At 36.2% G+C, this 56769-nt stretch carries 49 protein-coding genes and 1 pseudogene (1 of these 50 only partly in view); 18 read left to right on the top strand and 32 right to left on the bottom strand.

From position 1 onward, the window contains the following. Nucleotides 1–302, bottom strand: a 302-nt coding sequence (locus FFX44_RS06430; protein WP_289979049.1) for a lactate racemase domain-containing protein, incomplete at its 3' end; no start/stop codon positions are given. A gap of 209 nt (nucleotides 303–511) precedes the next feature. Here FFX44_RS06430 and FFX44_RS06425 point away from each other — a divergent pair. From FFX44_RS06425 to FFX44_RS06400, 6 genes are all read left to right on the top strand, one after another. Then, the gene (locus FFX44_RS06425) at nucleotides 512–1201 is read left to right on the top strand and encodes a Crp/Fnr family transcriptional regulator (RefSeq protein WP_289979067.1); all 690 of its coding nucleotides are present in this window, start codon (nucleotides 512–514) and stop codon (nucleotides 1199–1201) included. A 127-nt stretch (nucleotides 1202–1328) separates the two neighbouring features. After that, nucleotides 1329–2627 (top strand): isochorismate synthase, encoded by a 1299-nt coding sequence (locus FFX44_RS06420; protein ID WP_289979047.1) that lies wholly within the window; start codon nucleotides 1329–1331, stop codon nucleotides 2625–2627. Continuing rightward, nucleotides 2624–4324, top strand: coding sequence for a 2-succinyl-5-enolpyruvyl-6-hydroxy-3-cyclohexene-1-carboxylic-acid synthase (gene menD, locus FFX44_RS06415; RefSeq protein ID WP_289979045.1), 1701 nt, complete (start codon nucleotides 2624–2626; stop codon nucleotides 4322–4324). The genes FFX44_RS06420 and menD overlap by 4 nt, the downstream gene beginning before the upstream one ends. A gap of 2 nt (nucleotides 4325–4326) precedes the next feature. Next, nucleotides 4327–5136 (top strand): 2-succinyl-6-hydroxy-2,4-cyclohexadiene-1-carboxylate synthase, encoded by an 810-nt coding sequence (gene menH, locus FFX44_RS06410; RefSeq protein WP_289979042.1) that lies wholly within the window; start codon nucleotides 4327–4329, stop codon nucleotides 5134–5136. Further along, the gene (menC, locus tag FFX44_RS06405; protein ID WP_289979040.1) at nucleotides 5133–6251 is read left to right on the top strand and encodes an o-succinylbenzoate synthase; all 1119 of its coding nucleotides are present in this window, start codon (nucleotides 5133–5135) and stop codon (nucleotides 6249–6251) included. The genes menH and menC overlap by 4 nt, the downstream gene beginning before the upstream one ends. Nucleotides 6252–6653: 402 nt before the next feature. After that, on the top strand, nucleotides 6654–7508 hold the full coding sequence (locus FFX44_RS06400; RefSeq protein ID WP_289979038.1) for a DegV family protein: 855 nt from the start codon (nucleotides 6654–6656) through the stop codon (nucleotides 7506–7508). A gap of 323 nt (nucleotides 7509–7831) precedes the next feature. On the opposite strand, the gene FFX44_RS06395 is transcribed toward FFX44_RS06400, so the two are convergent. Together FFX44_RS06395 and FFX44_RS06390 are read right to left on the bottom strand one after the other, a co-directional pair. Further along, complete coding sequence (locus tag FFX44_RS06395; RefSeq protein WP_289979037.1) at nucleotides 7832–9046, bottom strand: alanine--glyoxylate aminotransferase family protein; 1215 nt, start codon at nucleotides 9044–9046, stop codon at nucleotides 7832–7834. Nucleotides 9047–9061: 15 nt separating this feature from the next. Next, a complete protein-coding gene (locus tag FFX44_RS06390) occupies nucleotides 9062–10279 on the bottom strand; it encodes a M20 family metallo-hydrolase (protein WP_289979036.1) in 1218 nt (405 codons plus the stop codon). 302 nt (nucleotides 10280–10581) lie between these two features. Between FFX44_RS06390 and FFX44_RS06385 the strand changes: the two genes are divergently transcribed. The 6 genes and pseudogenes from FFX44_RS06385 to FFX44_RS06360 all read left to right on the top strand — a co-directional run bounded on the left by FFX44_RS06385 (nucleotide 10582) and on the right by FFX44_RS06360 (nucleotide 16001). Next, nucleotides 10582–11463, top strand: a complete 882-nt coding sequence (locus tag FFX44_RS06385; protein ID WP_289979034.1) for a PucR family transcriptional regulator ligand-binding domain-containing protein — start codon at nucleotides 10582–10584, stop codon at nucleotides 11461–11463. Nucleotides 11464–11478: 15 nt separating this feature from the next. Further along, nucleotides 11479–11802 (top strand): annotated as a pseudogene (locus tag FFX44_RS06380) (hypothetical protein); the annotation flags it as partial. After that, nucleotides 11779–12162, top strand: coding sequence for a helix-turn-helix domain-containing protein (locus FFX44_RS06375; RefSeq protein ID WP_289979065.1), 384 nt, complete (start codon nucleotides 11779–11781; stop codon nucleotides 12160–12162). The pseudogene FFX44_RS06380 and the gene FFX44_RS06375, both read left to right, overlap by 24 nt. A 222-nt stretch (nucleotides 12163–12384) precedes the next feature. Continuing rightward, nucleotides 12385–13806, top strand: a complete 1422-nt coding sequence (gene allB / locus FFX44_RS06370) for an allantoinase AllB (protein ID WP_289979033.1) — start codon at nucleotides 12385–12387, stop codon at nucleotides 13804–13806. Continuing rightward, a complete protein-coding gene (locus FFX44_RS06365; protein WP_289979031.1) occupies nucleotides 13769–15127 on the top strand; it encodes an NCS1 family transporter in 1359 nt (452 codons plus the stop codon). Before allB ends, FFX44_RS06365 begins: the two co-directional genes overlap by 38 nt. Before the next feature lie 373 nt (nucleotides 15128–15500). Then, nucleotides 15501–16001, top strand: a complete 501-nt coding sequence (locus FFX44_RS06360; protein WP_289979030.1) for a DoxX family membrane protein — start codon at nucleotides 15501–15503, stop codon at nucleotides 15999–16001. 29 nt (nucleotides 16002–16030) lie between these two features. Here the strand turns inward: FFX44_RS06360 and FFX44_RS06355 are convergent, their stop codons facing one another. The 9 genes from FFX44_RS06355 to FFX44_RS06315 all read right to left on the bottom strand — a co-directional run bounded on the left by FFX44_RS06355 (nucleotide 16031) and on the right by FFX44_RS06315 (nucleotide 27261). Beyond that, nucleotides 16031–16534, bottom strand: a complete 504-nt coding sequence (locus FFX44_RS06355; protein WP_289979029.1) for a shikimate kinase — start codon at nucleotides 16532–16534, stop codon at nucleotides 16031–16033. Between the two features lie 4 nt (nucleotides 16535–16538). After that, complete coding sequence (locus tag FFX44_RS06350) at nucleotides 16539–17639, bottom strand: prephenate dehydrogenase (RefSeq protein WP_289979027.1); 1101 nt, start codon at nucleotides 17637–17639, stop codon at nucleotides 16539–16541. 4 nt (nucleotides 17640–17643) lie between these two features. Continuing rightward, nucleotides 17644–18951 (bottom strand): 3-phosphoshikimate 1-carboxyvinyltransferase, encoded by a 1308-nt coding sequence (aroA, locus tag FFX44_RS06345; RefSeq protein ID WP_289979026.1) that lies wholly within the window; start codon nucleotides 18949–18951, stop codon nucleotides 17644–17646. Then, the gene (locus FFX44_RS06340; protein ID WP_289979024.1) at nucleotides 18951–19490 is read right to left on the bottom strand and encodes a hypothetical protein; all 540 of its coding nucleotides are present in this window, start codon (nucleotides 19488–19490) and stop codon (nucleotides 18951–18953) included. Before FFX44_RS06340 ends, aroA begins: the two co-directional genes overlap by 1 nt. Before the next feature lie 19 nt (nucleotides 19491–19509). Further along, nucleotides 19510–20676, bottom strand: coding sequence for a chorismate synthase (aroC, locus tag FFX44_RS06335; RefSeq protein ID WP_289979023.1), 1167 nt, complete (start codon nucleotides 20674–20676; stop codon nucleotides 19510–19512). 14 nt (nucleotides 20677–20690) lie between these two features. Further along, nucleotides 20691–22142 carry an MFS transporter gene (locus FFX44_RS06330; RefSeq protein ID WP_289979021.1) on the bottom strand — a complete coding sequence of 484 codons (1452 nt, stop codon included), beginning with the start codon at nucleotides 22140–22142 and terminating at the stop codon, nucleotides 20691–20693. A gap of 303 nt (nucleotides 22143–22445) precedes the next feature. Next, on the bottom strand, nucleotides 22446–24452 hold the full coding sequence (locus FFX44_RS06325; RefSeq protein ID WP_289979019.1) for a KUP/HAK/KT family potassium transporter: 2007 nt from the start codon (nucleotides 24450–24452) through the stop codon (nucleotides 22446–22448). A 116-nt stretch (nucleotides 24453–24568) separates the two neighbouring features. Continuing rightward, nucleotides 24569–26002 (bottom strand): amino acid permease, encoded by a 1434-nt coding sequence (locus tag FFX44_RS06320; protein WP_289979018.1) that lies wholly within the window; start codon nucleotides 26000–26002, stop codon nucleotides 24569–24571. 59 nt (nucleotides 26003–26061) lie between these two features. Further along, entirely contained in the window at nucleotides 26062–27261 is a 1200-nt protein-coding gene (locus tag FFX44_RS06315) for a DUF2075 domain-containing protein (RefSeq protein WP_289979015.1), read from the bottom strand. A gap of 526 nt (nucleotides 27262–27787) precedes the next feature. Between FFX44_RS06315 and FFX44_RS06310 the strand changes: the two genes are divergently transcribed. Continuing rightward, a complete protein-coding gene (locus tag FFX44_RS06310; RefSeq protein WP_289979013.1) occupies nucleotides 27788–28798 on the top strand; it encodes a glycosyltransferase family 2 protein in 1011 nt (336 codons plus the stop codon). A 3-nt stretch (nucleotides 28799–28801) separates the two neighbouring features. Next, a complete protein-coding gene (locus FFX44_RS06305; protein ID WP_289979011.1) occupies nucleotides 28802–29728 on the top strand; it encodes a glycosyltransferase in 927 nt (308 codons plus the stop codon). A gap of 305 nt (nucleotides 29729–30033) precedes the next feature. On the opposite strand, the gene FFX44_RS06300 is transcribed toward FFX44_RS06305, so the two are convergent. From FFX44_RS06300 to FFX44_RS06275, 6 genes are all read right to left on the bottom strand, one after another. Beyond that, entirely contained in the window at nucleotides 30034–31218 is a 1185-nt protein-coding gene (locus FFX44_RS06300; protein ID WP_289979009.1) for a hypothetical protein, read from the bottom strand. Between the two features lie 71 nt (nucleotides 31219–31289). After that, a complete protein-coding gene (glf, locus tag FFX44_RS06295; protein WP_289979006.1) occupies nucleotides 31290–32405 on the bottom strand; it encodes a UDP-galactopyranose mutase in 1116 nt (371 codons plus the stop codon). Between the two features lie 56 nt (nucleotides 32406–32461). Next, complete coding sequence (locus FFX44_RS06290) at nucleotides 32462–33244, bottom strand: DUF4422 domain-containing protein (protein WP_289979004.1); 783 nt, start codon at nucleotides 33242–33244, stop codon at nucleotides 32462–32464. Between the two features lie 21 nt (nucleotides 33245–33265). Continuing rightward, entirely contained in the window at nucleotides 33266–33913 is a 648-nt protein-coding gene (locus FFX44_RS06285) for a sugar transferase (RefSeq protein ID WP_289979001.1), read from the bottom strand. Between the two features lie 223 nt (nucleotides 33914–34136). Then, nucleotides 34137–35003 (bottom strand): homoserine kinase, encoded by an 867-nt coding sequence (thrB, locus tag FFX44_RS06280; protein ID WP_289978999.1) that lies wholly within the window; start codon nucleotides 35001–35003, stop codon nucleotides 34137–34139. Between the two features lie 25 nt (nucleotides 35004–35028). Further along, on the bottom strand, nucleotides 35029–36312 hold the full coding sequence (locus FFX44_RS06275; RefSeq protein WP_289978998.1) for a homoserine dehydrogenase: 1284 nt from the start codon (nucleotides 36310–36312) through the stop codon (nucleotides 35029–35031). Between the two features lie 209 nt (nucleotides 36313–36521). Between FFX44_RS06275 and thrC the strand changes: the two genes are divergently transcribed. Both thrC and FFX44_RS06265 read left to right on the top strand, forming a co-directional pair. After that, entirely contained in the window at nucleotides 36522–38021 is a 1500-nt protein-coding gene (gene thrC / locus FFX44_RS06270) for a threonine synthase (RefSeq protein WP_289978996.1), read from the top strand. Between the two features lie 174 nt (nucleotides 38022–38195). Next, nucleotides 38196–38648 (top strand): Lrp/AsnC family transcriptional regulator, encoded by a 453-nt coding sequence (locus FFX44_RS06265; RefSeq protein WP_289978995.1) that lies wholly within the window; start codon nucleotides 38196–38198, stop codon nucleotides 38646–38648. Between the two features lie 194 nt (nucleotides 38649–38842). On the opposite strand, the gene FFX44_RS06260 is transcribed toward FFX44_RS06265, so the two are convergent. The 5 genes from FFX44_RS06260 to FFX44_RS06240 all read right to left on the bottom strand — a co-directional run bounded on the left by FFX44_RS06260 (nucleotide 38843) and on the right by FFX44_RS06240 (nucleotide 44349). Then, a complete protein-coding gene (locus FFX44_RS06260) occupies nucleotides 38843–40792 on the bottom strand; it encodes a fructose-specific PTS transporter subunit EIIC (protein WP_289978994.1) in 1950 nt (649 codons plus the stop codon). Between the two features lie 16 nt (nucleotides 40793–40808). Further along, on the bottom strand, nucleotides 40809–41726 hold the full coding sequence (gene pfkB, locus FFX44_RS06255) for a 1-phosphofructokinase (RefSeq protein WP_289978992.1): 918 nt from the start codon (nucleotides 41724–41726) through the stop codon (nucleotides 40809–40811). Then, nucleotides 41723–42478 (bottom strand): DeoR/GlpR family DNA-binding transcription regulator, encoded by a 756-nt coding sequence (locus FFX44_RS06250; protein ID WP_289978990.1) that lies wholly within the window; start codon nucleotides 42476–42478, stop codon nucleotides 41723–41725. Before FFX44_RS06250 ends, pfkB begins: the two co-directional genes overlap by 4 nt. 239 nt (nucleotides 42479–42717) lie before the next feature. Then, complete coding sequence (locus tag FFX44_RS06245) at nucleotides 42718–44061, bottom strand: PFL family protein (RefSeq protein WP_289978989.1); 1344 nt, start codon at nucleotides 44059–44061, stop codon at nucleotides 42718–42720. A gap of 18 nt (nucleotides 44062–44079) precedes the next feature. Then, nucleotides 44080–44349, bottom strand: a complete 270-nt coding sequence (locus FFX44_RS06240) for an ACT domain-containing protein (RefSeq protein ID WP_289978988.1) — start codon at nucleotides 44347–44349, stop codon at nucleotides 44080–44082. Between the two features lie 328 nt (nucleotides 44350–44677). Between FFX44_RS06240 and FFX44_RS06235 the strand changes: the two genes are divergently transcribed. Beyond that, a complete protein-coding gene (locus tag FFX44_RS06235; protein WP_289978986.1) occupies nucleotides 44678–46045 on the top strand; it encodes a DHA2 family efflux MFS transporter permease subunit in 1368 nt (455 codons plus the stop codon). Here FFX44_RS06235 and FFX44_RS06230 read toward each other — a convergent pair. The 8 genes from FFX44_RS06230 to pdhA all read right to left on the bottom strand — a co-directional run bounded on the left by FFX44_RS06230 (nucleotide 46029) and on the right by pdhA (nucleotide 55155). Further along, nucleotides 46029–47009, bottom strand: coding sequence for a C-terminal binding protein (locus FFX44_RS06230; RefSeq protein ID WP_289978984.1), 981 nt, complete (start codon nucleotides 47007–47009; stop codon nucleotides 46029–46031). The two genes, FFX44_RS06235 and FFX44_RS06230, sit on opposite strands and share 17 nt — an antisense overlap. A gap of 185 nt (nucleotides 47010–47194) precedes the next feature. Then, nucleotides 47195–47962: an epoxyqueuosine reductase QueH gene (locus tag FFX44_RS06225; protein WP_289978983.1), complete on the bottom strand. Its 768-nt coding sequence runs from the start codon at nucleotides 47960–47962 to the stop codon at nucleotides 47195–47197. Nucleotides 47963–48029: 67 nt separating this feature from the next. Next, nucleotides 48030–49169 carry an SGNH/GDSL hydrolase family protein gene (locus tag FFX44_RS06220; RefSeq protein ID WP_289978981.1) on the bottom strand — a complete coding sequence of 380 codons (1140 nt, stop codon included), beginning with the start codon at nucleotides 49167–49169 and terminating at the stop codon, nucleotides 48030–48032. A 113-nt stretch (nucleotides 49170–49282) separates the two neighbouring features. After that, nucleotides 49283–50296, bottom strand: a complete 1014-nt coding sequence (locus FFX44_RS06215) for a lipoate--protein ligase (RefSeq protein ID WP_289978979.1) — start codon at nucleotides 50294–50296, stop codon at nucleotides 49283–49285. A gap of 15 nt (nucleotides 50297–50311) precedes the next feature. After that, on the bottom strand, nucleotides 50312–51718 hold the full coding sequence (gene lpdA / locus FFX44_RS06210; protein ID WP_289978978.1) for a dihydrolipoyl dehydrogenase: 1407 nt from the start codon (nucleotides 51716–51718) through the stop codon (nucleotides 50312–50314). A 4-nt stretch (nucleotides 51719–51722) separates the two neighbouring features. Then, on the bottom strand, nucleotides 51723–53063 hold the full coding sequence (locus FFX44_RS06205; RefSeq protein WP_289978976.1) for a 2-oxo acid dehydrogenase subunit E2: 1341 nt from the start codon (nucleotides 53061–53063) through the stop codon (nucleotides 51723–51725). A gap of 11 nt (nucleotides 53064–53074) precedes the next feature. After that, nucleotides 53075–54052, bottom strand: a complete 978-nt coding sequence (locus tag FFX44_RS06200) for an alpha-ketoacid dehydrogenase subunit beta (protein ID WP_289978975.1) — start codon at nucleotides 54050–54052, stop codon at nucleotides 53075–53077. Nucleotides 54053–54054: 2 nt separating this feature from the next. After that, nucleotides 54055–55155: a pyruvate dehydrogenase (acetyl-transferring) E1 component subunit alpha gene (pdhA, locus tag FFX44_RS06195; RefSeq protein ID WP_289978974.1), complete on the bottom strand. Its 1101-nt coding sequence runs from the start codon at nucleotides 55153–55155 to the stop codon at nucleotides 54055–54057. A gap of 357 nt (nucleotides 55156–55512) precedes the next feature. On the opposite strand from pdhA, the gene FFX44_RS06190 reads away from it, so the two are divergent. Beyond that, nucleotides 55513–55746: a hypothetical protein gene (locus FFX44_RS06190; protein WP_289978973.1), complete on the top strand. Its 234-nt coding sequence runs from the start codon at nucleotides 55513–55515 to the stop codon at nucleotides 55744–55746. A 120-nt stretch (nucleotides 55747–55866) separates the two neighbouring features. Here FFX44_RS06190 and mnmG read toward each other — a convergent pair whose 3' ends face one another. After that, on the bottom strand, nucleotides 55867–56769 hold the final stretch of the coding sequence (gene mnmG / locus FFX44_RS06185; protein WP_289978962.1) for a tRNA uridine-5-carboxymethylaminomethyl(34) synthesis enzyme MnmG. It continues 1002 nt past the right edge of the window; only the last 903 of its 1905 coding nucleotides appear in the window; its start codon lies beyond the right edge, outside the window; it ends in the stop codon at nucleotides 55867–55869.

Below are 56769 nucleotides of genomic sequence, written 5' to 3'. Positions count from 1 at the left end.
ATTCTAATTCTTGCAGTTGGAGCCGCTGAACGAATTCTACGCAATAGAATTGGTGTAATTATCTTTGACGGAACTGGACGTGTATGGTCAGAAGAAATAATTACAATGTCTTTCTTTCCTTTTGCCAATTCTTCCAACTTTGAAGAAGCTATTGGATTATCTAACGATCTTTCCACCAACTCTTGTTCTGAATATTTTGCATGATATGTGGCTGCCTCGGAAACTAGAGATCCTGCAAAATTATTTTCATCTATTTTTGCAGTAATCGTTCCACGATCATAAGGAAGTTTTACCTCAACCATCTAAACTTCATCTTCTTTCTTTTTTGTTCATGAATAATAGTAACTGCTATATATATATCTTTTCTTGTCAAGAAGTATTGTCCGAAACCATTGTTTAAATATATGGTTCTTTAACATTACCATTTGATAAGATGATATGGTAAAATCAAGTGTACTATCTAACTTAACAATAGTGTTAAGTATTGAAAGGGCGAAATATGACTAATAAAATGACTAACAAGGATATAGATTACCTTGTGAACTTTCTGAAGGACAAACAGATCTCAACAATTACCAAAGATTATCACACCTATTTAACATTTCATGGACTAAAGGCCGCGAGTGTCTTTATACTCAAAGATGGCATCATTAAAACTTCGGTAATTCTGCAAGACGGTAGAGAATTTAATATCTCATATATTAATCAGCCTGATGTCATCTCCCTATTACACGATGAGGCACTGCAGTATGATGAGCAGCCCTTTAATGTCCGAATTGAATCCCCAACAGCAACTTTTTACCAGATAAATCGTGTAAAATTTTGGAAGTATGTTAATAATAATTCACAGCTTCAAAACTATGTAAAACAATATTATCGGCATAGACTATCAGAAAATTTCTCGCGTTTACAACGATTGACAATGAACGGTAAACTAGGTGCTTTGGCCAGTTTTTTAAGAGATCTCGTGCTAAAATTCGGCCGTAATTTGCCAAATAGTTCAAAAATATTAATTGATTTTGATGTTACCAATGAAGATATTGCAGGCTTTTGTGGAATTGCAACTTATGCAAGTGTTAGCAGAATGATGAAAAAGCTCAAAGAAGAGGGCGTCATTGAATTTACCCATAATGGTGAATACAGTAAACGAAGAATTGTTGTTCGTAATGTACAAAAACTAGATGATTACATTGCCTATTAAGCAGGTTTATTTTATATAGTTGTGACTTTTTTCAATACAGTTTGTCAACTATTGTGATAGAATTAGTTAATCAAGACTATTTGTATAGCAATTTTATCTCTATTAAAATATCGCAAGGACTGTTTTTATGAGTAAGAAAATCTATTACGCAAATAAAATATTACAACCTGTAAACGAGGACCGACTGCTTGCTCTAGCAAAAAAATGTGATGATGCCTTTATATTCCAGACACCTGACAATCTCAAGCTCTATGCATTTGGTTCTCTTTCACAGATAGCACCTGGCAGCAGTCAAGAAAACCAATTTATTGCTGTTGCTCATTGGAAAAGCCGCTTGCATTCACTGCTTGTTCCAATAAATGCAGCTATTCCCCCACAAATTGTTGGCAGCTTCAGCTTCTCACCTGCTCAAACTGGTAAATCAGTCTGGGGCAATCTAGCAAATGGTTATTTCTTTTTGCCAAAGTTTCTAATCATCATTGAAAATAATAAATATCGACTTGTAACTAGCAGTTTTAGCAAATCCAATATTGAACAAGAACAGATTACTTTTGCTGCCTTGTTTTCTACCGTTGGTCTACCCAACCAGCAATTAACCAATGCAATCGTAGCAAAGAAAGAACTCAACGTTACTGAGTGGGCTGCTGCTGTTGCAAAATTAATTAAACTTATTAAGAAAACCGACTTAAAAAAAGTTGTGCTTGCTCGAAATTTGCAAATTGAATTAGCGTATGCACCCAATCTTTATTTGTTGTGGCAAAGGCTGCAAGATACACAACCTAATACCTATCATATTCTTTTAAAACGAAAGAAAATGATTTTTCTCAGTGCGACTCCGGAACGTTTTGCAAAATTTGGTGCTGCTTATTTCGAAACTGCTGCAATTGCTGGGACGACACGTCGTGGGACAACTCCCCTAGAAGATAAACAATTGGGAGACAGCTTGCTTGTAGATAAAAAAAATCGCGGTGAACAACAATTTGTTGTCGATGACATTAGCAACAGCTTAAAAAAAGCAGGCCTAATTGTCCAGCATCCCCAGACACCAATTTTGTTAAAAAACAAAAATGTACAACATCTTTTTACTCCTATCAAAGGGACAGGTTCCTATAACTTATTTTCTTTATTGCATGCCTTACATCCGACTCCCGCATTAGGTGGCTTACCCCGTAAAAAAGCATTGATACAGATTAATAAAATAGAGCCATTCGCTCGTGGATTATTTGGGGCACCTATTGGTCATATTTCATTTGACGGTACTGGTGAATTGGCAGTCGGCATTCGCTCTGGTATTATAAACGAAACTACATTATTCTTATTTGCAGGTGCCGGAATTGTCGCCGACTCCGTACCGGAAACCGAAGTTGCAGAAACTAGAATGAAATTTAATCCAATTTTGAATATTCTAAAGGAAGATACAGAATGATACAAAATGAAACTTTAACGAGACACATCTCACTTATTCTAAATGGACTGCTGCTGCAAGGACTTACAACGGCTGTAATTGCACCCGGTTCACGCTCTACTCCTTTTGCTTTAGCGTTAGCACAGCTAGCACAACAGAAAAAAATTGAACTCTTTGTTGACGTTGATGAACGCTCAGCTGCTTTTTTTGCCTTAGGGATTGCAAAAAAAACTCACAAACCAGTTTTATTGATATGTACCTCTGGAACTGCTGCTGCAAATTTTTATCCTGCCGTCTGCGAAGCTGCAATTTCACAAATTCCACTGCTCATATTAACTACTGACCGACCGCCAGAACTCACAAAAGTTGCTGCCCCACAAGCACTTGATCAAGATCATTTTTTTGGTAACCAAGTTAAGGCTTTTTTTGAACTTCCACTACCTGAAACTAATCAGGACTCACAGACCTATACTAACTATGTGGTTCAAAAAAGCTTTCAAATTGCACAAAGCAAACCGGCTGGTCCTGTGCATCTTAATCAACCCCTACGTAAGCCCTTGATGCCCGACTTACCAATCAAATTCGAACAAGATCAACAAAAATATGTCACACTTTCAAGTACTTCGACTTTGTCTTCTAATTTGATTACAGAACTGCATACCACATTGTTGAACAAGCGAGGAATAATTCTAGCTGGACCACAACAAAGTACGACTTCTAATACTGCGCTGCTCAAATGGGCTGAAAAAAGTGGTTGGCCTATTCTAGCCGACCCTTTAAGCCAATTACGCGGAATTCCTAGTTCTAACATTATTACTTGCTACGATTCTTTGCTAAAAACCAAGTCTGATAAATTAGCTGCTTTAAGCCCAGAGGTAATCATTAGAACCGGTCAGACATTTGTCGCGGCCTCATTGGCCTCATTTTTGAAAAAAAGTCAGGCTACTATTTACTCGCTTGATGAAGAAAATAAGCTTAATGACTATACAAAAACATCAACATTTTCACTAGAGATATCAGCAGAAGACTTCTTTGAACAATTCCCACCTGTCAACATTCCTGGTAATTGGCTCCATACATGGTCTACACTCGAAAAAATATATACTTCTGTCAATCAAATTAATTCTCTTAATATGTTAAATGAGCTAGACGTCATCAGAGTGATTTCTGCAACTGGTAGCAATGAACGTAACTTGTTTGTCAGTAATTCAATGCCAATCCGTGATGTTGATAGTGTCTTGCAGCCATTAAAGTCATTTCGTATCTTCTGTAATCGTGGAGCAAATGGAATTGATGGGATTGTGTCGACCGCTCTAGGAGTCAGTGCAAAGTCCACCGAGAACCTTTTATTAATTGGTGACTTAGCGTTCTTTCATGATATGAATGGTTTAATGATGGCAAAAAAATATCATCTGAAAATAAAAATCATTGTTATTAATAATGATGGTGGTGGAATATTCTCATTTCTCCCTCAAGCTGACAGTTCAAACTTTGAGGAAGTCTTTGGGACACCACTGGACATTGAAATTGAGCAAGTTGCTAAATTATACCACGCACACTACTCACTAGTTGCGACTGTGCCCAGCTTAACAAAGTGTTTGAGTAGACCTGCACAAACGCTTGAAATTATCGAAGTTAGGACTGATAGAAACGATAATGTTAATCTTCACCGAGAATTAATTAATCGATTTGCAAACCAAATTGCGAAGGAGTTCTAATAATGTTTTTTAAAACTAAATTTGCAAAATATTACTATCTAACAATCAAAAATAGTGTTGCACCATCTTGCTGGTTACTTCTTCACGGCTTTATGGGATCGCATAAAGAATATCTAAATATTGCAAAAAAACTTCCAGGAATAATTATTATTCCAGATTTGCTAGGGCATGGGAAATCTAATAGTGATAGTAACACTAACTCCTTCTCAATTGAGCAGCAAGCTGATGATTTGGCCGCATTATCCAGACAAATTGCTACACAAAAAATCAATGTCTGGGGATACTCAATGGGGGGACGCCTAGCACTTGCGCTAACACTAAGACATCCTGATTTTGTAAATCAGCTCTACCTAGAAAGTAGCACTGCTGGAATCAAAGACGATATTGCCCGTAAAAATAGAATTAATAATGACCGACAGTTGGCTTCTCGTTTGCAAACAGATGGACTTACTGATTTTGTGAATTTTTGGGAGAGTCTTCCACTATTCAGTAGTCAAAAATTATTGCCTCCCAAAATACAAAAATTTGTGCGTACACAACGTCTGCAACAATCTAATACAGAACTGTCTAAAAGCCTTTTAGGAATGGGAACTGGTCAAATGCCTAATTACTGGGACAAGCTGTCTTCCTTGCAGGTCAAAACTACGCTTTTTGCCGGTGAACTTGATTCTAAGTTCAACAGTATTACACACGATATGCAACTCCTTATTCCTAATTCTGAGCGATTTGTCATATCAGGTGCTGGACATAATGTTCATCTGGAAAAGCCTAATGAGATTTTAGCAATAATATACAAGAAGAAATGTCTATGAAAATTATAGAGATGCACTTACTCCCCGTAAAGCTCCAATTAAAAAACGCTTTTGTTAGTAATCATGAGACGGTTTCAAGGCGGGAGGTTTCAATTATTGGATTGAAAAACGATACAGGTATTTGGGGATATGGTGAACTTGAAGCCTTCTCTACACCTTATTACACACCAGAAACTCAAAGATCGGCGCGCCTAATCATTAAAGAAACACTTGGCCCTTTATTAAAGAATGTTCAAATTAATCAGCCTGAAGAAATAACAAATATTTTTAGTGAAATTGCGGGAAATCAGATGGCAAAAGCGGCTATTGAAACAGCAGTATGGGATCTTTTTGCAAAAATACAAAAGAAATCGTTAGCTGTACTAATTGCACAAAAAATACATACCAAGTCTCGGCGCAATGTTCCAGTAGGAATCAGCATCGGTGCCAAATCTTCTTTTGCAGAACTAAAAAATGCAGTTATCTCTGCAAATTATCAGGGTTACCAACGAATCAAAATCAAAGTGACCTCAGCGGAAGAACTCAATCTTATCAAAAAGATACTGCAAGTATTCCCAGATTCAACTTTCATGATTGATGCAAATTCAAGCTTCAGCCTAAAGATAGCATCTAAACTAGCTGAGATTACAGCACCCAATCTAGTAATGATTGAACAGCCCTTGCGCACAACTGATTTTGTTGATCATTCTATACTTCAAGCAAGGATTACAACCCGGCTTTGCCTTGATGAAAATATTTTTTCATTAGATGATGTAAGAACCGCATACACACTTAAAAGTGCACAAGCAATCAATTTAAAACTTGCACGGGTTGGTGGAATAGCAAATGCATTAGCAATAATAAATTTTTGCTGGGAACATGGACTCTTAGTGTGGTGCGGCGGTATGCTCGAAGCCGGAATTGGACGAGCAACTAATTTGGCTGTTGCAAGTCTGCTTGGATTAGACTTTCCTGGTGATATTTCAGCATCTTCGCGCTATTATTCCAAGGATGTTATAACATCTGAGTTCATGCTTGCACGTGGAATGCTCTCGGTCCCACTTGGATTAGGTATCGGAGTTACTCTTACTCCTAAATATCAACAAGCACTCCAAGATACGACTTCTTTTCTGTAATTTCTATTCTTTAAAAAAAACCAAAAATATCGTCACAAATAATTCACAATTCCATTCTATAATTTATTACATACCCTGGTAATATATCTTTTTCTTTTCCCCCTGTTGTAAGAGTTGATGACTCTCACAACAAATGATGTCTAAGTCTTTAACGCTCCCCCAAGTGTTGAAATCTTTTAGATGTCATAGCAGGCACAGTCACTGTTGATTGTGCCTTTTTTATTGTCCTTAATGAGTATAATCAATAACTTGATTCCCTCATTTCTGTTATAATTTACGTAGTGTAATTAGTAGACATCTAGACTTAAGGTTTACATGATATTGAATCATAAACTATTTAGCGTATAATAGATAATGTTAATAAATAAAAAAACAGATTAAAAAATCTAAGGAGCATACAGTATGACTAAATCCATTAAAATTCTGACCGATTCTTCAATTCAACTAACACCCGAAGAATTAAAAGAATATTCAATCAATATCATTCCTTTGTCCATTGAGATTGAAGGAAAAACGTTCGTAGATGGAGAGAACATCTCACGTCAAGAACTTATTGACCATCTTCGTGCTGGAAGATTTCCTAAAACCAGCCAGCCTGCCTTGGGGAAGTTTGTGGAAATGTATGATGAACTTGGTGCAGATGGCAGCTCAGTTCTTGCAATTATGATTTCTGATGTTTTAAGTGGCACTTGTGCAACTGCACAAACTGCAGCTAATATGACAGAAACTGAAGTAACTGTTATTAATAGCAAATCTACAGATCGTGGTCAAGCATACCAGGTAATTGCAGCTGCAAAAGATTTGGCAGCAGGGAAGAGCATTGAAGAAATTAAAAAACATTGTCTAGAAATTCATAAACGAACCAGAGTTAATGTTCTAATTGATAATCTAGATTGCCTAGTAAAAGGCGGCCGTGTAAGTCGTCTGGCAGGTACCCTAACAAAATTGATTAATCTCAAAATTATTGTCGAATTAGGTGACAAAAGTCTTGACCCTGTTGTAAAAGGTCGGAGCAAAAAGACCTTCGTTAAATTCTGCGAAGATCTTGCTCAGCGTCACATTGATAACCCCATTATTGATTTAGCTCTTTCTCATGTTGATCCAGAACCTGAATTTATAGAAAGACTAAAGGAAACGATATTAGGCGAAGATAGCAATGTCCCATCACTAATAAAACTAACTAGTCCGATCATCATGACACATACAGGATTAAATGCTATTGGTGTAATTACCCTGTCGGAGAAGGAAGATCAATAAAATATTTTATTAGTTTTTCGGACAACTAAGCGAACGTGTAGATTAGCACAATTATGATAATAAAAAGTAAAAAATAGCAAACTCGGCCGGCAATACCGAATTTTTCTCGACAGTAAACACTAACGTTATCGATGAGAAAGGTTCGGTTTTGTTTTTTTCCATTTTATTTTTGCTTGATCAAAAAAACAACTGATGACCGTCCACATCGGACCCCATACAGTTGAATTGTCAAACGACTTATATCTCAATTTCAAGTTAAATCCATTATTACTTACTATTTCCTATTCCACAAATTTTTTTTACAAAATAAATCCACCCTGCTACTATTCTTGAGTAAACACTGCTTGAGCAACATCTAGGCCTGCCTTGAGATCAACTACTGCCCCTGTTTGTAACAAAGCTGCTCCGAATAATGCGATAAAATTCATTATAAATCCCGGTTGAGCGCTGTAGCCCATCGTTCCAATTCGCCAAATCTTTCCAGTCAATGAACCAAAAGATCCGGAAATTTCAACCTGAAAAGTTTTTAATAATTGATTCCTAAAGTCGCTGTCATTTAAACCAGCAGGAATTGTTACACAAGTCACCATTGGCATCTCATTTTCGCCTTCATGATAGATTTCCAGGCCCATTGCTTTAAGTCCCGCACTCAATGCCTGGTGCACTAATAGGTGGCGTGCAATCCGCTTTGATAACCCTTCTTTCAGAGCTAGATGCAATCCTTCATGTAAAGCATAATCAGCTACTGTAGCCTCTGTATGGTGATTCAATCTCCGTGGAGACCAGTAATCCTGTAATTGGGTTAAATCAAGGTAATTACTGGAAATAAAGTCAGCCCCAGCAGCATCTGCAACTGTCCGAATTCCTTGCTCCACTTGTTTACGCTGATTTATTTCTGTTGCAAAGCGATCATTAAAAGTAATCGGAGTAATGCCAGAAGGAATTGACAAACATTTTTGTGCCCCGCCCACAACCGCATCTAATTGCCATTCATCAACTGCCAGCGAGGTTCCTAAATAAGACGCAACTGCGTCAACTACTAAAAAGCCGCCGTATTCATGAACAGCCGCCCCAATTCGATCTAACGGTTGCAACCGACCGGTAGATGTCTCACCATGAACAATTGCCACAACTTTGGGTTTTAGTCGATTAATTTCTTCAATAATCACATCTTGATCAAATACACTCCCCCAATCGGTGTTAAGTGTGTGGACCTCACCACCAGATCTTTTAGCCAGTTCAACAAATAAATCACCAAAACGACCAAAAACAGGAACTAATACTGTATCACCAGAGCGGACAATGCTGCTAATCACAGCTTCATTACCGGCTCGACTAGTACCATCAATCGGAAATGACCAATGATTTTTGGTGTTAAAGCTTTGACGAATCATTTCCATATTCTCATTCATAATTTGAGTAAAATCCGGGTCAAATTGACCCAAAATTTGATTACTCATTGCTTGTAACACTCGTGGATCGGCCATTGTAGGACCAGGTGTCATAATTAAACGATGGTTAATTTTTAATTCTCCCATTAAAAAGCACTCCTTTTAGTAATAACATTCTTCATATAATTGATCCTTTAAAATTTCTACACCTAATGCCAAATCTTCTGGACCAGTAAACTCCATTGGAGCATGGCTGATTCCAGCTTTACTAGGAACAAAAAGCATCGCTGTTGGCATTTTTAAATTCATAATTTGAGTATCATGCCCGGCTCCTGAAGGTAAATTCAAATAATCAAGCTTTCTTGCAGTAATTATTTTTTCAAATTGCTTGACCAACCGTTCATCCATTTTAGCGGGGCGACTATCCATCCACTTGTCAACTTCAACAGTAAAAATTGATAGCGTTGCTGCATATGTTCGCAAAAAGATTTCAAATCCATCGACAACTTTTTTATCAGGATGACGAATATCAACAGAAAAACGAACTAAACCAGGAATAACATTAGCAGACCCAGGAGAAACAGTAAACTCACCCACCGTAAAAACAAAAGGCTCACCCAAACGTTGTGCTTGTTGTTCCAAGCCATAAATCAAGCGAACTGCCGCCTTCAGAGCATCTTTTCTTAAATGCTGCGGTGTCGTACCAGCATGATTAGTTTGTCCATGCAAAGTCACAGTAAAACGTTTTTGCTCACAAATTGATGAAACAACTCCTAATTGTAATCCTTGTTCTTCTAAAATCGGACCTTGTTCAATATGCAATTCAAAAAACTCGCTAGGTAACGGTTGTTCTTCGAGTGAATATTTGGTTGTTAATTGCCGGAGTGCTAAGCGACGTGCAACACCAAAAGTCATTCCGTTACAATCTTTAATCGATGGATCAGTTTCTTGAGTTTTCGAATAATGCTTAGATCCAGAAAAACTAACTGGAAAACGGCTGCCCTCTTCTTCACTAAATGCCACTGCAGTCATTGTCTTTTGTGGCTGACCATACTGTCGGAATAGTTCACTCATTGCTAAAATCGCTGCTGCCATTCCATAAGCTCCATCATAAATTCCGGCTTTATTGACTGTATCGAGATGTGAACCTGCAGCCACAATTTTAGTTGCAGTCGCTCCAGGATAAGACATAAAACCATTGCCATATTTATCGACTGCTACATTCATCCCCCGCAACGTGGCATCTTGTAAAACAAAATCCATAGCAGCAAGCCAGGCCGCATCATAAACAAATCTAGTTACCCCGCCAGCAGCAAGCCGACCAAACTGACCCAAGTGAGTCAAATACTCATTAATATTTTGACTAATTACTTGCTTCAACAGCTGTCACCTTCTTTTAATGTTAAATTTAATTTAGAATTGATTTGCAAAAAAAGCACTGTTTAACTTGCACAAAAATATCAAAGCAATTGTGATTAATAGCTAAAAGTATTCTAAAAAGACCATTTCAATCTCGATTTAACAGCACTACTTTTTTTAAAAATAAAATTTTACTTATTCAAAAGACGTTTTTTAGGTTAGACTAGCTATAATTGCTATGGAAATAGAATTCAGATTTAGTTTTTGTTTTTGTTTATCTTTAATCATAGATTTTTTTAACATGAAGGAGGGTTACTGTACCAATGAAAATGGAAACCTTATTAGCAGCCAAAGAGTTACAAAATATTAAATTGATTGCCGGTCACCAAGGCTTGAAGCGCAACGTTCAGCTAATTGGCATGATTGAAGCACCTGATATTGAGTCTTATCTGTTTGCTGATCAATTACTAGTCACTACTGGATATCATTATTATCAAGATGTTAATTTGCTAAAACTGCTGATTAAAAAAATGGCAGCAGCAAATTGTGCAGGATTAGGAATAAAAGCCAATCGTTATTTTAAAAAAATCCCTCAAGATGTAATTCAATTGGCAGAAAGCCTGTGTTTCCCGCTGTTGTTGACACCTGCCAAAGAATCATTAAGCAAAACCGTTTCATCACTAATCAAAGTTGTAATTCAATCGGATGCCCTTAAACTCAGTCGTGTTATTCAGCAAAATCAGCGACTTTCCCGCTTAGCTCTTAATAATACTCGCTTCAATATATTTCTTGATCAATGTGCTGCTTACTTACAGCACGATATTGTCTTGTTAGATAGTCACTTTCGAGTCTGCTACTCTAATCAGTCTCTTAGCCAGCAGCAAGCTCAAATATCTGGCAGTTTAAGAAGGGAGAGTCGAATAAATTATTTTTCGTTGACCGAAGAAGCAACTGTCAAACTGGCAGAACGACAGTTGCGGATCATTCCGCTAATGGTTATGTATCCCGAAAATAAATCATTTATCGGAATTTTTGATTTGGAAAAATCAACTTCAATGCAACAGCTCCAACTCCAACAAATTCAAAACATCATCAGCCTAATGAATAGTCGAACTGATGTTATAAAAGAAGATATCATTCACCGATGCAACGATTTTTTCGTTAACGTCTTAGCCGGAAAAATCAGACAGGATCTTATTGAATAGCAAGCTGAGCAAAACCAAATCAAGTTAACCGATGATTGTCTGTGTGCCATCTGCGGTCTTAAACCAGCTAAGCGGGGTGGCATACTTTTCTTGAAACAAACAGAACAAATTCGCCGACTGGCTGATTGGTTCATTGATGAATACGCAATCCAAGCAGCAACCTTTATTCTGCAACAACAATTAGTGCTTGTAATTGCTGCAACGCAAAATGTAGATCATTTCTTGCAAGCATTGGCCGCTTTTTTAAAACAAACACTTGGTAAACAATTTTTATTAAAAATTGGTCTGAGTCATTCTAGCCTACCAATCACTAAGTTGACTAAAATATATCAAGAGGCTCAAGAAGCCTATACCTTGGCGGAACAATCAAAAATATTAATTCAACGTTTCCGCCCTAAAAAGGTTTCAGAATTACTGCAATTAATCCCGCAAAATGAAGCAGAATCGTTTATAAACGAAACACTTGGTCCACTCTTCAAAATCAAAAATAAGCAAGAAGCAGCTGATCTGATACAGACTCTCAGACTCTATATTTACAATCATCAGCAAATAAATTTAGTTGCTAAGCAATTGTTTATCCATCGTAATACAGTTGTCTATCGACTCAATAAAACCGCAGATATTCTTGGTGTGAATTTTGAAGATCCCGAGATAATTCAGCGCTTGCTGCTAGCTTTATTGTTATACGTCGAAAAATAAATTTCCCCATTTTCACTAGTGAAATCCGTTATCTCATGTTAGGTAATATAACATGAGGTTATGAACTTTCACTAGTTTTTTTTTAATCTTTGTATGTCATGCCTAATGCTTCAAAACCAAATTTCCATATAATTAAAAACAATCAATTCAACAAACTTGAATTTGAATGAAATCAATTTATTGCATGTTTGCTAAAGTGTTTTTTAGGAGGGATTTGTTCGCATGAAATATGACACAGTAATTGTTAATGGCAGAATTGTTACCCCAAACAAAATTTTAAATAGTCAAATTGCTATTCAAGATGACAAAATAACTGCATTGGGAAATAATCTAGATAAAGATGCAGCTCAAATTATTGACGCTGCCGGTCAGTTGGTCTTACCGGGAATGGTAGATACTCATGTTCATATCAATGAACCCGGACGTAGCGACTGGGAAGATTACCATACTGGCAGTCAAGCTTTAGCTGCAGGCGGAACAACAAGCATGGTTGTTATGCCCTTAAATGCTCTGCCAGCTCGGACTACCGCAGCGGAATTCAAACGCCATCGGTCAATTGCAGAAGGAAAATCCTATATTGACTTTGCTCTTTATGGTGGATTGGTCCCCGGAAATCTAGCCGAAATTCCTAAGTTAGCTACTGCTGGCGCTGCCGGCTACAAAGCCTTTATGGCGACAACTGGTACTGACATTCCGGGGGATTTTAAAAACGTTGATGATTATGAGCTTTACCGGGGGATGGAAGCAATTCAAAAAACCGGTTTGCGCTTGTCATTGCATGCAGAAAATCCAGTATTAACTGATCGTTTTGCAGCTGAAAAAATCGCTAATCATCAAACACAAATTCAAGATTATGTTGATTCACGGCCTCCCCTGGTTGAAGTAGAAGCCGTTCGGCGGGCTTTATATTTTGCTAAAATGACTGGTTGCAAATTACATTTTGTTCATTTATCAACTGGTGAAGCTGTTGCGGAAATCCAAAAGGCCCAAGAGGCTGGACAAGATGTAACTTGTGAAACTTGTATTCATTATCTAGCTCTTGATGTTGAGGATTTCAAAAAAATTGGACCTTTAGCAAAATGTTCCCCCGCCCTTAGAACTAAAAAAGTCCAAACAGAATTATGGAAAAAAGTTCAGGTTGGAGCAGTCAACGCAATCACTTCAGATCATTCACCAGCACCTGCGAGCATGAAAACTAATCCACACAACAATATTTTTGATGTCTGGGGCGGTATTAGTGGTGCACAGAACAATGTTGATCTTTTATTTGATATTGCAGTTACTACGAAACGTTTGACTATTTTCCAATTCATTCAACTAATCGCAGCCGGACCTGCAGAATTATTCGGCCTCAATTCAAAAGGTTCAATTACCATAGGTAAAGATGCAGACATTATATTCTTAGATCCAACTAAGGCTTATACTTTGAAAAAAAGTGATCTTTACTATAAAAATAAAATTTCTGCTTATGAAGGCTTTCAAATTCATAATCGGATTACGCGAACCATCCTTCGGGGAAAAACCATTTTTACACTTGCAGATAAATTCATAGCTGAACCAGATGGCAAGTTCCTATTTAATGAAAAAGTAAAGGAGGGCACGCCTTATGCAGACGATAACTCAAGAAAAATCATTTTCAATTAATCAAGCTCCTGTTGCTGATGATTTAAAACCGATTACCACTGATCAACGACACGTTGGTATTTTTGCCTATATGTCAATGTGGCTTGGTGATGGTTTTAATATTGGCAATATTACACTAGGATCCTCTTTAGTTGTTGCTGGAACTGCAACCATGAGTTTACTGCAAACACTTGTGGCAGCAGGTATTGCTATCTTTATTATTTCTGTAATTTTTACTTTTAATGACCGTTTTGGTTATGTAACTGGTTCGCCTTATGTAATTCAACTGCGACTATCTTTTGGTAAAGTTGGAGCTAAATTTGCCAGTTTATTACGGGGAATTCCTGCAATTGTCTGGTATGGCTTTCAAAGTTGGACCGGTGCTTTAGCTTTGAATCAAATTTTGAAAATTTTCACTAATGCAAATTTTAATAACACCGCAATCTGTTTTATTATTTTGCAGATAATTCAAACTTTAATCGCCTTAAAGGGATTCAAAACAATCAAAGTAGTTACTTCTATCATCTCGGTAATTGTAATGCTAGCACTCTCTAGTATCTTTATTTTACTGGTTGCACAACACAGTAGTGTTATTCAATCTAAACTAATTGCCGTTAAAGGTTCATGGGGATTGACTTTCTTCAGCTTCATCGTAGCCTTTTTAGGAAACTACACTGCAATTTTTGAATCTGCTGCTGATTACTCACGTGAATTAAGACCAAATCTGTCAAATAAATATCGTGGCCTGTTATATTTTGTACCAATCTGTTTTGCCTATGGAATTACTATCATAACCGGTGCAATGCTGGCAGCTGTTACTGGTATTTCCAGTCCAGTTAATGCCATGGCACAGATTTTTAACAACAATATCATTACAATGTTGATATCTGTCTTTATTATTCTTGGTGTAATTACCACCAACTCAGTTGCTAACATTATGCCTCCAACATACATTTTGACTTCTTTATTTAAGTTGCCACAAAATTTGGCAATCATGTTAGTTAGCACCTTAGCAGCTTGTTCATTCCCTTGGCTTTTGGTACAAAATTCATCATCTGCCGGATTAGCAATCTTCATTCGTTCATATTCCGTTTTCTTAGGCCCAATGACCGCAATCATCTTGACTGAATATTACATTGAGCGCCGACAAATAGTTCATCTGGATTCTTTGTACAATGATGATAAATTAGAAAAAGTTAGATGGAATGCTCCGATTGCCTTAGCTATTGGAGCGGTATTCGCATTAGTGCAAGTTGACTTATCATGGATTATCGGATTTTTTGTTGGAGGTATTGCCTATCTGATACTCAACCATATTCACAAAGAAAAGTATGTTCTCTGAAAAAAATCAACATTTATACTATCCGTCTTCTATATTTTGGTGTAAAAATGATACACTAATTACTTGTTAATAATGCAAAAACTTCCTTTCGAATATGTTTTTGGTCGGTAACCAAAAATTATTATATCGAAAAGAAGTTTTTTTCGCTAAAGCTATTCTATTTTGATGGTTCTCTGGAGCATACCTTAATCTAGGATTATTCCTTAACTCGATATAAACATATTTTCTAAATTCCAACTTCTATTACAGTCCACCTTAGTTAAGTTCTCTAATAAATACTTGTGTACTTTTTCACTTTTCTTTACAAATACATCACTTATATATATACTTACATTATGAAAGCGAATTCGGTGGTTATTTTGGAGGGATAATAATGATAAAATGGTTACGCAGTTCAAATATAAGCGGTCTGTTATTAGCAATTATTAGAGTTTATTTAGGTGTCTTATGGCTGATGTCTGGCATTGAAAAAGTTGGCGGTTTTACCGCTGAAAAATTCATAGCTGCAGCAATCAAGAACCCCGTTGTTGGTCCAACAGGTCACTCTGTATACGGCTGGTTTACTTCTATTCTAGAAAGCTTCGTTGCACCAAATATCGGTATTTTTAATTTTCTAGTAGCTTGGGGTGAGGTATTCATCGGACTCGGCTTAATCTTTGGAGCTTTCACCACAGCAGCTACATTCTTTGCACTCATGATGAATTTCAGTTACTTGCTAGCTGGAAGTATTTCAGTCAATCCGCAATATATTTTCCTCGAATTTATAGTTATTATCGCTGGATATAACGCTGGAAAAATTGGGCTAGATCGCTTTATCATCCCATTTATCCGTGAAAAAGTCCCTTTTCTTAAAAATTCGGTTGAAGGCTACTGATTTTTTAGTAACTATCACACTTTTATAGATCAATGTACCAATAAATACTTGTAAATTTGTTCCGTGATGTCTAATGGTGATCGATCATCTGTATTTATGCTTAAACTGGCACATTCTTGATAAAAAGGCATTCTTTTAATTTGTAATTCTGTTAGTTGCTGCACTGACATTTGGTTTGCAAGTGGTCTTTCTTCGTTTTTACCCACTCGCTCTAAGATTGTACTTGTTGAAGCTTCCAGCAGTATTACAGGGGTCTTTGCCGCTTGTAAAATTTTTAGATTTCGTATACTAATTGGAGTTCCTCCACCTGTTGAGAGGACTCCATTTTTGTTTAATTGCTTTAATAAAGTTTTGTGTTCTAATTCACGAAACCTTTTCTCACCATAATTTGAAAAGATTTCTTTTATTGTTTGTCCAGTATTTTCAACAATTTCTTGATCTAAGTCGGTGTGCGGTACCACTAACGTCTCGGCAAGCAACCTTCCAATTGTTGTTTTTCCGCTTCCCATAAAACCTATTAAGATCGCATCCATTACTCTATCTCTCCTCGACAATTTGGTATTTTTGATTTATAAGTACTTCTTTTGCCTTCTCACAGTCATTTTCTTTCATAAATGTAAGTTGCAATACACCATCAATCTCTTCTCGAATTTCTAAAATCTGCAGATTAACTAAATTAATTTTATTATGTGCTAACAATGCTGTCACTCTTGCAATCACACCTAATTTATCTGGTATATTAACAAGTAAATCGTAAAAATTTGGCAGCCTATATTCTTTTTGATTGCTTAATTTATCCCGGCTATTCTTTGCTTGAGCAAATAAATTGTAAAGATTTTCTTGATTACCAGTACTTAAATCATTTTGTACTTCTAAAAGCAACTGCTGGTATTTTGCCAATTGCTTTGTAAGTATTGCTGCATTCGTCTTTAAAATCGCACTCCACATGTCTGGATCAGAAGATGCAATTCTCGTAATCGATTTAAAACCACCAGCTGCCAGCTTCATTCCTAATGCTGAATCAGAAAATTCATCCTGAGTACGATTTACCAGAGTTGCTGCAATAATATGCGGTAAGTGACTGATTTGTCCTACTAATGTATCATGTGTGCCTGCATCAATTTTAAACCATTTAACATTTGTTTCTTGTAACAGTAACTGTAACTTTTCGACTTGCTCATTTTTTGTTTTTGGTGCTACCAAAAAATAGAACGCATTCTCAAATAAATCCGCTCTTCCAGCTGTAACGCCCATTTTATGGGATCCAGCCATTGGATGACCACCAATAAAAGTCACAGTTGGTTGAACCAATTCTTCAGCTGCTTTTGAAACTGCTTGCTTTGTGCTCCCTACATCTGTAATAATCACACCTGGTTTCAACTGCAGTTTGCTTAATTCATGCAGCGTTCTAATAATTTGATCTACTGGAGTTGCCAAAATAATGATATCGGCTGTTTTAACAGCTGCAAAATTTCTCGCAGCCTTATCAATTATTTTATTTGCAATTGCGTAATTCAAAGTTTCTTCGTCTGTATCCGCTGCAGTAATCACAATTTCTTGCTTCTTTTTTTTAATTGCCCGTGCAAGTGAGCTACCAATTAAACCAAGTCCATTGATAAAAACCTCCGTTGTACTCATCACATCAACTCCTGCCATTTAATAATGATTTTAAATCTACAAAAAATGATGGGTATGAAACTGCAATCGCTCCTGAATCATTGAGATACAACTCTTGATCTGTACGCAAGGCAGCAACTGCCATCATCATCCCAATACGATGATCTCCATGACTATCCAATACATTTGTATTAGTCTTCCAACTTTTTCTTCCATGAATTACCATCCCATCTGGTAATTCATTAATCAACACACCTAACTTACTTAACTCTTGTATAACTGTTGTAATCCGATCTGTTTCTTTTACGCGTAATTCTGCTGCACCTCTTATTTCACTCACTCCATCAGCACATGCCGCCAGTAACGCTACCAGTGGCAATTCATCAATCAATGCTGGGATATCATTTTCCGCTATCCTAATCGATTTTAGACTGCTTGTCCTAATTTCAATATCTCCGTAACTCTCATCTTTGTTTTCTTTATAGAAAATCCTAAAGTTTGCTCCCATTTGTTCTAAAACTCTTAAAATTCCAGTTCTAGTTGGATTCAAACTTACATTTTTCAAAAGCACTTTTGAATTTGGTACAATTGCCGCAGCTACCAAGAAAAAAGCAGCTGATGATATATCTCCAGGGACATTAATTACTTGTCCTCTTAATTTATCAACTGGTTTTATATTAATTGTTTTTTGATCACTTTGAGTTGTGATATCTGCTCCAAATTTACGCAGCATTAACTCAGTATGATTTCTTGTTGGCAGCTTTTCAGTTACTGTCATCGGTGCATCAGCTTGTAATGCAGCAAAAATAACAGCACTTTTAACTTGTGCACTTGCCACCTGTAACTGAATATTAGTTCCATGAATTTTACTACCTGTAACGACTGCTGGAAGGGTTCCCCGCTTTGTTGTTGCAATTTTTGCACCCATTTTAGAAAGCGGATCAGCAACTCTTTTCATCGGTCTTTGTGATAAAGACTCGTCTCCTTGCAGGCTACTGGTAAAATTCGTTCCTGCAAGCAACCCCATTAACAGCCTGGTTGTCGTTCCTGAATTACCCATTTCAAGTGATTGTTCAGGACTTTTAAGGCTCCCAATTCCCTCTCCGTGTACAATTACCTGTTCTTTATTTTCTAAAATTGTTACACCGAGTTGTCTAAGTGCATTTAAAGTACTCCGACAATCCTGTGACCACAAAAAATGATTAATGACTGTTTGCCCTTCACTTATTGCGCCTATCATTAATGCTCTATGTGAAATACTTTTATCTCCAGGAACATTAATTATTCCATGTAACCCTCCTACAGGAAAGGTATCTAATTTAATTTTCCTCACTATAGCTGCTCCTTAACAATCTGATATACCACCCAAACCATCTGTGGCTTGAATCTTTTTAGAACAATTTCATCTTTTCTTAGATAAATATTTTTAGTATTAGTAAGTACATATTGGCCATTCTCTAAATACTTTTGATAAGCAAGATACTTGCTTCCTGTACACTTTATTTCAGTAGGTTCAACAACCTGACTCATTAAGTCAGCTAATGCCGCGTGAGTATAGGCAACTCCACTGTTGCATCTTCTATTTTCTAGCAATATTAATGGTGATATTTCAAATATAAAGCTCGTAACTAGCTTTAAGCGGTTAACATTGCGATAGTGAAAGTCACCCCAATCAATACCTAATTCGCTAGACTTAAATGCTGTAGGCATCACAATATACTCATTTTGATATTTTGATATTTGTGTTATTAACTTTTCAAAACTCGTATGCAGCTGAATTTCGACAGTTTGATTTACTAAATACTGTTCAATATAATAAATTGTTGCTGCATAGCTATCCGTTTGCTTTGGACCAAGCGTGTGTATTCGCAATTTAATCTCCTCTTACGTCCTAAAAATTCCGAACTTCTTGCCGATAATCAGCAATCTGCCTTTTTAAGCGCTCTAAGTTACTTCCTTCAAAAGTCTCTAGAATCTCTTTAGTTAATTCAATTGCAACTACACTTTCGACAACAATTGAAGCCGGTACAATTGCTGTGGTGTCGGAACGCTCAACATTAGCCTTTTGTTGCAAGTGTGTCTCGATGTTGACTGTTTGCAGTGCCTTGTATAGAGTTGGTATTGGCTTCATCGCAGCAAAAATCACCACGGGCATTCCGTTAGTCATTCCACCCTCAAAGCCTCCTAAATTATCACTCGTTCGTGTCCATCCCGAAGTTTTGTCCCAAGTAATTGGATCCATAACCTGACTTCCAAATTGACCAGCAACTTCAAATCCATCTCCAATAGAAACACCTTTCATTGCATTTATTCCCATCACAACTGCTGCTAGTTTCGCATCCAACTTAGTATTCCATCCAGTGTAACTTCCTAACCCTGCTGGCAAATTATTCACAACTACTCGAATGATTCCGCCAAGAGTATCCCCATTTTTTTTAGTTTTATCTATTAATTCATGAATTTCAGTGACTCTTTGATTGTCGATAATTCGCAAATCATTTTGTGAAATTTTATCCATAATTGTTTCTGAATCGGTTGAACGACCCCCTAAGACCTTAATCGAACCAATCTGCTCTACATATCCAACAATACTAATATCCAATTGCTTCAAAAGTTGCTTGCAAATTGCTCCGATTGCTACACGCATTGCAGTCTCTCGTGCAGAAGATCGTTCCAAAACATTGCGTAAATCACGCTGTCCATACTTCATCCCCCCAACTAAATCTGCATGTCCTGGACGTGGTCGTGTGACTTTTCTTAATGTATTTTGTTTTGTTTCAATACTACTTGGATCCATAATTTTAGACCAATGAGCGTGGTCAATATTATTAATCATTAACGCAATCGGTGACCCTAATGTTTTTTGATGGCGCACACCGCCCACAATTTGAACAGCATCGTGCTCAATTTTTTGGCGATTTCCTCTCCCATAGCCACCTTGTCTAGCTGATAATTGCTGATTAATTTGATCTATATCAATCTCCACTCCCGCTGGAAACCCCTCTAATATTCCTGTTAATTGCGGGCCGTGCGATTCACCAGCTGTTAGATAGTTCATTTAAAAATCCTCCTCTAATTTATTAGATCATCTTTTTTTAGATTTTCTGCCTCATATGTTCGTGAATTTTTCATAATATGCCGATAAACATCTTGCAAGTATGGCGTTAACCTCTCATTAGAACTCTGCGCTGAAATTTTGCTAAGCACTGCTTCTTCACGTTTTTCATCTAGAACTACTTGTTGCTTTAAAACTTTTATTCTACCAACCAACTTAACTTGTTTAAAACGATACTCAAGCAAGCGGACTACCCAGTAATCAATTAACGTAATTTTCTTCCTAGCTTGCTCAAGATTCATTTCAGACCCTAGAACTATTCGCACCCCCACAGAAAGTAAAAGTCCAATCAGAGCAATCAGCAAGTCAAATTCCAAGACTGCTCTGATGTTATTCTTTGACAACCATCCAGTAATTAATGGAATTGAAAAGGATGCTAAACTGCCAAAAGTAAAGAAAATTCCAGTAATTAAGCCTTTATGTTTTGAAAATAGTTTTAGAAATAGATTTAACCCTGTCTGCATAATACCGCCTGCAGCACTCATTCCGAATACTAGTGAAGCAATACTAACTAATAAGCTATTATTAGTAAAATTAACCACTAACAGACTTATTAAGCTCAAGCAATTCAATGAAATTAAGAGTACAGTTTCAGCAAGATGTTTGCGCAATAGCAAGAAGACAATAATGACACCGATTATTGAACCTATACTATACAATGAGAGCAGTAAATGTGCTTGCAAATTACTAAAATGCAGCTGTTTTTCTGCATATAAACTAATCCATTGTGTGTATACTATCATCAAAGCCATCGAACTATATCCGTAAAGGGAAAGCAAAACTGCTAATCCTTTTCTGCGCCAAGCTGGAAGATGAGCAAATAATTGCTGTTGAACTTCCTGATTAAGATTTTTTTCTGGAAATTTTACTGGGAATAGGATTATCGCATTTAAAACTAAAATAATAACTGCAAGTACAAATGACCAGCCAAACCACAGCTTGTTAACCTCCAAGAAAGAAACAACTAACGGTAAAATAAATTCGCCTGCTGACATAAAAGCCTTAATCAAAATATTTGAAGCCCCATTGTTGGTTCCCATTTCAAGAAAAACAGGGTATGTCCCTGAATCAAGTGCTGAATTTGCAATACCTGCTAGAATCGCCAGCAAATATGCGGCAACAAAATCTTTAACTAACAACATTCCGATAAAGAAAATAAAATAACTACCAATTCCAATGTAAATAAAACTCTTTCTTCCGTACCGGTCTGCTAGACTACCCAATAATAAATACGCAGCTAGCCGACCGATTCCAACACCAGAAATAACATATGAAACAACTGCTAAGGGCTGACCCCACAATTTCCCAAGCTCCAGCATATTTTGAGCCAAAATTATCAAACCAATTCCATGAACAAAATAGTTCAGATATAACCCCAATGTTAGTCTTTTTCGTTTGCTCGTTTCCATATTATTCCTCCTTTATAATAAAATAAAAAACCAGCTAGATTTTTCATCTAACTGGTTTTAACCGATTATTCAACAAGGAATCAGTCATATTACCAATTAGACTACTACAAGTCTAGCCGGCAAAAAATGACCTTGCGCACCCAGACACGGACGTCCCGTCCGTGCCGCGAAACACGAACGCTACTTAAAGTAGGCAAAGCCATAATAATATGAATTTAAGCGCTTCGTATGAATACACATTTAATAGATCCTTCCTTTGTTTTATTTATTTTACATTAAAACACCTTATAAATTAAAAGTCAATTATTTATTTTTCTTTGGATTAAAAACTACATCTTGTCTAAGAACAGGAATCCTTCTCCTCTTTAAAAATAACGGAACTTTTTCAATTCTGACATCGCTAAATTCTAGACCAAACCATTGAAGTGGTGTCGTACTATGATTCTGCAAAAAAATTCGGCCTGTTATTAAGAATCTGCGCCAAGCCCCAATTTGTGAATTGGGCGACAACAGTTCTTGAATCAACACGAAACAAAAGTCGCCAACAATTCTTTTATTTAATGTTGTATATTTTTGCGGCTGTTCATCTATAATATCATCATCCATTAATTCCTGAACTACCTGTCTCAAATAAAGATTGACGCTATGGTTTGCCTTGAAACCTAAAAATAGCTGTAAATTCACAATATTTCTCGTTCCCATCATATCAACGGTATAATAACTCGTGTATGGCTCGTTCGTGGTATTTACAGTCACAAACCAATATACTTTTGCTCTTTTTGGTTGCTTATCCAATATCGAATACAGTATCTCACGCTTGATTGAATAATTCTTTGCAACTTTAGCAAGCATCACTAAGTTACTCATGAAGAACGGAATACTGTCATCATTTGATAACTCAATGAGCTGTGCGCGGTAATCTAATAAAGAAACAGTCTCCGATTCATCCATAAGATTATTTTGAACACGATTACCATAAAACCAAACAATCATTATTAGCAAAATAATCAATGTTATGATGACCGATACAAAACCACCATGCATGAATTTGACAATACTAGCAATAAAGAAAATAGTCTCAATTGTTAAAAATATACAAGTAATCAAAAAGGCAAAAATATGTGACATCCTCGATTTAATAAATTGGTACAATAAAATAGTTGTCATTAGCATAGTAACAGTAATTGCCAATCCATATGCAGCTTCCATATGTTCCGAACTCCTAAAATAGAGAACGATGATGGTTGTACACCCCGCTAGCATCCAATTGACAGGAAAAATATAAATTTGGCCCCTAGATAAACTAGGGTGAATCACACGAAGTCGCGGCAAAATTTTGAGTCCAATAGCCTCCTCAACTAAGGTGAATGATCCTGTAATTAATGCTTGGGAAGCAATAATTGCAGCAAAAGTTGCAAGAATAACCACTCCCACCCTGAGATTGGCGGGTAGCATATCAAAAAAAGGATTAATTGACTTAGCTGGTAAATTACCTAATCTACTATGCTGAATTAACCACGCACCCTGTCCAAAATAATTCAAGATTAGAGCAATAAAAACAAATGGCCATGTAATGTATATATTTTTTCTCCCCACATGTCCCATGTCCGAATACAAAGCCTCTGCACCAGTAGTTGCGAGGAAGATACTGCCAAGAATAAATATTCCAACCGGATTGGCTTTGGAAAATAAAAAGGTAAAACCATAAAATGGGGAAAGCGCCTTTAATACTACCCATTCACTCGTCATATTTAGTATTCCAAATACTGCTAAAAAAGAAAACCAAATAACCATTATCGGTCCAAAGGCTTTTCCTATGAAATTGGTTCCAAACCGCTGAATCAAAAACAAAAATAATAAAATAACAATTGTTACAAGGATAACCTGATCCTGATTACCAATCAAAATATCTTTCCCAATTTTTATTCCTTTTAATCCTTCTACCGCACTAGTTACGGTCACAGCAGGAGTTAATGTCCCATCAGCCAAGATTGCAGCTCCCCCAACTATTGCAGGGATAATCAACCATTTCGTCTGCTTTTTCACTAAAGCATATAATGCGAAAATCCCACCTTCACCTTTATTAGAGGCTCTTAGTGCTATCAAAACATATTTGATGGTTGTAACTATCATTAGTGTCCAAAAAATTAATGACAGACTACCAATAATGTATTCGGGTGACAAATTATTGCGATCTCCTGCATCCCCAATTAAAGCATTCATAACATATAACGGTGAAGTTCCAATATCACCATAAACTATTCCCAATGTAATTAATGAGCCTAAGACCAGACTTTCCTTTTTCTTCATATCCTTATCTCTTTTCCAATAAACATAATTATTATAGGACTACTTTCTAAAAAATTGTTCTACAAATAACCTATTAGGATAGCAATAATAACAGTCATTAATGTATTAGTAAATAACTATCTCCTTTTTTCGTATTTTGTTAATATCGGTAAGATTGCACCCAATCCTATCAGTACAACTATTGCGATAATATTTATCATCAATTCATACCACCATGTATCTCCCATGAACGCAACATCTTGTGGAAATATTCCAAATACCGTTGCAATCACAGTGACTGCTAGAGCCCAAAATCCAATCAACCATGCAAGTTTATCATTTTTGATAAATACATAGGTTGATGGGTACTGTGCACTATTTCTCCGCACCCGCATAAAGGCATAAAAAATCCAACAAGTTACGCCTGGCGAAATAATACCATTTAAATTCAGTAACCAGTTAAAAATATCATTCATATCGGGCAAAAATATTCCCAACAGCAAAATAAGACCCGATAATATACAAGTCAAGATATATCCATTTATCGGAAGCCCATTCTTGTTTGTCTTTCGTAATACTTTAGGCATAAACCGAGTTCCTGTATCCGAAATTAGCATTCTTGTCATAGCATCTAAAAGCACAGCAAGAAGTGCTGCCAAGTAGATGACCTCAGTCCATGCAAAGAGATACATAAATAAGTTGCCCACATGGTACTGTTCACCGAGTGCTTGAAAAGCATAATAGGATCCATTCATCTTCAAATCCTTTGGTAAATGATGTGCATTAAAAAATATCCCTAATGAAAACGAGCCAAAAATTGTTAAAAATGCTGTCATTCCTACTAATAAAAGCATTGATTTTGGAAACTCACTGGCCGGTTTCTTCATTTTCGTTACAAATGGTGCAATTAATTCGCAACCATTGACAGCATAGATTAATAATCCAATCGTTGTTAGATATTTTAAATCAAATTTCGGAATAATTGCTCCTAAATTCATGGGTTGTGTTTCAATATGGCCTCCCATCCCCAACGATGCAACCGCCATTATCACAAATAATACTGTCATACCAAACATTGCAATCCCGCCTATGGAGCTCAGTAATTCAAGGGATTTTTTGAATCTAGACTGTACTAAAATAAATACTACAAAAATTATTAAAGTCCACAAAGCAAACTGCTCATTGGACATCAAATCTTGAAATTTTCCGTCCCCAGTAACTGCCCAACCTAGACCAACGACTACTGAATTTGCCGTATCAACAACATATGGAATTGAAGCTGCCCAATATGTCCATGCTGTAAAATATCCCAAAAATTCACCATTTGTCCCCCTAATCCAAGAACTAAGTCCACCGCCTTCCTCGTTAAAGATTGAACCTAGTTGTCCTACCATCAATGAATATGGGATAACATATAAAACTAACATCAAAACCCAGGAAGTTATTACACCCATTCCTTGATTTTTGAAATTATATATTAAGTCGTCAAATCCGATAACGGTAACAAAACTCATTAAAGCTAGAACTTGCCATGATATGTAGTGGTTCTTTTGAGACACATCTGTCTGCATTGATACTACACTTCCTCGTTAAATAAAATTAAAATTGCCTAGGTATAATACCATATTCTCTAACCTTGTAATAGTTTTTTTTGTAGATTCTTATCTACAGCATAGATATAAAGACCCTTTCTTGCACGCGTTAATAAAACATTTAAAGCATTCAATATTAGGCGTTCTTTAACTGCCTTAATATTTGTATTCAGGTGTTTTAACCCGTTAAAAGCAGCTTGATCTTCATAAAGCTCTGAGCGAACAACTAACTTGCTTAATTGTTCATCGTAACCCAAGCTAGGCCCAAGTATTACACCTGCATAATTCAAATCAAATCCCTGAATCGTATAAACCGAACCAACTTCATCAATCGTATCTGTTCTTTCAGCCCATGCCAAAGATTCTTGTGGTTTGCTCCTATCCCAACGTAAGCTTAGAGTTCCTGCTTTTACAAAATAATCATTTCCATCTAAGCGATAGGGAAAATCATATGTCGCTAACAATCTGCTAAGCCCTGCGGTTACCTCGTGCTCTTTTATCAATTCATACATTTGCTTGCTATCATTCATTATACGAAAATCAAATTTTTGCTTTTCTGGCAAACGACAGATTTTTTTATTGCAAAAACCATTGATCCAATCCTGCACATCAGAATTTGCTTCTATTCTGAACTGTTTTTGCAAGTGTCTGATTTTGACATTGTCTTCACCTAAAATTGCAGCTAACTTTTGCTTTGACCAATAGCTTTTAGCTTTCAATACTTGTTTATTATCGAATATCAATATAACTATCTTTGCATTCTTTAGAATTTCTTGCAGTTGGTTCTCCTGGTAAAAATGATTATATGCATCTTTTTTAGTTAATAACAAATGTGACTCATCAACAATCACAACGTCAGCCTTTTCAGCACTCTTTTGAATCTTATTGATAAAAGATGTTGGGCGCTCAAAATTCTTTTTTAATAAAATCGAAGATTCTCCGGCTATCCTTTTATAGAACTTCAACATTTCAGGATGGTTAACCAGTACATAGTTCTTGGTTCCACCAAAAATTGAATCTTTATCCTTACAAGCCGCTTGAATTTCATTAAACAAAGCTGTAACTAATACACTTTTACCCGTTCCCGCTTGGCCTTCAATCACAAATATAGCCTTCTGCCCTTTATAAAGCTTACTCTTTGCAAAGTCCAAAGCTTCCCTTTCAATTTCTTTTTGTTCGTAGCTTAGCTTATGCACAGGCCAAGTTATATCAAATTTCTTCTCGTCTTCTCTTACCATAAAATATTCACCCCTGCTAACAAAATATACATGCCAAAAATTATCTCTGTTACAAATTGCCATCCCTTAAATCTTTTTAAAGTCTTTCTTCACACTTTCTTCACATTTCAAGCATAACATTGCACTTGTAACCTGATATAAAAACAACTTTTCATTTACTCCCCCTATATAGTAAGTGAAGTGATTCTTTTAAATCACACAACCTTTTCTCCGTATGTTTAAGCATACGGAGTTTTTTTACTGGGGCTGCCATTCCTATCACCATTGATAAGAATGTCATTTTTTGGATTAAATTTTGTGCTTTACTCTAGCTTTCAACTATATACTTTTTTGGGGGCAGTATTTTTAATGTACTCTTGAATTCTGCATCAAACTGTCTTCATATTGAAAAAAAGAGGTCAAATAGATATAATAGCCTAAGACGATCAGGGATAGCAAACTAATTTTTATAGTTTGTTTTAAAAAACAGAGACTATTTTTGAACAACCTGTTTTTTCCTATTATAAAATATATTATGGAGATTATTATGCCAACTTCACCTTTAATAAGCGTTATTGTTCCAGTATACAATGTTGCACCATACCTTCGACATTGTATTGATTCCATTATTAATCAAACTTACCAAAATATCGAGATAGTTTTTATTAATGACGGATCAACTGACGATTCAGCAGAAATCTTAACTGAATATGAGTCAAAAGATTCTAGAATAAGAGTAATTCATCAAAAAAATGGTGGGCTATCAAATGCAAGAAATAATGGTATTTCAAATTCAAAGGGATCATATATAACTTTTATTGATTCAGACGATTATGTTTCAAAGGACTATGTTTCTTATTTACTAGATCTTCTTCGAAAAAATAATTTTCAGTCAAAATTAGCAATTTGTTCATTAATGAATGTTTTTATAAAGACAAACACTCAAAGAAATAATGGAAATGATCAAGAAGCTGTACTTACAGGTAAAGAATGTATTGAAAAAATGTGCTACCAAGATTTAGTTGATACGTGTGCCTACGCAAAGTTGGGGGCTCGCGAATTATATGACACTGTTAAATTTCCTGAAGGAATGCTTTTTGAAGATATTGCGACAACTTACCAACTATTTGATTTATGCGATACTGTATGCTGTGGATTTTACGCTAAATACTTCTATGTTATTCGTGAAGGATCAATAGTTACGTCCGGTTTCAATAGCAAGAAACTAGAATTAATTCCGATGACTGACAAAATGGCAAATTACATAAGTTCAAAATATCCAGAATTGGCAAACGCCACTCTTCGTCGCCAAGTTTATTCACGTTTTAGTACATTAAATCAGATCTTATCGGACTCTGAATCTCGTGTCCCAGGTCAAATTAAAGAGATTCTAAAATTTTTAAAGCTTCACAAACAAGAAGTTTTAAATGATCCTAAAACCCCTAAGAGAGACAGAATTGCTTATCTTTTTCTATGTTTTGGAATACCTATTTACAAACATGCATGGAAGTTCTATGAAGTTTTAAAAACAACTAAAATATTAAATAAAGAAAGTTAAAAAATGAAAATTTCAATTGTAATATCAACCTATAATGGTGAAAAATTCATATTGGATCAATTGGATTCGTTAAAAAATCAAACAGTTTTGGCTGATGAAGTGATTATTGTAGATGATTGCTCAACGGATAAAACTGTTGAACTAGTTAACAACTACATTGCAAGATATCAATTAACTAGTTGGAATATTTACGTTAACGAAAAAAATTTAGGTTGGCGTAAAAACTTTATGGACAGTATTTGGAAAAGTTCCGGTGATCTTATTTTCACTTGTGATCAAGATGATATTTGGCGGCAAGACAAACTGAGTATTATGAAACGCATAATGGAGGATCATTCTGAGATAAGTCTGCTGACATCTAACTATAAAGAGTTTTACGATAACGGGCATACTGCCATAGGCCCTTGGAAAAATGAAAAAAAGCTTAAAAAGATTCTTCTTACCAATAATTATTTCTTAGTAAAAAGCCCAGGATGCACACATTGCATAAGAAGAAATTTGGCTGAATTAAGTAAAAAGTATTGGAAACCTGAATACCCTCATGATGCATTATTGTGGCGCTTAGCTCTTTTTACTAATAGCTTATATACTTATACTGATACCTTAATTAATTGGCGTAAGCATACTGCAAGTGCGTTTGCTCAAGAGAGTCATGACCTTAAAACTATTGGTGAAAAGAAAAAATGGATCAAAACTGCCCAAAGTTTTCAGAATACTCTGAAAAAATTCATTAGAGACGACGTTATTACTGATATAACACATCAAAGTTCTGTCCTTAAGCGAAATGATAAGTGGTTGGATACTAGGTATAACTTCTATAATTATCAGAATGTTTTAACTGGAATTATACTAAGCTTCTATTGGGACTGTTATCCACGCCATCGACAGTATCTAGGTGACTGGTACCTAATCTTTATCAAAAAAGAATAATAAAACTACCTGAATAATTATAAAGTTGATTTGTAATAATAATCATGAATAGCTACATCAACCGTTTATAAAAAGCGAATTCCAAAAGTTAGCTCAAAACACTAACTTTTGGAATTCGCTTCATTTTTTACTTTCCTTTACCCCTATATATTTTATTGTCTGCTGCCTCACTACTACGGCAAAAATCAATTGTGCATCGATAAGATATAGATACCCGATATCCTTAATAGTCAGGCCATAAGCGGACAACATGTCTCAAATAATTAAGCAGTTCAGCAATGAATATCATACTTTTTTTACAAACTTCACTGTGTATTTTCTTTTCGCCAATAACTTAAATCTGCAAATAATCCTAAAAATACAATATTAAAAGATAACTCATACAAATGTTGATCAATTAATGAGCTAAGTATTGCAAGCACCAACCACACAATTAAAATAAAATTGTTTTCATTATAAAATTTACGATATGAGAAATAGATTACAGCCAACAAAACAAAGAATGCCAGTATTCCTTCCATCATCAGTACTCGAATAAATGAAACATCTATATAAAAGTAATCAAAAGGTTGATTATGTACTCCACCATTACCATTTTGATAAACAAGTTGCCCTAAAAATGTCACATTATAATTTTTAAAAGCTTCATGCCCATATGTTAATCTGCCAGACAAAAGCTTATTCGCTAATTGAAAAATGCGAATTGAAGGCTCATAGAGATAAGCTAATACTATATTGAGAAAAATTACTACAAAAACAGTAGCTGCCGCAATTGTTACCTTTACTCTCTTAATAATATTAAAAATAAAGTCTTTGAATACAGCAACTAAGATAACCATCAGCATCAGTAAAAAGTCTAACCGTGTATCCGTGAGAGCATAAATCATGACTGAGAAAGCAACTGTAGCTATATACTCAGGAATACTAAACTTAAATTTTCTCAAAGCAGCATAGGAAAGCAGTATATAAAAACATCTTGCAGCTAAATCAGTTGGATAAACAGTTCCCAAAGAATATCGGACAGTTGCTTCAAGAGACCTACCAATTGTTACATTAACAATAAAGCCAGATAATGCAGCAATTATTGTTACAATAAGTACCATGATAACCGTACATAAAAAAACCTTTATTATTTTTTTAAAATCTACATCCTTTGCTCCAACAATAAACACATAGTAATAAAAAAATAAATATTCACCAGAAGTTGTACAAATCTGCCATAATACCAAACCCGATAGCAGAATCACACATATACCCTTTAAATCCCACTTGTCAAATAATAGAATTTTTATGAGAACTCCTAATATTGTTAACTCACTTATTAAATAGGTGTACTCACTAACAGAAGTAGCCCAAATGAACATCGTTCCACTAATTGTACTTGCTATGATATATACTGCAAACATTGATAAATAAATCAATTCTGGTAAATTTAATACTTTATTGTTCAACGGAGCTATCACAGGTTCTTTTTCTATATTATTTATCATTTTCAAGCTAACCCCATTATTGAAGTTTTTTATTATTCAAAGTCCAAAGCTCAAGCAATAAAAAACTAAGTTTAGTTTCCTACTTCCATTTTTACAACGTTTAATGCCGCACTTATAACTTGGTCCATATCATAGTAACGATACTGCCCTAACCGACCACCAAACAAAACATTCTTAGCTTTTTGATCTGCTAGTTCTTTGTACTGCTTATACAATGTATTATTCTCCGTATTATTAACCGGATAATAGGGTTCATCTCCACGCTTCCAACTTCTCGGATATTCACGTGTAACGACAGTCTTATTTTTATCACCTTTGCCAAACTCAAAATGTTTATGTTCAATAATTCTTGTGAAAGGTGTTTCAGCATCAGTATAATTCACAACTGCATTTCCCTGGTAATTATCAACATCCAATTCCTCTGTCTCAAACTTCAGACTACGGTATTCTAGCTCTCCTAATGAATAATTGAAGTATTCATCAATCATGCCTGTGAATATAACCCTATCAAATTCTTTCAAGTATTCATCTTTCTTATCAAAGAAATCAATCCCTGTCTCAACAGTAATCAAATCACTAGCAAGCATCTTTTCAACTATCTGTGTGTAGCCTCCAATAGGAATTCCTTGGTAGTCATCATTAAAATAATTGTTATCATATGTCAGCCTAACTGGTAATCTACGAATAATAAATGCTGGCAAATCTTTTGTTGAGTGTCCCCATTGCTTTTCCGTATAACCCTTAATCAATTTTTCATAAATATCCGTACCTACTAAAGAAATTGCTTGTTCTTCTAAATTTTCAGGACGTTTACCGTTTAAAATTGATTTTTGTTCATTAATCTTTGCTTGCGCATCTTCTGGTGTTACAACACCCCAGAGTTTATTGAATGTATTCATATTAAATGGTAAGTTATAAATTTCACCATGGTAGTTTGCTACTGGACTATTTGTATAACGATTGAAGTCCGCAAATTGATTTACATAATCCCAGATCTTTTTGTTTGATGTATGAAAAATATGTGCCCCATATTGATGAACTTGAATACCATCCACTTCTTTGGTAAAAATATTACCCGCAATATGGTTACGTCTTTCAATTACCTTAACTTCATGCCCTTTTTTTGCAGCTTCATACGCAAATGTTGCTCCAAATAATCCTGCTCCAACTATTAAATACTTAGTCATTTTTTTCCTCCAATGTTACTTTATAAATTACTAAAAAATACAGTTAGCCTAATAAATTACACAGACTTTTTACTCAATCCCATTTTTCTCAAGAAAAACAGACTAACTTTTCGGAACCAATTTTGTTTTCCAATAAAAAGAACAGGTAGCTCAGTATATTTTATTTGATTCTTCTCAAACCAAACATCTAGTAAAATCTCACTGATGAACCCAAAAATTCTTTTTTCATAATCAGAATACTCTGATATATTAACTCTTTTTTCTACTTCTGGCAGTATCTCAAAAAGCCATTCTGTATAATTATCAAATACTTCACTCTTTGCAATTACCATATTAAACATATGAACAGCTCTTCTATCAACTACTGCTTCGAAAGAAGGAATATAATCAGGATATCGTTCACCTATAACATCTTTGGCAAGCTCAAGTCCTTCTATATGATGTGCATGCGCATAATGAGACCAGGATGTTTCAATATAATAGTTTCTTTTGTGCGGTAAAATGGCATCATTTTCTTGCAATAGACTCGCAATTTTATCACTTTTAAGAATCTCGTTAAACTTTTCTGCGGGTGTCTTGAAGAATGCCTTTCTTCCATCAGAAAAGTATCTACGATAATGCACTAAGCCTTTCACATCAGCAACTCTATTTTTCCATGCCCAATATTGAACAGTTAACTCACAATAGTTAGGATTTTTTGCGGAAATATTCACACCTGTATTGTCTCTTTCAAAACCCTTAAAATTTTCAGGATTTTTGCCTACCTGTACAGGCACATACACATTCTCATCTGGCATTTTCACATTTTTGTGACTAACCACATAAATCTCAGTTTTCATTAAGTCCTACTTTCTCTCCACTTAAAACGCACCATCCGCCTTAAAAATCGCAACAATATTTTTTAACAAAATTTTCAAGTCAAATAAAAGACAAGCATGATCTACATAGTAAAGCTCATACTCACATCTTTCAGGGTATTCAATATTACTTCTTCCAGAGGCTTGCCAGTAACCCATCGCTCCTGGAGTAACAGATAAAAATTTATCCACCCTATCACCGTATTCTTTTAATTCTTCTTCAATGATCGGTCGTGGTCCAATTAGGCTCATATCACCTTTGAATATATTAATGAATTGCGGTAGCTCATCAATCGACGTTTTCCTCAAGAAATGACCTAGTCTTGTTATTCGCGGATCTTTGTCTGGTGGTAATTTATAGCTATTGGCAACATACAATCTATATAATTCTGTATCGTTCTCCAATACTTCTGCTGCGCCTACAACCATTGACCTGAACTTATAAATATAAAACTTCTTTTTATTTTTTCCTACACGTTCCTGTTTATAAAACAATGGGCCCTTATTCTTTCCAAAGCTATATATGATTACCATCATCATAAATATTGGAATCATCGCAATCAAAGCCACAATCGAAATGAGAATGTCCATGATACGTTTGAAAAATAAATAAGTCTTATTTTGACCCTTATACCCTATTTCGCGAGTCATTAATTTCTCCTCTATATAATACAAAATGCAAATTTTATTTTACCATAGTAAGGTAAAATATACACAATACACAGTATAATACTACCACAGAATATACGCAATTTTATAAAAATTAACTTTAAAAAGCATAAATGTACTATTTCACTAAGACTATAAAAAAATCCCAGAATCATTGGCTTACAAAACAGCAAGTCAATTCTAGGATCACTCATATCTATTTTAGTCACTCTATTTTACAGCCTACATTATCCACTTCCATAACAAGAAATTTTCCAGCTGTAAACTTCTTTGATAATTCCTTTGCTACCATTGCAGCTATCTTTTCATGAACAAGCATCATGACTGTTGGTCCCGCTCCACTCAAATATGTACCATATACTCCCAGTGGATGAGCTAACTCTCTGATTTCCTTTAAATATGGAACCAGCTTCTCACGGTAATGTTCATGAAACCTATCAGCTTCAATCATTTTCCCAGCCTTATCTAACTCCCCGTTCATCAATGCTGCAACTAATGTATTTCCCACGCCGCTTCCTTCAATTGCCACCTTAAAAGGAAGAGAGTCGGGAAGTACCCCTCGGCTTTCCTTTGTCAATAAAGTTGCATTTGGCACATACGCAACAAATCTTAGTTCAGGCAAGTTGGCAACCACACTTGTCACATTATTTCCATTATATGATGACACAACTAGATTTCCAAAAATAGCTGGAGCAACGTTGTCAGGATGGCCCTCAAGTTTGGTTGCAATCTCTAATTTTTGTTGCTTTGTTAGCTTTAAATTACCAATTTTGTCAGCAATTTCAATCCCGGCTACTATTGCAGAAGAACTACTTCCAAGACCACGTGCTAATGGTATATCCGAGCTTACAGCCACTCTATGCGGTCTGATTGTAGGAGCAACCTTTAATGCAGTACTAATAATCAGATTGCGTTCATCATGGTAGACTTTCCCCATATCATGCTCTACAATCCAAGTTGAGCTTTCTCCTAAAACTTTGACTGTGAGATAAAGGTTGACTGCCACCCCAATGGAATCAAATCCTGGTCCAAGATTTGCACTTGTTGCTGGCACTCTAAATTCAAATTGCATTTATCTTTCCAACCTTTGCTTAAAATTATTCTGCTAGAATTCTGTACGAAGCAATAACTTCTATTTCTTCTAAATTATCAATACCCTCAATAATCTCTTTAATCTGCTGCTCTGACATTTGATGCGTTGTCATAACTACACGCGCATTAACCTCATCATATTCACTTTGAATAATTAAATGAAAACTTGCATTAAGTTCAGTCATAACCTCAGTAATCTTTAGCATTTGTCCTAAACGATCCTTGACTTTTAATGAGATATAATACGGATACTTAACTTCATCAGGCAAAGCTTGTTTACCTTCGCGCGAGAAATCATTGAAACGATTTCCTGTCGTCTCCAAAACGATATCTTTTGTCACAGCAATTATGTCACTTAATACACTATTAGCTGTTGGTAATTCTCCCGCACCAGGTCCATAGAACATTGTTTCTCCTACAGCTGCCCCTGTAACTAAAACTGCATTATTTTCATTCTGTACAGCTGATAATGGCTGTGTCTCAGGAACCAGAACTGGCCCCACAGCAACACTAATACGATCATTAATCAACTTAGCAATCCCAAGCAACTTAATGTTATACCCCAAGCTTTTCGCTTGCTTGATATCTTCCAAATCAATTCCATTTATACCCTTGACCTCAATATCGTCTAAAGCAATATTGATTCCAAAAGCAAATTGCGTCAAAATAATCATCTTATACGCGGCATCTATCCCTTCAATATCGTTCGTCGGGTCTGGTTCTGCGAATCCAAGTTCTTGTGCTGATTTCAAAGCATCTGCAAATGACATATTATTTTGACTCATTTTTGTTAAAATATAATTTGTAGTACCATTTACAATCCCTTTTACCTCTATAATTCGGTCGGCAGCAAAGGAATTAACAATCGTTCTTAAGATTGGAATCCCACCTGCAACACTCGCTTCATAAAATAAATCACATTTATTTTTGTCAGCAAGTTCTGTCAATTCTGACCCATACGTTGCAATCAAATCTTTATTAGCTGTAATAATGTGTTTCCCGGCCTTTAATAACAATTCAATGTATTTTTTTGCTGTCGTAACTGTTCCCATAACTTCAACGACAATATTAATTTCACTATCATTAATCAGCTCTTTGACATCATTAGTAACCTTGATCCCAGTTAAATCAACATCTCGTTTTTTCTCAAGGTTATGCACAACCACCGTTTTAACTACAAGTTTCCTACCAGTGATACTAGATATTTTGTGCTCATGATCCCTTAACAATCTGACAACACCGCTTCCGACTGTCCCTAATCCTAAAACACCAATATTAACAACTTGCATATCGTATCCTCCACTTTGTTTATTGCAACTATTCTATCATAAAAATCTAATATTTAGCATAAATAATCAAAATTAAGTTTTCTTTACAAGGTTTTATCCCATTTACTTTTTGAATTGCTTTATCTATATACTGTTATCAGTTATCTATTTATGGTATTCTTCATATATAAATGAGAAACTTCTAACAACTAAAAAGGAGCGAACAGTCCATGTCTTTACAATATCGTAGCACAAGGGATTTAAAAGCAAATACTATTTCTGCATCTGAAGCAATACTAAAAGGACTAAGCGCAGATGGTGGCTTATATGTACCAACAAGTATCCCCAAAATCGACTTTGACTTATCTGAACTTCCTGGTTTTTCGTATAAAGAACTAGCATTTCGTATTCTTAAATTGTTTTACACTGACTTTTCCGAAAATGAATTGCGAAAATGTATAGAGCATGCATATGGAGATACTTTTGACACAAATCTTATTGCACCATTATCATTTCATGGTGAAACTGGATATCTCGAATTATTCCATGGGCCAACAATTGCTTTCAAAGACATTGCATTGCAGCTTCTACCTCACTTAATGACAACGGCAGCCCAAAAAAATCACTTACAAAACAAGATTGTAATTTTAACCGCAACTTCAGGTGATACTGGTAAAGCAGCAATGGAAGGCTTTGCGGATGTTGATGGTACAAAAATCATCGTTTTTTACCCTAAAGATGGTGTCAGCTTTATTCAAGAACAGCAGATGTTAACTCAAAAAGGAAAGAACACTTTTATCTTTGCTGTTGACGGCAACTTTGATGTTGCGCAGACAAATGTTAAAAAATTGCTTAACAATGAAGAGCTTTCACGTGAATTAGCAGATAACAATTATCAATTTTCTTCTGCCAACTCAATCAATATTGGTCGTCTATTTCCCCAAGTCGTTTATTACTTTTATGCTTATGCACAAATGGTTAAACAAAAAAAAATCACCTTGGGTTCTGCTATTAACTTTAGCGTGCCAACTGGGAACTTTGGTGACATTTTGGCTGGTTACTATGCAAAAAAAATGGGATTACCTATTAACAAACTTCTCTGCGCATCTAATAAAAATAATGTTTTAACAGAATTTTTCAATGAAGGGGTATACGATAGAAATAGACCTTTTTATGTAACGTCTTCACCTTCAATGGATATATTGGTATCAAGCAATCTCGAACGACTTCTTTTCTATATTAACAATGAAGATGTGCAGGCCACAACTGAATTAATGGCACAGTTAAATGAGCATGGAAAATACACTATTTCCTCGGAAATAAAAAATTCATTATCAGATTTTTTTGCTGCTTTTGCTGATGAAGATCAGACAGCAAGTGAAATTTCTCGGATATATAAACTTGATGGTTCAGTTATTGACCCCCATACAGCTGTCGCTTCTTACGTTGCCAAAATTTATGAAGAAAGACATTCTGATTCAACAATACCCACAGTCGTTATTTCAACAGCCAGTCCTTACAAGTTCCCACAATCCGTCTTGATTGGCCTTCATGACCCTGCAGCCTTTGAATCAGGTTTCATAGCACTACAAGCACTTAAAAAGAAGAGTAATCTAGCATTCCCTAAAGCTATTGAACAGCTTCTGAGTAAACAGGGAAGTCGTGCAAAAAAAATTATCTCTTCGAGTGATATGAAGAAAGCAGTTAAAGGAATTCTTTTTAAAAAATGATTCTCCACTATTCTGCTGTATTAGGTATTTATCTAAAAGCATTACATTTATTGCTATTTACTTTTTTTATTCGCTTTTTGACGTATTTTTACTATTTTTATGCTTTTTAGTACGTGTTTAAATTAAGATAGTATGCTATATTAGGCTACATAGGATCGTTTGGAGGGATTTTCAATGGATGAAATTGATTTAAAAATTGTATCAACACTACAGAAAGATGCACGTATTTCTCTGAAAAAGCTGGCTGATATTTGTTTTATTTCAGCACCGGCAGTCTCAACTCGTTTAACTCATCTTGAAGAACGGGGGATCATCACAAATTATCAGACTTCTATAGACTATAAAGTTCTTGGGTATCCAATTAAAGCATATGTCAGCTTGAGACTTTCACCTAAAGATAAAGATGATTTTTATCCATATATAAAATCTGTAGGCAACGTTATTTCATGTGATTGCGTAACAGGTAGCTATTCTCAAATTATCACATGCTATTTTAAATCCACTAGATCTCTCGATAACTTTATCAACGATATTCAACGTTTTGGTGAAACAAAGACCCAAATTGTATTTTCAACAAGCGTTATCCAAAGACCTTTGGAACTCAATCCTGGAGAAGTTTATTTTTAGCTTAAACACCTTATATCAGTAACGACACAAACTCGTACTCTATAGGAATTTCGATTGAAAAAAAGCAAGTTGATACAAGCAAGACGATAAGCTTGAAGTTAGACAAAAATATTTTAACTTATGAAATACATCTATCCAGAATAAAAAAGAGGCTGAGTCAAAATTTAAATTTTGACTCAGCCTCTTTTTTATACTTAATTATTCACTTTTTCTTTTTTCCAAATTCCCAGTACAACACCAGCAATAACTGCGCCAATTACAACAGCAGCAATGTAACCAATAGCATTAGTAGCCAATGGAGTTACCCATAAACCACCATGAGGTGCTGGAACACTTACATGCCAAAGCTGTGTCAAACCACCAGCAATTGCAGCTCCTAATACACTTGAACCAATAACATGCAATGGATCAGCCGTAGCAAATGGAATTGCACCTTCTGTTATGAATGAAAATCCAAGTACCCAGTTAGTAATTCCTGCTTTTCGCTCATCGTCAGTGAATTTCTTTGGCCAAAATGCTGTGGCAATAGCTGTGGCAAATGGAGGAACCATACCACCAGCCATGACGGCAGCCATTAAATCACCATTTTTAGTTGCTGTAAATGCGCCAACAGCAAAGACATATGCAGCTTTGTTGAATGGGCCACCCATATCAATGGACATCATGCCACCTAAAATCAACCCAAGTAATACAGCATTACCTGTTCCCATATGATTCAAGAATGTCGTTAACCATGTATTAATAACTGCAAAAATTGGATTTACAATAAAGAACATCAAGAGAGCAACTAAAAGCAAACCAACAATTGGGTAAAGAAGCATAGGTTTCATACCTTCAAGTGATTTAGGCAATTTAGAGAACAGATGCTTCAAGAAAATCGTCAAGTAACCAGCGATAAAACCAGCTGCGATACCGCCCAAGAATCCACCAGCACTCTTTGCATTCGTCATAACGTTAGCAGTATATACACCACCAAAGGTACCACTGTAAACCGTTGCCATGAATCCACCAACAAAACCAGGCATCAACGCTGGACGATCGCCAATTGATTCAGCAATATATCCTGCTAACACGGGTATCATAAATGCAAAAGCAAGACTTCCTGCATTGTTCAAGAAGATGAAACCAGTTGACTTCGGCCCACCGAGGTACTGTTCAATAACGAATGACAATGCCATCAAAATACCACCACCAACGACAAAAGGCAACATATGGGAAACACCATTCATTAAATTCTTGTAAATTTCGCTTCCGACTGTACCAGTTGCACCAGCATCTTCTTGATTTGCATCTGCGTCTGCATGAAAAATTGGCGCATCTTGAGCAATCGCTTTATTAATAAGTTCTTCAGACTTTTTAATTCCGTCAACAACGGGACGATTAACTAAATGCTTTCCGTCGAAACGTGCCATTTCAACTTTTTTGTCAGCTGCAACAATGACACCTGTAGCACGAGAAATTTCATCAGCTGTCAAAAGATGCTTTACGCCTTCTGAGCCATTTGTTTCAACCTTGATATCAACACCCATTGCCTCAGCTTGTTTCTTCAATGCCTCTTCAGCCATATACGTGTGTGCAATCCCTGTTGGGCAAGCTGTAACAGCCACAATATATGGACGATCAGTTGAAACTGGTGCTTTAGCAGCAGCTTTTTCCTTTTCTGCCTCTGCTTGTTCCTTAGCTTCTTTAGCAGTTTGTGCATCTGCAAATAATTGTTGTACTTGTTCAGGTGTTTGCGCCTTTTTCAAGCTTGCAACCAAATCTGGATTTATTAAAAGGCCTGAGAGCGTTGCAAGTGCCTGTAAATGAGTATTATTAGCACCCTCTGGAGCAGCAATCATAAAGAATAAATGTACAGGATTACCGTCAAGAGCAGCATAATCAACACCACTTTCACTCTTAGCAAACATAACTGTTGCTCTTTGAACTGCTTTGTCCTTAGCATGAGGCATAGCAATTCCATCACCAATTCCTGTTGTTGATTGAGCTTCACGAGCTACAATATCTTTTTTATAAAGCTCTTCATCATTGATGACACCAGTAACATAATATTGATGTACCATCTCATCAATAGCTTCTTGCTTCGTCGTTGCTTTTAAATTCATAATCATTGCATCTTTTAATAACAATTCACGAATATCCATTAGTACACTTCCCCTTTTAGTTTTTATAATCTTCTATTTTTATTTGCGGCAGAATTTCATCAATTTTGGCACGATCTGCTAAGTCTTCTGAAAAAGCAGTTGCACTCCCACATGCTAAACCATATCGGAAACTCTCAAGAGAATTCTTTGTAGCTGCAAATGTCCCCACAAAACCACCAATCATTGAATCTCCTGCACCAACTGAGTTGATTACAGTTCCCTTGGGTGCCTTGCTGTAATAAACCTCAGTAGGAGTAATTAGTAATCCACCATCGCCTGCCATTGAAATCAGCACATGCTTTGCACCTAAATCCAATAACTTTTTGCCATACTTAACGATGTCAGGAATGCCATTTAATTTAACACCGAATAAATCGGCTAATTCATGATGATTTGGTTTAACAACTAGTGGGTGTTCCTTTAATGTCCGCATTAAACTCTCGCCTGTTGTATCTATTACAAAATCCGCACCCTTGTTAATAATTAACTCAATCAATTCAAAGTAAAAATCCTTTGATAGGCTTGGAGCCAAACTACCAGATAAAATAACTACATCGTTTTCCGACAATTTGTCGAATTGTTTTTTGAATGCAGTAACTTCATCGTTGGAAATCTCAGGTCCTTTACCATTAATTTCCGTTTCGGCTTGTGATTTAATCTTCACATTTATACGTGTATCGGCAGCTATATGTGTAAACTTCGTCTTCAAGTCTTTCGCCTTCAATGATTCTTCGACAAAATCGCCTGTGAACCCACCTAGAAAACCAAGAGCAATATTATCTTGTCCTAATTCTCGGAGAATACGTGAAACATTAATTCCTTTTCCTCCGGGAAGCTTTGCATCATAATCCATACGATTGACTTCGCCTAAGGTTAATTCCTTAAGCTGCACAATATAATCAATTGATGGATTAACCGTAACTGTGTAAATCATAATGAAACCTCCTGAATTTCTGTTTGATTATTATACTGATCATAAACCAGCTTTGATAACTTATTGGTAATTATTTTAGCTTCTGATACTTCGGCTACCTTAACAAAAGAGAATTGGTCAATTTTTGTGCTATCCACCAAAACAAATGACTCTGCACCTTGTTTTATCGCAGCTAACTTCACGGATGCTTCGTCAGGATCTGGAGTCGTATATCCATATTCAAGATGAACTCCATTCATCCCTAGAAAAACTTTGTTAAAGCGATAACGTTGCAACTCCTTGACCGTTTCTACACCAACAATTGCCTTTGTCGTATTTTTCAACTCTCCACCCACTAGAATAGTTCTGATATTCTGATCAGCAAGTGCAGTTGCATGCATTATGCCATTGGTAACGACTGTTAATTGTTTTTTTTGTTTCAGAAACTGGATCATAGCCAATGTAGACGTGCCTGCATCTAGATAGATAACATCTTCATCTTGAATCAGACTCACTGCCATCTTAGCAATTTGATTTTTTTGTTCAGTATTCTGAGCGAACTTACCACTCATATCCAATTCTTTTTGCAAGGACTGACGCATCTTAGCACCACCATGTACGCGGCTTAAAACACCTTTTTCTTCCAATTCCTGCAAATCTCTACGAACTGATGATTCTGAGCACTCAACTTCTTTACAAACATCATGTAACTTTACAATTCCATTCTCACGAAGCATTCTCAAAATGACTTGTTGCCGTTCTTCTGCAAGCACTTACATTACCTCCTAAAATATATTACCATCAGTAGTGCGAAAAATCAATCAAAAAAACGCAAAAAAATTCATTTTCAATCATATGGATAAGTATTTGTGCTTGTTTTTGACCGAAATAGCTTTATTCACTCACTAATTATAAGCCTTATCATTCAATACTTCATCATTATTGAGCACAAAAAAGGCAGATTACTGAAACAAATCAGCCTTATCTGCCAAATTCTTTTCTGCCAAAATTTTTAATTTTTAAAACTATGAATAGGAGCTGGTATCAAACCACCTCTAGCTATCATTTGAGATGAAGAAGCTTTATTGACCCCCATTACAGGAGCATATCCAAGCAAACCACCAAATTCTACCATCTCTCCAACTTTTTTATTTCGAATTGGTAAAATTCTAACAGCAGTCGTCTTGTTATTAATCATACCGATTGCCGCTTCATCTGCAATCATTGCCGAAATTGTATCTGCTGGAGTATCTCCCGGAATTGCAATCATATCCAACCCTACAGAGCAAACAGCAGTCATTGCTTCAAGCTTCTCAATATTCAAGGTTCCTGCATTAACCGCCGCAATCATTCCGGCATCTTCAGAAACAGGAATAAATGCTCCAGATAGTCCACCAACATGGCTGCAAGCCATAATTCCGCCTTTTTTAACCGCATCATTTAGTAAAGCTAGAGCAGCAGTGGTACCATGGGTTCCAACACTCTCAAGTCCAATTTCTTCAAGAATTTGTGCAACAGAATCTCCCACAGCTGGAGTTGGCGCTAATGATAAATCAACAATGCCAAAAGGTACACCCAACCGTTCAGCCGCAAGTGTCCCAACCAGTTGTCCCATTCGCGTAACTTTGAATGCTGTCTGCTTAATAGTCTCTGCAACAACATCCATTGATTCACCCCTAACATTTTCAAGGGCATGTTTCACAACACCTGGGCCGCTAACACCAACATTAATCACAGTATCTCGTTCACCAACACCATGAAAGGCTCCCGCCATAAACGGATTATCTTCAACCGCGTTACAAAAGACAACCATTTTTGTATTTGTCATAAAAGAACGTTCTGCAGCACTTTTTATGATCTTACCCATCTCAGCAACAGCATCCATATTGATACCGCTGCGTGTGGAACCAACATTAACTGAAGCACAAACCAAGTCAGTTTCGTCCAGAACTTGAGGTAGTGATTTAATTAACTTAAGATCTCCCGTTTGATAACCCTTTTGTACAAGTGCAGAGAAACCACCTATGAAATTAATACCAAGTTCTTTGGCAGCACGATCTAATGTCTGTGCATATTTTAAATAATTTTTATCGGCGCTTGCTGCAGCAATAATTGAAATCGGTGTTACAGAAATGCGTTTATTGATAATTGGAATGCCATATTCTGCTTCAATTTGCTTACCGACCTTGACCAAATTCTTAGCTTTTTTCATTATTTTGTTGTAAATACGTTCGCAAGCTCTTGTGCTATCGCTATCAATACAATCAAGTAAAGAAATTCCCATTGTAATAGTGCGGACATCAAGATTCTCGTCAGAAATCATGTGGATTGTCTCAATAATCTTCTCGGTTTCCATCTTTAATTAAATATCCCCCTATAACTGATGCATTGCATGATAAATTTCTTCACGTCTGATTTTAATTTCGACACCCAACTTTGTTCCAAGTTCATTAAGCTCTTCTGAAAGAACAGCAAAATCTGCTTTTTCATCTTTTATCTCTACCATCATCATCATTGTAAAATAACCATCCATAATGGTTTGAGAAACATCAAGTATATTAATTTTTTTCTCAGCTAAAAATTGGCTAACACCAGCGATAATTCCTACTTGATCCTTACCAATCGTAGTCAGAATTGCTTTCATTCCAGCACCCCATTCACTTTATTAAACTTATTTTTTCAAGTATATCCTTTTATACTGTGTTCTGCAACGTCACTCATATGTATTATTCGCCTTTTAAACACTTTTTTTAATATAATTTGCTTCAAAACATCCTTCATCCCACAAATATAATCTAAAGGCGAATATTATTGCTTAATCTACTGGTATTTTATAATAGAAGAAATATTCCTTGATATCATCTAAAATAAACTATAACATTGAATGTTAGGGTGGTTACTGCAATACATTTTTTTATTAAGTACAAAATTCAACACAGATATCATTCGTTATTTATAGAAGGGAATCATTTATGAACACACATATTACAAAAGAAAAAAGAACAGTTGTCACAATTCTCCTGCTCTTAATTACATTTCTCACATTAGCTAGTCAAACAATGATGATTACTGCTTTACCGGTTATTCAAAAAACAATGAGTGTTTCTTTAAGTAACGTCCAGTGGCTGACTACCGGATATATCCTAATTATAGGAATTGTCACACCATTATCCTCTAACTTATATGACAAGTATTCAAATAGGCAATTATTTTTAGTAACAACTGGTATTTTTATTTTTGGTACTATTCTAGGCTCATTAGCTACTAATTTCCTTATCTTGTTAATTGCCCGCATTCTTCAAGCCTGTGCTGGAGGAATACTCATGTCTTTTCAGATGACCACTGTGGTAACAATTTATCCCCCAGAAAAGAGAGGAACTGTCCTAGGGTTATCTGGTTTAGTAATCGCCTCTGGTCCAGCAATTGGACCAACCATTTCTGGTGTTATTCTGCATTTTTTGAATTGGCGTTTTTTATTTATTCTTGTATTACCGCTCGTTATTTTTGTTTGGCTAATCGCTCTCTTTTATTTCCCTAACTATTCGCAAAAAAAAGCCGTCAAAATTGATATCTTATCTGTAATTCTCTCACTTACTGGTGCCACTCTGGCTCTGGCAAGTCTCACTCTGTATAAACAAAGCTATCTACTTGCCGGGCTCATGCTGCTTGTTGGCATTTTCTTGTTAACAATCTTCTACAAGCGTCAATTACGACTCACCCAACCAGTTCTTAGAGTACAGATACTCAAAGTCCGGTCTTTTAGTCTACTGACGATCATTGGAATGCTTGCCTTCATGGTGCTCATTGGCACAGAACAAATTATCCCAATTTTTGTAGAAAATGTTCAAGGATTGAATAGTATGCAGGCTGGTTTCATTCTGTTACCAGGTGCAATTTTAAATGCACTTTTTGCAGCACTAGCAGGTCGCTATTATGATAGCCATGGACCAAAACACTTATTGTATATGGGTGTTTTATTAATGCTAATTGCAACAATTCCCTTAGTTCTATTAACAGAAACAACCTCTGCTTGGCTAATAGCCTCTGCATATCTTATTAGGATGATTGGAAACTCATTGGTCTTTGCACCGGCAATGTCAGAAGCTTTCAAGGATATCACACCAACAGATATTAGCCATGCCTCAGCTCTGAACAATACTTTCAGACAAGTCGCTGCTTCGGTATCAACAACTATAATGATTGTAATCGCAGATATACCTAACTCATTTACATTTGGAACGCGCTTGTCCATTTGGTTTACCGTGATTCTACTACTTTTAATGGTGTTTACCATACGAATTTATTTGAAAACTGCTAAAACTACTAATCAACAAAATTAAAAACTTTTTCGTTTTGACCTTCAAAAAAGGATATTACATTCTCACAAGATATTCTCTGTAAAGAAGCCATTGAATCTTGTGAATAAAAGGCTGCATGCGGAGAAATTATTACATTATTTCTCTCTAATAAGGGATTATTGACTAAATCAGGTGTCTCACTCTCCAATACGTCAAGTGCAGCACCGCGAATCATACCACAATCAAGTGCTGTCAAAAGCTCTGTCTCATTAACGGTTTCTCCTCTTGAAACATTGATGAAATAGGGCTTTTTTTGTCCCATTTTTTGAAAAGTATTAGTATTAAAAAAATGATAATTATCAGATGTAGCTCTCATATGATTAGAAACGATATCTGCGCTCACCAATAACTGAGCTTCCGTTACAAATTCCACCCCATTTTTTATTGTTCCGTCAACTATATGTCTGCTATATGCGATTACTCGCATTCCTAATGCACTCGCCATTTTAGCAACTGCCGCACCAATTCGTCCATAGCCAAAAATTCCCAAAGTCATCCGCGAAAGCCTAGGTTGGGCCATAAAAGCATCATATTCCCAACGATGTTCTTTGCTTACAAGCCTGTCATATTGCTTCAGTCTCTTTACTAATGCAAGAATTAATGAGATTGTAAATTCAGCAACATCTTGTGTACAATACTCACCAATCGCACAAATTCTGACTCCTCTTTCCTGTGCCAGCTGTACATCAACTTTTTCGTAGCCGACCGCACTAATAGATATTAGTTTTAGTTTTGGCGCTGCATCAAACATTTTTTTATCAATTGGCAAAAAAGCTGTAATTAATGCATCAGCATCCTTAAGTTCATTGAAAAAGGCTGATGGTTCCTTCGAATCATAGGGACACGTCACAACTATCCAATCTGGATGGTTCTTTTTTAATAATTTTATTTCAACCATATTGTCTTTTTGCATTAATTCCTTAAAGTCTGAAATCATTACTTTCATTTGAGCCACCCACTTCCCATCAAATATACACCTTAAAAGCATTCTATCATCACATTTATACATTTCAAAGCAAAAATATACATTCATGAAAAAAACGGTATAAAAAAAGAATCTGCTATTTTTTTAACAGATTCTAAAGTTGGACAGCTCTTTTACTTTTAAAAACCAATGATCTACCTTAAAGTTTAATTTTTTTCTTCATGATATACAAATTTAATATCTGCAAAGTCTGTCTTGGTATCCTTATCCTTTAAGTATGCCAAAGCTTCCCTTCGCGTGTTTGAAAGATCAATTTTTTGTGCTTTCGCAGCAAAAATACACCCGCAATAACACTGTCGGTACACATCATATTCTTGGCACATTTCTACTGAACGTTGATACCCATTATTTTTTTTAAAATCACTGGGTAAATATTTAGTACTATAAAAATTTTGGACCTCTATTCCAACACTATTAACCACCTGTGAGTTCTTATGCGGACTAATCGTTAATGCACTTCCAAAGTAATCGAATCTCAATTCTACAGCCTTCGCAGCAACTAAATCCAGCCTATAGCTAAAGCATGCTCGACATCTCTGTCCTCCTTCAGGCTCTTTTTCAAGTCCTCTGACTGCCAGAAAATATTCTTGTGGCTCATATGGCGCTGCAATAAACTGAACATGATTGCCAGTTTTTTGATTAAAATCACTGATGAATTTCTGCTGGACATACTCTCTTCGTTGGTACTCTGCCCGCGGATGAATGTTCGAGTTTGCATAATAGACAGTTACATCGGCATACTGTGTTAAGTACTCCAAAGTATAGGTACTACATGGTGCACAGCAACTATGTAGTAAAATTGATGGTCTACTATCGTCTTTTTGCCAATTTGCAATCATCTTTTGGAGTATCTTATCATAATTAATTTTCTGTTTTAAATTCATTTTATCTAATATTTCATGTAAATCAATCATTATCTAACCTCGTAATAATTTTATATGCACAGTATACTACCATTGTATATATATCACCAAAATAATATTATTCAAGCCCTACTGCTGTCACAACTTTTTTATATATACTCTGCGCGATAATTTCTCCAGCTACCTTATTGATATGTATGTGATCTCCTAAATCATACTGCTTAAGCAGTCGAAAACCATCATTTTCAACCAATAAGGCACTACTAACTAATTGATTCTGGTATTTTTGCTGGAGAAACTTGTTTAATTTTATTCTAGTAATAATATTTTGTTCCATTACTGAAGTATGAATCTCCTGTGTATGCCCGATTTCAAACGGTGTTATTGTGCCTAACATAACCTGACTCCCTTTACTTCTTATCTGTTCATAGATATACTCAAATTCCATGAAAAGTTCTTGCGCTTTGACTAGTTGATTTTGTGCCTCTTGACTAAAAATAGGTAGTATTAAATCATTTAGTCCTGTGCACACTAGCACTAGGTCTGGACTATTCTGCAATACCTTGGGTAACATTTCCCTCGTCTTTATCCCAAATGTTGCAAATAATGGCTCATCCTGAGGAGCATCATTAAGCATTCTCTGACCAGAAACGCCATAATTCAAAACAACTGCTTTACCAGGAAATTGCTTATATAACAATGCCATGAGACTATCACTAATATATCCCATTTCAACCAACGAATCCCCAATTATAGAAATAACTTTTGCTTGGTAGTCACTATATACCTCTACTTTGCTTAGACAAAACCAACCCCGTCTTGCACCAAGTGTCTGGCGTAATAACGGACTTGTCCCGGCTTTTCTAACAATTACCGCATTTGTCATTGATGTATCATAGGTATTAGCAAAATCCATATATTTTTGAGATTTATTACTGACCAGTCTTAAAAAAATTTTCATCCCTGGAATAATCTTAAACTCCAATGCATCGGTAATTATCGTTGTTCCTTTTTTTATAGTAACAATCCCATTATCATCAAAATATATTCTGTGTTTCACGTGGAACTTCTCATCCGTGCTAAAACTAACCTCGTTAAACCTAAGATCTTCCGTACCATACAGATTTGATAATTCAAACCTGACAGCATTACCACTAACATTCATCGTCATTTGAACTACTTCTGTTAATTCAGCCATTTTAAAAGGCAAAGTTGAAAAATCACTGCATTCATGTACCCAAGCAGTTTGCCATTTCATTTTATTCATCTCTTCTCCGTGTTCAGCTTACAAACCTTTTTATAGGAAATATAAAAAGGACTGCCACAAAAATACAGTCCCTTTCTCTAATTAACCATAGTCACCCACTAATATTAGCCAGCTAACAAATCAATTATTTCTTGTTCAGGAATACCTTGGAAATATTGACTTAAGTTACTATTATGAAGCTTTATCTCTAACTGCGTTTTATCAAAAATACTACCAGTAAGTTCTGATTCAAGTTCACTCACATTATTTGTTCCAAAAAAGTCACCATAGAATTTTATATTTTCAATCTTTCCTTTTTCGACAAGAATACGTGCGTCAATTGTTCCACTTGTAAAGTGTTTCCGCCTTTTAACAGTAAACTTGGGCGATTTACCATAAACCCAATCCCAATTGCCATAATATTGTGACTCGATCTCATCAATCTTCTTTTCATCTTCTATCGTTAAAAGATATTCATTTTCCTTTGCCTGTTCAATACCATCTACACCTAAAACTTTAGTGATTAACAAATCACGAAACTCTTCAGTTGTGATGTTTTGATATTCAGGCAAAAGATAAGATCGTAAATTCGTAACACGACTACGCACAGATTTTATTCCTTTAGATTGAATTTTGTCCAAAGGTACCGTCAATGTTTTAGCAACTTCTGAAGTATCAACATCTAACATCAGTGTTCCATGCGAGAATGTTTTTCCACCTCGAGTATACATTGCATTTCCAGAGAACTTCTTTCCATCGACAACAATATCATTACGTCCAGTTACTTCTGCTCCTGTCACACCCATTTCGTGTAGAGCCTTAACTATTGGGGAAACCATTTTTTTAAAATCACCAAACTCTTGGTTCTCAGCATCAACGATAAAACTAAAACATAAATTTCCTAGATCTTGATACATGGCACCTCCACCAGAAAGTCTTCTGGTAACAGTCACTCCGTTTTCTCTACAATAATTCTGATCAACCTCTTCAATTGTATTTTGATTGCGCCCGACAATCACACAACGATCCTCAATATAAAATAACACAACTGGTAATTTTAATTTATCGCTATTCATCAAGTATTGTTCAGTTGCCAAATTCCGCCGAATATCGAATGTCTTCATCGCTACATATTGCATATTCAAAATCACTCCCTAAATATTAATTGGTAATCCTAGTGCAATGTCAGTAGCATCCATAACAGCTTCACTAATACTTGGATGTGGATGAATAGTTAATGAAACATCTTCAACAGTTGCACCTGTTTCAATTGCTAGCGTTAATTCTGTAATTAAATCACTAGCATTTGGCCCAACAATTTGAGCCCCGACAACTGCTTGACTGTTTTTTTCAAATACAAGACGTACAAACCCATTTGTACTGCTCATTGAGATTGCACGTCCGTTAGCTGCAAATGGGAATTGTGCCTTCTTAACATCAAGACCCTGTTTCTTAGCTTCTGCAACTGTTAAACCAGTTGTTGCAATCTCGCTATCTGTATAGCATACGGCTGGCATAGCGCGATAATCTACAATTCCTTTGGAACCAGAGATTGCTTCTGCTGCAATTTTCCCTTCATAACTGGCTTTATGCGCCAATGCAGCTCCAGGCACAACATCTCCAATTGCATAGATATTGCCAACACTTGTTCGACACTGTGCATCGACCTCAATTAGTCCACGATCCCCAATTTTCACCCCGATATGTTCCAAACCCATATCCGCAGTATTCGGTTTGCGTCCCACACACACAACACAATAATCAGCCTCTAATTCTTTTTCCTCGCCACTAACATCAAATTTAATTTTAACGCCCTTATCTGTTTGTTCCGACATCTTCGCAATCGCATTAGTATAAATATCAACATGTTGACCGCTAAAATGATGTTCAACAACAGCCACCAAATCCTTCTCATAATTGGCTAAAATTCGATCGGCCCCTTCAAGGATAGAAACATGGGCACCTAAATTTGCATATGCAGACGCTAGCTCACATCCGATGTAACCTCCACCAACTACTATCAACTTCTTAGGAACCTCTTGAAGTGCCAAAGCTCCTGTTGAGTCTAGGACCTTTCCTTTGAATTTAAAGTTAGGAATCTCGATTGGATGACTACCAGTAGCAATAATTAAATTATTAAAACTGTACGTCTGAGCAGAATCATCTGTCATTACACGCAAACTATGATCATCTTTCAAAAATGCACTGCCCCAAATTACATCAATATGATGTTTTTTAAATAATCCTGCCACACCACCTGTTAATTTATCAACTACACTTTCTTGTTTCCATTTCTGTGTTTGTTTAAAATCAAGGGTCGCTGCTGTAACACGCAAACCCATTTCAGATGAGTTCATTGCTCTTTGATAACGATGAGCTGCCTCAATTAATGCTTTTGAAGGAATACAGCCAACATTTAGACATACTCCACCAATATATTCTTTCTCAATAACCGTAACTTTCTGTCCCTTTTCAGCAGCCCTAATTGCAGCAACATACCCACCAGGTCCAGCACCAATTACCACTGTATCAAGTTCAATTGCAAAATCTCCAACTACCATCTGCTCATCCCTCCATCAATAATAGTTCTGGTTCACTCAATAGTTCACCTAAACGATTAAGTGCCTTTTGAGCCGTTGCACCATCAATAATACGATGATCGAATGAAAGCGAAAGTTTTAATACATAAGCAACTTTAATTTCATCTTCCACCACAACTGCTTCTTTTGTAATCTTCCCTAAGCCTAAAATTGCAACCTCTGGCCAATTAATAATTGGTGTAAAGAAACCGCCTCCGATTGAACCGATATTTGTAATCGACATCCCCGTATGTTTCATATCAGCGCCAGCAAGTTTGCCATCTTTTGCTTTTTCCGTATTTTCCGTAATTTGTTTTGCCAGCCCAAACAGACTCTTTTGATCAGCATTTTTAATATTAGGTACGAATAGGCCTCTATCAGTATCTGTTGCAACTCCAACATTAATATAATCGCGATATGCAATTTCTTGTTTTTCCATATCTACATATGAGTTAAAAATTGGAAATTCTTTCATTACAACTGCTAATGCCTTAACAACATATGGCAAGAAAGTAAGTCTAACTTCCCGTTCAGCTGCCATCGTCTTGTATTGCTTACGATGTTTCCATAGTTTATCAACCACAACATCATCAAAAACGGTAACATGTGGGATTTCACTAACACTATTCACCATTGCTTTAGCTGTAGCTTTACGGATTCCCGACATCTTTTCTCTAGTTTCTGGCCATTCTTGACTTGTTGCCTGTGAACCATTACTTGTAGAAATTATTGTATCAGCATCTTGACTTGCTACTTTTTGTATTTCTGCGATCCCACTCTCACCGTCACCTTGTAAGAATACATCAATATCTTCTTTCGTGACATGACCATGTGACCCAGTTCCACTCACCTTTGAGATATCTACGTCTTTTTCTCTAGCATACACGCGGACTGCTGGCATCGCTAAGACTGGCAACGTTCTGTCTACCTCAGCCATTTTAGTAACATTAGTTTCTTTTTTCTCAGTTTCAGGTACACTAGTTTCTGCCACTGGTGCTGCTGCCTCTACAGCTGGAGAAGCTGGTGTCTGTTCAGCAGATGTTTGTGGTGCTGCTGTTTCTGCTCCCTTGGTAACATTTCCTGCTCCTTCGACCTCAAACTCAATTAAAGCTTGCCCAACCTCAGCAGTTTCACCTTCATCCACAAGAATATTCTTGACAGTTCCTGCCACAGGAGATGGAATTTCTTCAACTGATTTATCATTTTCAATCTCTAATAAATCGTCATCTTCTTTTAGAACATCACCAACTTTTACATACCATTGTGCAACTGTGCCTTCTGAAATTCCTTCACCAATATCTGGTAATTTAAATTGATACGTACCCATTTGCTCGCCTCCTAATATTCCAAAATTTCTTGTGCTTTTTCTACTACATCCTGCTTGTTAGGTAGCCAGTCACTTTCAGCTTCACTAAATGGGTAAGGTGTATTCGGTGCTGCAACGCGTCCAATTGGTGCTTTTAAATATAAAATACCTTTTTCAGCGATAAGTGCAGCTACTTGCGAACCCACTCCTGCTTGTTTTTGGGCTTCTTGCACAACGACTGCACGACCTGTTTTCTTAACCGATTCTAGAATAGTCTCTTCGTCAATCGGAGACACAGTTCTTAAATCTACTACTTCTGCACTGATATTTTGCTTGGTTAACTCATCACTCGCCTTGATTGCCTCTTGAACCATTGCACCATAAGTGATAATCGTCAAATCTGTACCCTCTTTTACAATATTAGCTTTGTCCAATGGTACTGTATATTCTTCATCAGGTACTTCGGCTTTAATTGAGCGATACAACTTCATATGTTCTAAGAACACAACTGGATCATCAGAACGAATCGCTGAGATTAAGAGACCCTTAGCATCGTATGGATTACTCGGAATAACAACACGTAATCCTGGAATTTGCGATACTAACCCTTCTAAACTATCAGCATGTAGCTCTGGTGTATGCACACCACCACCAAAAGGAGCACGAATTGTAATTGGCATCTCACGGGTTCCACCTAGTCGGAAATGAATTCGCGCAATCTGTCCTGCTATTTGGTCCATTGCTTCAAAAACAAAACCAAAGAATTGAATTTCGGGTACTGGACGAAAACCTTCCAAAGCCAATCCAGTCGAAAGCCCGATAATTCCAGACTCAGCAAGAGGTGTATCAAAGACACGTTCTTCACCATGCTTTGCTTGAAGATCTTCTGTAGCACGGAAAACTCCCCCATTTTTTCCAACATCTTCACCAAAAACGAGAACTTTCTCATCTCTTGCAAGTTCCTGATCTAGCGCATCAGTTATTGCTTTAATCATTGTCTTGTTCGCCATAATTATTTTGCCTCCTTCGCTTCAAACTTCTCAATTTCTCTTTTAGTTCCAGCCGGTGTTTCTTTAAAGGTATTCTTTAAATATTCACTAATTTTTTGTTTTGGCATATTTTCAACTTTATTAATTGCTTCATTAATTTCAGCACGAACTTGCTCAACGTAGGTTTCCTCATCTTCTTGCTTCCAAAGACCCTTACCCTCAAGATAAAGTCTCATTCTTACCAATGGATCTCTTTTGACCCAAAGATCATCTGTTTCCTTCGTACGATACCGTTTTGGATCATCTCCAGAGAGAGTATGCGGACCATAACGATAAGTTAGCGTCTCAATCAGTACTGGACCATTACCTGCTAATGCATAATCACGAGCTTCTTTTGTTACCTCATAAACAGCTAATGCATCCATTCCATCTACTTGAATTCCAGGAATTCCGGCAGCCACTGCTTTTTGAGCCAAGGTCCCGGCAGCCGTTTGCTTACTACGCGGGACTGAAATTGCAAAACCATTATTTTGAATGACAAAGATTGCGGGAGCTTGAAACGCACCTGCAAAGTTAATTCCTTCGTAAAAATCACCTTGTGATGTTCCACCATCACCAGTATAAGTGTAGGCCACATTCTTTTGGCCTTTTAACTTGAAGCCAAGTGCTACCCCCGCAGCTTGAACATATTGTGCTCCAATAATGATTTGTGGTGGTAATGCCCGTAATTCAGCAGGATACTTATTACCGTCGACATGTCCACGTGACCACAGAAATGCCTGATATAAAGGCAATCCATGTTGTACAAGCTGTGGTACATCACGATATGCTGGTAAAATAAAGTCTTCTTTTTCCATCACAAAATTCGATGCAATCTGGCTTGCCTCTTCACCTGCAGTAGGTGCATAGAATCCTAGGCGTCCTTGACGATTCAATTTTGTCGAACGCTCATCAAGTGTTCTCGACCAAACCATTTGTTTAAAGAGTTCAACAAGCTCTTCATCACTCAAATCCGGTTTCCAATCAGGTTCCAACAATTTTCCCTCTATAGATAAAAGCTGTACCGGTTTGAATTCATCATCAAATTTCTTCAATTGTTCAAAATCGATTATTTTTTTTGACATTTCTAGACCTCCTCATCATTATCAAGCAAACATTACAGCAAGCCTCGTTTACAACGTAATCCGTGATACAACTTATTTCTTTCCACTAAGTTATATTTTTCTTTTGTAAACCGCTTTCATACTTATTTTAACGCCTTTTGCACAATATTTAAACATTGTGATTGCATGAACTTATTATGATATACAAGAACCATTTCTACAACAAATTTGCTATCTTAATTTTCATCAAAATATCATTTTAAATTCTGTGGTTGTGATTTCAAACACATACTTTTTTTCATTTCCATTGTCTAACTATGTCACTTCACTCAAAAATGCTTTATTATTAATTTAATTAATCTAGAGGAGATGTCTCACATGTTATGGTTTTGGAAAAATGCAGCTCTGTTAGTCGCTATCACAAGTCTTTTTTTCATCCCGATATTGCTTTTAAATCTTTGGGGCCTATCGAGCGGTAGTCATCTCATTTACGGAATCTTAATAATTATCGATTTTATCTACTTAAATCTCGAATCAATTTTCATTGCAATTGTGGTAAGAAAAAAGCGTCTGGAGAAAAATCCAGACACCGATAGTAAAAAAGATGATTGACATTTTTTAATAAATTTTGCTTGTTTTGTGGAGAAAAAACCAAATAATTCCTATTTGAAAAGAATCTATTTTATTTTTATTACCATCCAAAACTTGTACAAAAAGTATATCTTCCATAATCTAAACCTTTGCTATCTTGCCCTGTTCAATATAAATCGCCAAGATCGAAATATCTGCTGGGTTAACTCCACTGATTCGACTAGCTTGTGCCAGTGTTTCGGGACGAATTTTTTCGAATTTTTGCCGCGCTTCCGTGGCAATTCCCTCAATCGCACTATAATCAATTCGATCTGGAATTTTTTTGGCTTCCATCTTTTTGAGCTTCTCAACTTTTTGATTGGCCTTTTTGATGTAACCCTCATATTTAATTTGAATCTCAACTTGTTCAATTACCCGATTATCAATTTTCTCTGTCGGCTCTGGAATAAACTCAGCTAATTCAGCATAGGTCACTTCTGGGCGGCGCAAAAAATCGCTTGCCAATACGCCATCTTTCAGTGGTGCAGCACCTTTTTCTGCAAGAAACGCATTGACTTGCTCATTTGGCTTAATTCGATAACCCTCAAGTCGTGCTTTTTCAGCTTCAATTGCCGCCTTTTTAGCTTCAAATTGAGCATAACGTTCGTCAGAAATCAAGCCAATCTCATGGCCTAATTCAGTCAAACGCATATCTGCATTATCATGACGCAAAATCAAGCGGTACTCTGCACGCGATGTTAATAAACGATACGGCTCGTTTGTTCCCTTGGTTACTAGATCATCAACCATCACACCAATATAGGCATCACTACGCTTGAGCACAACTTCTTCTTTGTCAAGAGCGTGTAACCCTGCATTAATTCCGGCTAACATTCCTTGACCAGCAGCCTCTTCATAACCCGAAGTCCCATTTGTTTGACCCGCAGTATATAATCCACTAATTAGCTTTGTCTCCAATGTAGGTCTTAATTGATACGGTGAAACAATATCATATTCAATTGCATAACCTGGCCGCATCATTTCAGCATGCTCAAGCCCTTTGAT

It is taken from the genome of Lactobacillus sp. UCMA15818 (assembly GCF_030400225.1).
Taxonomy (GTDB): Bacteria; Bacillota; Bacilli; order Lactobacillales; family Lactobacillaceae; genus Liquorilactobacillus.
The sequence above is the reverse complement of the archived record's forward strand: the minus strand, read 5'-3'. Positions and strand labels throughout refer to the sequence as shown.

Coding starts and splice junctions, on each gene's coding strand:
- FFX44_RS06425 (WP_289979067.1), top strand. CDS start 512: ATGACTAACAAGGATATAGATTACCTTGTGAACTTTCTGAAGGACAAA.
- FFX44_RS06420 (WP_289979047.1), top strand. CDS start 1,329: ATGAGTAAGAAAATCTATTACGCAAATAAAATATTACAACCTGTAAAC.
- menD (WP_289979045.1), top strand. CDS start 2,624: ATGATACAAAATGAAACTTTAACGAGACACATCTCACTTATTCTAAAT.
- menH (WP_289979042.1), top strand. CDS start 4,327: ATGTTTTTTAAAACTAAATTTGCAAAATATTACTATCTAACAATCAAA.
- menC (WP_289979040.1), top strand. CDS start 5,133: ATGAAAATTATAGAGATGCACTTACTCCCCGTAAAGCTCCAATTAAAA.
- FFX44_RS06400 (WP_289979038.1), top strand. CDS start 6,654: ATGACTAAATCCATTAAAATTCTGACCGATTCTTCAATTCAACTAACA.
- FFX44_RS06395 (WP_289979037.1), bottom strand. CDS start 9,046: ATGGGAGAATTAAAAATTAACCATCGTTTAATTATGACACCTGGTCCT.
- FFX44_RS06385 (WP_289979034.1), top strand. CDS start 10,582: ATGAAAATGGAAACCTTATTAGCAGCCAAAGAGTTACAAAATATTAAA.
- allB (WP_289979033.1), top strand. CDS start 12,385: ATGAAATATGACACAGTAATTGTTAATGGCAGAATTGTTACCCCAAAC.
- FFX44_RS06365 (WP_289979031.1), top strand. CDS start 13,769: ATGCAGACGATAACTCAAGAAAAATCATTTTCAATTAATCAAGCTCCT.
- FFX44_RS06360 (WP_289979030.1), top strand. CDS start 15,501: ATGATAAAATGGTTACGCAGTTCAAATATAAGCGGTCTGTTATTAGCA.
- FFX44_RS06355 (WP_289979029.1), bottom strand. CDS start 16,534: ATGGATGCGATCTTAATAGGTTTTATGGGAAGCGGAAAAACAACAATT.
- FFX44_RS06350 (WP_289979027.1), bottom strand. CDS start 17,639: ATGAGTACAACGGAGGTTTTTATCAATGGACTTGGTTTAATTGGTAGC.
- aroC (WP_289979023.1), bottom strand. CDS start 20,676: ATGAACTATCTAACAGCTGGTGAATCGCACGGCCCGCAATTAACAGGA.
- FFX44_RS06330 (WP_289979021.1), bottom strand. CDS start 22,142: ATGGAAACGAGCAAACGAAAAAGACTAACATTGGGGTTATATCTGAAC.
- FFX44_RS06325 (WP_289979019.1), bottom strand. CDS start 24,452: ATGAAGAAAAAGGAAAGTCTGGTCTTAGGCTCATTAATTACATTGGGA.
- FFX44_RS06320 (WP_289979018.1), bottom strand. CDS start 26,002: ATGCAGACAGATGTGTCTCAAAAGAACCACTACATATCATGGCAAGTT.
- FFX44_RS06315 (WP_289979015.1), bottom strand. CDS start 27,261: ATGGTAAGAGAAGACGAGAAGAAATTTGATATAACTTGGCCTGTGCAT.
- FFX44_RS06310 (WP_289979013.1), top strand. CDS start 27,788: ATGCCAACTTCACCTTTAATAAGCGTTATTGTTCCAGTATACAATGTT.
- FFX44_RS06305 (WP_289979011.1), top strand. CDS start 28,802: ATGAAAATTTCAATTGTAATATCAACCTATAATGGTGAAAAATTCATA.
- FFX44_RS06300 (WP_289979009.1), bottom strand. CDS start 31,218: ATGATAAATAATATAGAAAAAGAACCTGTGATAGCTCCGTTGAACAAT.
- glf (WP_289979006.1), bottom strand. CDS start 32,405: ATGACTAAGTATTTAATAGTTGGAGCAGGATTATTTGGAGCAACATTT.
- FFX44_RS06290 (WP_289979004.1), bottom strand. CDS start 33,244: ATGAAAACTGAGATTTATGTGGTTAGTCACAAAAATGTGAAAATGCCA.
- FFX44_RS06285 (WP_289979001.1), bottom strand. CDS start 33,913: ATGACTCGCGAAATAGGGTATAAGGGTCAAAATAAGACTTATTTATTT.
- thrB (WP_289978999.1), bottom strand. CDS start 35,003: ATGCAATTTGAATTTAGAGTGCCAGCAACAAGTGCAAATCTTGGACCA.
- FFX44_RS06275 (WP_289978998.1), bottom strand. CDS start 36,312: ATGCAAGTTGTTAATATTGGTGTTTTAGGATTAGGGACAGTCGGAAGC.
- thrC (WP_289978996.1), top strand. CDS start 36,522: ATGTCTTTACAATATCGTAGCACAAGGGATTTAAAAGCAAATACTATT.
- FFX44_RS06265 (WP_289978995.1), top strand. CDS start 38,196: ATGGATGAAATTGATTTAAAAATTGTATCAACACTACAGAAAGATGCA.
- FFX44_RS06260 (WP_289978994.1), bottom strand. CDS start 40,792: ATGGATATTCGTGAATTGTTATTAAAAGATGCAATGATTATGAATTTA.
- pfkB (WP_289978992.1), bottom strand. CDS start 41,726: ATGATTTACACAGTTACGGTTAATCCATCAATTGATTATATTGTGCAG.
- FFX44_RS06245 (WP_289978989.1), bottom strand. CDS start 44,061: ATGGAAACCGAGAAGATTATTGAGACAATCCACATGATTTCTGACGAG.
- FFX44_RS06240 (WP_289978988.1), bottom strand. CDS start 44,349: ATGAAAGCAATTCTGACTACGATTGGTAAGGATCAAGTAGGAATTATC.
- FFX44_RS06235 (WP_289978986.1), top strand. CDS start 44,678: ATGAACACACATATTACAAAAGAAAAAAGAACAGTTGTCACAATTCTC.
- FFX44_RS06230 (WP_289978984.1), bottom strand. CDS start 47,009: ATGAAAGTAATGATTTCAGACTTTAAGGAATTAATGCAAAAAGACAAT.
- FFX44_RS06225 (WP_289978983.1), bottom strand. CDS start 47,962: ATGATTGATTTACATGAAATATTAGATAAAATGAATTTAAAACAGAAA.
- FFX44_RS06220 (WP_289978981.1), bottom strand. CDS start 49,169: ATGAAATGGCAAACTGCTTGGGTACATGAATGCAGTGATTTTTCAACT.
- FFX44_RS06215 (WP_289978979.1), bottom strand. CDS start 50,296: ATGCAATATGTAGCGATGAAGACATTCGATATTCGGCGGAATTTGGCA.
- lpdA (WP_289978978.1), bottom strand. CDS start 51,718: ATGGTAGTTGGAGATTTTGCAATTGAACTTGATACAGTGGTAATTGGT.
- FFX44_RS06205 (WP_289978976.1), bottom strand. CDS start 53,063: ATGGGTACGTATCAATTTAAATTACCAGATATTGGTGAAGGAATTTCA.
- FFX44_RS06200 (WP_289978975.1), bottom strand. CDS start 54,052: ATGGCGAACAAGACAATGATTAAAGCAATAACTGATGCGCTAGATCAG.
- pdhA (WP_289978974.1), bottom strand. CDS start 55,155: ATGTCAAAAAAAATAATCGATTTTGAACAATTGAAGAAATTTGATGAT.
- FFX44_RS06190 (WP_289978973.1), top strand. CDS start 55,513: ATGTTATGGTTTTGGAAAAATGCAGCTCTGTTAGTCGCTATCACAAGT.